Source organism: Streptomyces sp. NPDC015171 (assembly GCF_043079545.1).
In the GTDB taxonomy this organism is placed as follows: Bacteria; Actinomycetota; Actinomycetes; order Streptomycetales; family Streptomycetaceae; genus Streptomyces.
In genome coordinates this window covers 114341-168839 of record NZ_JBIBUO010000014.1, presented here as the reverse complement: position 1 = coordinate 168839, position 54499 = coordinate 114341, and the positions used below count along the sequence as shown (strand labels likewise).

General features: G+C 72.8%; 58 protein-coding genes (2 of these 58 cut by a window edge). 27 read left to right on the top strand and 31 right to left on the bottom strand.

The window, feature by feature from the left end:
• The 8 genes from ACF073_RS31890 to ACF073_RS31855 all read left to right on the top strand — a co-directional run.
• Positions 1–845, top strand: partial view of a serine hydrolase domain-containing protein gene (locus ACF073_RS31890; RefSeq protein ID WP_392074903.1) — the 3' portion only. The gene continues 400 nt to the left of window position 1, outside the view; only the last 845 of its 1245 coding nucleotides appear in the window; its start codon lies off the left edge, out of view; the stop codon is at positions 843–845.
• A 130-nt stretch (positions 846–975) separates the two neighbouring features.
• Positions 976–2292 (top strand): CAP domain-containing protein, encoded by a 1317-nt coding sequence (locus ACF073_RS31885; protein ID WP_392074902.1) that lies wholly within the window; start codon positions 976–978, stop codon positions 2290–2292.
• A 56-nt stretch (positions 2293–2348) separates the two neighbouring features.
• Positions 2349–3026, top strand: coding sequence for an AIM24 family protein (locus tag ACF073_RS31880; RefSeq protein ID WP_392074901.1), 678 nt, complete (start codon positions 2349–2351; stop codon positions 3024–3026).
• 153 nt (positions 3027–3179) lie between these two features.
• A complete protein-coding gene (locus tag ACF073_RS31875; protein WP_392074900.1) occupies positions 3180–4220 on the top strand; it encodes a tetratricopeptide repeat protein in 1041 nt (346 codons plus the stop codon).
• Positions 4217–5242 (top strand): polyprenyl synthetase family protein, encoded by a 1026-nt coding sequence (locus tag ACF073_RS31870; RefSeq protein ID WP_392074899.1) that lies wholly within the window; start codon positions 4217–4219, stop codon positions 5240–5242. Before ACF073_RS31875 ends, ACF073_RS31870 begins: the two co-directional genes overlap by 4 nt.
• A gap of 92 nt (positions 5243–5334) precedes the next feature.
• Complete coding sequence (locus tag ACF073_RS31865; RefSeq protein WP_392074898.1) at positions 5335–6294, top strand: threonine/serine dehydratase; 960 nt, start codon at positions 5335–5337, stop codon at positions 6292–6294.
• Between the two features lie 164 nt (positions 6295–6458).
• Entirely contained in the window at positions 6459–8075 is a 1617-nt protein-coding gene (locus ACF073_RS31860) for a serine/threonine protein kinase (RefSeq protein ID WP_392074897.1), read from the top strand.
• Positions 8076–8276: 201 nt separating this feature from the next.
• The gene (locus ACF073_RS31855; RefSeq protein WP_392074896.1) at positions 8277–8942 is read left to right on the top strand and encodes a DUF2238 domain-containing protein; all 666 of its coding nucleotides are present in this window, start codon (positions 8277–8279) and stop codon (positions 8940–8942) included.
• On the opposite strand, the gene ACF073_RS31850 is transcribed toward ACF073_RS31855, so the two are convergent.
• Positions 8894–9523 (bottom strand): TetR/AcrR family transcriptional regulator, encoded by a 630-nt coding sequence (locus ACF073_RS31850; protein ID WP_392074895.1) that lies wholly within the window; start codon positions 9521–9523, stop codon positions 8894–8896. The two genes, ACF073_RS31855 and ACF073_RS31850, sit on opposite strands and share 49 nt — an antisense overlap.
• A 113-nt stretch (positions 9524–9636) precedes the next feature.
• Between ACF073_RS31850 and ACF073_RS31845 the strand changes: the two genes are divergently transcribed.
• Entirely contained in the window at positions 9637–10620 is a 984-nt protein-coding gene (locus ACF073_RS31845) for an aldo/keto reductase (RefSeq protein ID WP_392074894.1), read from the top strand.
• Positions 10621–10693: 73 nt separating this feature from the next.
• Entirely contained in the window at positions 10694–11650 is a 957-nt protein-coding gene (locus tag ACF073_RS31840; protein WP_392074893.1) for an SDR family NAD(P)-dependent oxidoreductase, read from the top strand.
• Here ACF073_RS31840 and ACF073_RS31835 read toward each other — a convergent pair whose 3' ends face one another.
• The 6 genes from ACF073_RS31835 to ACF073_RS31810 form a co-directional block, all read right to left on the bottom strand.
• The gene (locus ACF073_RS31835; protein ID WP_392074892.1) at positions 11651–12142 is read right to left on the bottom strand and encodes a DUF6328 family protein; all 492 of its coding nucleotides are present in this window, start codon (positions 12140–12142) and stop codon (positions 11651–11653) included.
• Between the two features lie 49 nt (positions 12143–12191).
• The gene (locus tag ACF073_RS31830; RefSeq protein ID WP_392074891.1) at positions 12192–13175 is read right to left on the bottom strand and encodes an aldo/keto reductase; all 984 of its coding nucleotides are present in this window, start codon (positions 13173–13175) and stop codon (positions 12192–12194) included.
• A gap of 143 nt (positions 13176–13318) precedes the next feature.
• Entirely contained in the window at positions 13319–13924 is a 606-nt protein-coding gene (locus ACF073_RS31825) for a TetR family transcriptional regulator (RefSeq protein ID WP_392074890.1), read from the bottom strand.
• Complete coding sequence (locus ACF073_RS31820; protein ID WP_392074889.1) at positions 13921–15414, bottom strand: MFS transporter; 1494 nt, start codon at positions 15412–15414, stop codon at positions 13921–13923. The genes ACF073_RS31825 and ACF073_RS31820 overlap by 4 nt, the downstream gene beginning before the upstream one ends.
• A 109-nt stretch (positions 15415–15523) precedes the next feature.
• Positions 15524–16345, bottom strand: a complete 822-nt coding sequence (locus tag ACF073_RS31815) for a lipase family protein (RefSeq protein ID WP_392074888.1) — start codon at positions 16343–16345, stop codon at positions 15524–15526.
• Positions 16346–16388: 43 nt separating this feature from the next.
• The gene (locus ACF073_RS31810; RefSeq protein ID WP_392074887.1) at positions 16389–17579 is read right to left on the bottom strand and encodes an FAD-dependent monooxygenase; all 1191 of its coding nucleotides are present in this window, start codon (positions 17577–17579) and stop codon (positions 16389–16391) included.
• 332 nt (positions 17580–17911) lie between these two features.
• Between ACF073_RS31810 and ACF073_RS31805 the strand changes: the two genes are divergently transcribed.
• Both ACF073_RS31805 and ACF073_RS31800 read left to right on the top strand, forming a co-directional pair.
• A complete protein-coding gene (locus tag ACF073_RS31805) occupies positions 17912–18298 on the top strand; it encodes a tyrosinase cofactor (protein ID WP_392074886.1) in 387 nt (128 codons plus the stop codon).
• A 35-nt stretch (positions 18299–18333) separates the two neighbouring features.
• Complete coding sequence (locus ACF073_RS31800) at positions 18334–19155, top strand: tyrosinase family protein (protein WP_392074885.1); 822 nt, start codon at positions 18334–18336, stop codon at positions 19153–19155.
• 1 nt (position 19156) lies between these two features.
• On the opposite strand, the gene ACF073_RS31795 is transcribed toward ACF073_RS31800, so the two are convergent.
• Positions 19157–19855: a ribonuclease H gene (locus ACF073_RS31795; protein ID WP_392074884.1), complete on the bottom strand. Its 699-nt coding sequence runs from the start codon at positions 19853–19855 to the stop codon at positions 19157–19159.
• Positions 19856–19889: 34 nt separating this feature from the next.
• Positions 19890–20684 carry a VOC family protein gene (locus ACF073_RS31790; RefSeq protein ID WP_392074883.1) on the bottom strand — a complete coding sequence of 265 codons (795 nt, stop codon included), beginning with the start codon at positions 20682–20684 and terminating at the stop codon, positions 19890–19892.
• A gap of 316 nt (positions 20685–21000) precedes the next feature.
• Between ACF073_RS31790 and ACF073_RS31785 the strand changes: the two genes are divergently transcribed.
• The 4 genes from ACF073_RS31785 to ACF073_RS31770 are packed head-to-tail and all read left to right on the top strand — an operon-like array spanning position 21001 to position 25410.
• Positions 21001–22443 carry a family 2B encapsulin nanocompartment shell protein gene (locus ACF073_RS31785; protein WP_392074882.1) on the top strand — a complete coding sequence of 481 codons (1443 nt, stop codon included), beginning with the start codon at positions 21001–21003 and terminating at the stop codon, positions 22441–22443.
• A complete protein-coding gene (locus tag ACF073_RS31780; protein ID WP_392074881.1) occupies positions 22440–23513 on the top strand; it encodes a family 2 encapsulin nanocompartment cargo protein terpene cyclase in 1074 nt (357 codons plus the stop codon). Before ACF073_RS31785 ends, ACF073_RS31780 begins: the two co-directional genes overlap by 4 nt.
• Positions 23514–23568: 55 nt before the next feature.
• Positions 23569–24447 carry a geranyl diphosphate 2-C-methyltransferase gene (locus ACF073_RS31775; RefSeq protein WP_392074880.1) on the top strand — a complete coding sequence of 293 codons (879 nt, stop codon included), beginning with the start codon at positions 23569–23571 and terminating at the stop codon, positions 24445–24447.
• A 54-nt stretch (positions 24448–24501) separates the two neighbouring features.
• Positions 24502–25410 (top strand): aminoglycoside phosphotransferase family protein, encoded by a 909-nt coding sequence (locus ACF073_RS31770; protein WP_392074879.1) that lies wholly within the window; start codon positions 24502–24504, stop codon positions 25408–25410.
• A gap of 18 nt (positions 25411–25428) precedes the next feature.
• On the opposite strand, the gene ACF073_RS31765 is transcribed toward ACF073_RS31770, so the two are convergent.
• A complete protein-coding gene (locus ACF073_RS31765) occupies positions 25429–25911 on the bottom strand; it encodes a VOC family protein (RefSeq protein ID WP_392074878.1) in 483 nt (160 codons plus the stop codon).
• 131 nt (positions 25912–26042) lie between these two features.
• On the opposite strand from ACF073_RS31765, the gene ACF073_RS31760 reads away from it, so the two are divergent.
• Positions 26043–27239 (top strand): epoxide hydrolase family protein, encoded by a 1197-nt coding sequence (locus tag ACF073_RS31760; protein ID WP_392074877.1) that lies wholly within the window; start codon positions 26043–26045, stop codon positions 27237–27239.
• A 13-nt stretch (positions 27240–27252) separates the two neighbouring features.
• On the opposite strand, the gene ACF073_RS31755 is transcribed toward ACF073_RS31760, so the two are convergent.
• Positions 27253–27645 carry a helix-turn-helix domain-containing protein gene (locus tag ACF073_RS31755; RefSeq protein ID WP_392074876.1) on the bottom strand — a complete coding sequence of 131 codons (393 nt, stop codon included), beginning with the start codon at positions 27643–27645 and terminating at the stop codon, positions 27253–27255.
• A 274-nt stretch (positions 27646–27919) separates the two neighbouring features.
• On the opposite strand from ACF073_RS31755, the gene ACF073_RS31750 reads away from it, so the two are divergent.
• Positions 27920–28810, top strand: coding sequence for an RNA polymerase sigma factor SigF (locus tag ACF073_RS31750; RefSeq protein WP_392074875.1), 891 nt, complete (start codon positions 27920–27922; stop codon positions 28808–28810).
• Positions 28811–28851: 41 nt separating this feature from the next.
• On the opposite strand, the gene ACF073_RS31745 is transcribed toward ACF073_RS31750, so the two are convergent.
• From ACF073_RS31745 to ACF073_RS31735, 3 genes are all read right to left on the bottom strand, one after another.
• The gene (locus ACF073_RS31745) at positions 28852–29304 is read right to left on the bottom strand and encodes an ATP-binding protein (RefSeq protein WP_392074874.1); all 453 of its coding nucleotides are present in this window, start codon (positions 29302–29304) and stop codon (positions 28852–28854) included.
• A 410-nt stretch (positions 29305–29714) separates the two neighbouring features.
• Entirely contained in the window at positions 29715–30926 is a 1212-nt protein-coding gene (locus tag ACF073_RS31740) for a streptophobe family protein (protein WP_392074941.1), read from the bottom strand.
• Positions 30927–31086: 160 nt separating this feature from the next.
• A complete protein-coding gene (locus tag ACF073_RS31735; RefSeq protein ID WP_392074873.1) occupies positions 31087–31497 on the bottom strand; it encodes a hypothetical protein in 411 nt (136 codons plus the stop codon).
• A gap of 323 nt (positions 31498–31820) precedes the next feature.
• Between ACF073_RS31735 and ACF073_RS31730 the strand changes: the two genes are divergently transcribed.
• On the top strand, positions 31821–32204 hold the full coding sequence (locus tag ACF073_RS31730; RefSeq protein WP_392074872.1) for a nuclear transport factor 2 family protein: 384 nt from the start codon (positions 31821–31823) through the stop codon (positions 32202–32204).
• 60 nt (positions 32205–32264) lie between these two features.
• Here the strand turns inward: ACF073_RS31730 and ACF073_RS31725 are convergent, their stop codons facing one another.
• Positions 32265–33182 (bottom strand): AraC family transcriptional regulator, encoded by a 918-nt coding sequence (locus ACF073_RS31725; protein WP_392074871.1) that lies wholly within the window; start codon positions 33180–33182, stop codon positions 32265–32267.
• A gap of 73 nt (positions 33183–33255) precedes the next feature.
• Here ACF073_RS31725 and ACF073_RS31720 point away from each other — a divergent pair, with 73 nt between their 5' ends.
• Entirely contained in the window at positions 33256–34275 is a 1020-nt protein-coding gene (locus ACF073_RS31720) for an oxidoreductase (protein WP_392074870.1), read from the top strand.
• Here ACF073_RS31720 and mgrA read toward each other — a convergent pair.
• Complete coding sequence (gene mgrA, locus ACF073_RS31715; protein WP_392074869.1) at positions 34265–35257, bottom strand: L-glyceraldehyde 3-phosphate reductase; 993 nt, start codon at positions 35255–35257, stop codon at positions 34265–34267. The two genes, ACF073_RS31720 and mgrA, sit on opposite strands and share 11 nt — an antisense overlap.
• A gap of 111 nt (positions 35258–35368) precedes the next feature.
• On the opposite strand from mgrA, the gene ACF073_RS31710 reads away from it, so the two are divergent.
• Positions 35369–36283 carry a LysR family transcriptional regulator gene (locus tag ACF073_RS31710; protein WP_392074868.1) on the top strand — a complete coding sequence of 305 codons (915 nt, stop codon included), beginning with the start codon at positions 35369–35371 and terminating at the stop codon, positions 36281–36283.
• 238 nt (positions 36284–36521) lie between these two features.
• Complete coding sequence (locus ACF073_RS31705; RefSeq protein ID WP_392074867.1) at positions 36522–37037, top strand: DUF664 domain-containing protein; 516 nt, start codon at positions 36522–36524, stop codon at positions 37035–37037.
• On the opposite strand, the gene ACF073_RS31700 is transcribed toward ACF073_RS31705, so the two are convergent.
• The 5 genes from ACF073_RS31700 to ACF073_RS31680 all read right to left on the bottom strand — a co-directional run bounded on the left by ACF073_RS31700 (position 37019) and on the right by ACF073_RS31680 (position 40937).
• Entirely contained in the window at positions 37019–38098 is a 1080-nt protein-coding gene (locus ACF073_RS31700; RefSeq protein WP_392074866.1) for an adenosine deaminase, read from the bottom strand. The genes ACF073_RS31705 and ACF073_RS31700 overlap by 19 nt on opposite strands.
• Positions 38099–38196: 98 nt before the next feature.
• Positions 38197–38589 carry a VOC family protein gene (locus tag ACF073_RS31695; protein WP_392074865.1) on the bottom strand — a complete coding sequence of 131 codons (393 nt, stop codon included), beginning with the start codon at positions 38587–38589 and terminating at the stop codon, positions 38197–38199.
• Positions 38590–38874: 285 nt separating this feature from the next.
• Complete coding sequence (locus ACF073_RS31690) at positions 38875–40035, bottom strand: serine hydrolase domain-containing protein (protein WP_392074864.1); 1161 nt, start codon at positions 40033–40035, stop codon at positions 38875–38877.
• A gap of 193 nt (positions 40036–40228) precedes the next feature.
• Positions 40229–40705, bottom strand: coding sequence for a Clp protease N-terminal domain-containing protein (locus ACF073_RS31685; protein WP_392074863.1), 477 nt, complete (start codon positions 40703–40705; stop codon positions 40229–40231).
• Positions 40692–40937, bottom strand: coding sequence for a hypothetical protein (locus tag ACF073_RS31680; RefSeq protein WP_064456845.1), 246 nt, complete (start codon positions 40935–40937; stop codon positions 40692–40694). The genes ACF073_RS31685 and ACF073_RS31680 overlap by 14 nt, the downstream gene beginning before the upstream one ends.
• A 463-nt stretch (positions 40938–41400) precedes the next feature.
• Here ACF073_RS31680 and ACF073_RS31675 point away from each other — a divergent pair, with 463 nt between their 5' ends.
• Together ACF073_RS31675 and ACF073_RS31670 are read left to right on the top strand one after the other, a co-directional pair.
• Positions 41401–41631 (top strand): hypothetical protein, encoded by a 231-nt coding sequence (locus tag ACF073_RS31675; RefSeq protein ID WP_392074862.1) that lies wholly within the window; start codon positions 41401–41403, stop codon positions 41629–41631.
• A 151-nt stretch (positions 41632–41782) separates the two neighbouring features.
• Entirely contained in the window at positions 41783–42241 is a 459-nt protein-coding gene (locus tag ACF073_RS31670; RefSeq protein WP_392074861.1) for a pyridoxamine 5'-phosphate oxidase family protein, read from the top strand.
• Positions 42242–42292: 51 nt separating this feature from the next.
• Here ACF073_RS31670 and ACF073_RS31665 read toward each other — a convergent pair whose 3' ends face one another.
• From ACF073_RS31665 to ACF073_RS31655, 3 genes are all read right to left on the bottom strand, one after another.
• Entirely contained in the window at positions 42293–43198 is a 906-nt protein-coding gene (locus tag ACF073_RS31665; RefSeq protein ID WP_392074860.1) for an aldo/keto reductase, read from the bottom strand.
• A 37-nt stretch (positions 43199–43235) separates the two neighbouring features.
• Positions 43236–43904 (bottom strand): chitinase, encoded by a 669-nt coding sequence (locus ACF073_RS31660; protein ID WP_392074940.1) that lies wholly within the window; start codon positions 43902–43904, stop codon positions 43236–43238.
• Positions 43905–44158: 254 nt separating this feature from the next.
• Positions 44159–45481, bottom strand: a complete 1323-nt coding sequence (locus ACF073_RS31655) for an aldehyde dehydrogenase family protein (protein WP_392074859.1) — start codon at positions 45479–45481, stop codon at positions 44159–44161.
• Positions 45482–45815: 334 nt separating this feature from the next.
• Here ACF073_RS31655 and ACF073_RS31650 point away from each other — a divergent pair, with 334 nt between their 5' ends.
• Complete coding sequence (locus ACF073_RS31650) at positions 45816–46880, top strand: acyl-CoA dehydrogenase family protein (RefSeq protein WP_392074858.1); 1065 nt, start codon at positions 45816–45818, stop codon at positions 46878–46880.
• 513 nt (positions 46881–47393) lie between these two features.
• On the opposite strand, the gene ACF073_RS31645 is transcribed toward ACF073_RS31650, so the two are convergent.
• From ACF073_RS31645 to ACF073_RS31620, 6 genes are all read right to left on the bottom strand, one after another.
• Positions 47394–47930, bottom strand: a complete 537-nt coding sequence (locus ACF073_RS31645; protein ID WP_392074857.1) for an HXXEE domain-containing protein — start codon at positions 47928–47930, stop codon at positions 47394–47396.
• A gap of 28 nt (positions 47931–47958) precedes the next feature.
• Positions 47959–49101 (bottom strand): LLM class flavin-dependent oxidoreductase, encoded by a 1143-nt coding sequence (locus tag ACF073_RS31640; protein WP_392074856.1) that lies wholly within the window; start codon positions 49099–49101, stop codon positions 47959–47961.
• 13 nt (positions 49102–49114) lie between these two features.
• On the bottom strand, positions 49115–50299 hold the full coding sequence (locus tag ACF073_RS31635) for an SfnB family sulfur acquisition oxidoreductase (RefSeq protein WP_392074855.1): 1185 nt from the start codon (positions 50297–50299) through the stop codon (positions 49115–49117).
• Positions 50300–50304: 5 nt separating this feature from the next.
• On the bottom strand, positions 50305–50859 hold the full coding sequence (ssuE, locus tag ACF073_RS31630; protein WP_392074854.1) for an NADPH-dependent FMN reductase: 555 nt from the start codon (positions 50857–50859) through the stop codon (positions 50305–50307).
• An 84-nt stretch (positions 50860–50943) separates the two neighbouring features.
• Entirely contained in the window at positions 50944–52071 is a 1128-nt protein-coding gene (gene sfnG, locus ACF073_RS31625; protein ID WP_392074853.1) for a dimethylsulfone monooxygenase SfnG, read from the bottom strand.
• Positions 52072–52190: 119 nt separating this feature from the next.
• A complete protein-coding gene (locus ACF073_RS31620; protein WP_392074939.1) occupies positions 52191–52268 on the bottom strand; it encodes a putative leader peptide in 78 nt (25 codons plus the stop codon).
• Between the two features lie 143 nt (positions 52269–52411).
• Between ACF073_RS31620 and ACF073_RS31615 the strand changes: the two genes are divergently transcribed.
• Positions 52412–53320 carry a LysR family transcriptional regulator gene (locus ACF073_RS31615; protein ID WP_392074852.1) on the top strand — a complete coding sequence of 303 codons (909 nt, stop codon included), beginning with the start codon at positions 52412–52414 and terminating at the stop codon, positions 53318–53320.
• 165 nt (positions 53321–53485) lie between these two features.
• Here the strand turns inward: ACF073_RS31615 and ACF073_RS31610 are convergent, their stop codons facing one another.
• On the bottom strand, positions 53486–53698 hold the full coding sequence (locus tag ACF073_RS31610) for a hypothetical protein (RefSeq protein ID WP_392074851.1): 213 nt from the start codon (positions 53696–53698) through the stop codon (positions 53486–53488).
• A 332-nt stretch (positions 53699–54030) separates the two neighbouring features.
• Here ACF073_RS31610 and ACF073_RS31605 point away from each other — a divergent pair, with 332 nt between their 5' ends.
• On the top strand, positions 54031–54499 hold the 5' end (the start) of the coding sequence (locus ACF073_RS31605) for a cryptochrome/photolyase family protein (RefSeq protein WP_392074850.1). 908 nt of this gene lie beyond the right edge of the window; the window shows 469 of its 1377 coding nt (coding positions 1–469); it begins with the start codon at positions 54031–54033; the stop codon falls past the right edge of the window.

Sequence of the window (54499 nt, the reverse complement as noted above, 5' to 3'; positions counted from 1 at the left end):
TCTCCGCCGTGGTGCTGCTCCAGCTCGTCGACGAGCACCGGCTCTCGCTCGACGCGCCGGTCAACGACTACCTGCCGAACCTGCTGCCGGACGACCGGATCACGGTCCGCCATGTGCTGAGCCACCGCAGCGGCCTGTACGACTACTCGAACGACATGTTCGCCGACAGCGTCTCCGGCTTCGAGGCGGTCCGGAAGAAGGTCTTCACCTACCGGGAGCTGGTCGCCCTCTCCCTGAAGAAGCCCCGCACCAACGCGCCGGGCGCCGCCTACTCCTACTCCAACACCAACTTCGTCGTCGCCGGGCTGCTCATCGAGAAGCTCACCGGGCAGTCCGTGAAGACCGCGTACCAGGACCGCATCTTCAAGCCGCTGAAGCTGTCCGACACGTTCTACGTCCACCCGGACATGGCCATTCCGGAGCGTTTCGCCCGTGGTTACCTGACTCCGGACGCAGCGGGCGCCCCGCTGGTGGACGCGACCACGCAGACCGTGTCCTGGGCGCAGAGCGCGGGCGCCATCATCTCCAGCGCGCGGGACCTCGACACCTTCTACGCCGCCCTGGCCGGCGGGAAGCTGCTCTCCGCCGGGCGGCTCGCGGACATGGAGCGGTGGACCAAGGTCAACAGCACCACGGGGTACGGGCTCGGGCTGCGCCGGCGCGACCTGTCCTGCGGGGTGTCGGTGTACGGGCACACGGGAGCGGTGCAGGGCTACTACACCTACGCGTTCACCACGAAGGACGGGGGGCGCAGCCTCACCGCGGTGGTCAACACGTCGAACAACGCGAAGGTGCTCGACACGCTGGCGGCGACGCTGGAGCCGGCCTTCTGCGGGAAGAAGTAGGGCCGGCTCGCCCCGGGGCGCGGGAGCCTGCCGCGCGCTCCCGCGCGCTCCGGGCGCCCCGGCCCGCGGGAACCCGGCGGGCCCCGGCCGTCGTTGCAGGGAAAAGCACCCAGGAACGGCGGGCGGTGGGATGGGCGAACTCGCGCCCGGGGGGAACACGTCCCTCCCCGATGGCGGGATCCGGCTCCGTGTGGCCGGCGCCTTCGACGTGTCGGCCCTGGTCACCGGGGCCGACGGGAAGGTCGGCGGCGACGCCGACTTCGTGTTCTACAACCAGCCGGACGCCCCGGGCGTCCGGCTGCGCGGTGACACCCTGGCCGTCGATCCGGCCCGGCTGCGCCGCGGCGCGTGCCGGGTCACGGTCGTGGTGAGCGCGACGGAGCCCGGCACGCCGCTCGGCCGGCTGCCCGCGCCCCGGCTCGACGTGACCGACGGCGCCGGGCGCGGCGTGGCCCGGTTCGCGCCGCCGCGGCCGGGCCCGGAGACCGTGCTGCTGCTGGCCGAGCTGTATCCGCGGCCCGGCGCCGGCTGGAAGCTGCGCGCGCTGGGCCAGGGGTACGCGGACGGACTCGCGGGCCTCGCCCGGGACTTCGGTGTGGAGGTCGCGGACGACGGCGGACAGCCGGCCGCCGCGCTCCCCGGCCGGTACGCCACGCCCGGAGCCCCGCCGGGCGCCTGCTCCCCCGACGCGTTCACACGGCTGGTCAACGACGCCCGCGCCGCCGTCGGCGCCCCGCCCGTCGTGCCCGACGCGCGCCTGGACTCCGCCGCGCGTGCGCACGCCCGGGCCATGGCGGACGCGGGACGGCTCGGCGCGGAGGGACCGGACGGCGTGTCGGTGCACCAGCGGATGTCCGCCGCCGGCTACGCGTATCTCGCCGTCGGTGAGCATCTGGTCTCCGGACCGCGCACCCCCGCCGGGTTCGTCGAGTACTGCCTGGGCTCGGCACGCGCCCGGCGCACCTTACTCGACCCCGCCTTCCGGCACGCCGCGCTGGCCCACGCCGACGCGGACGGCCGGTACTGGACCGCGCTGTGGGCCGCGCCGCTCACCCCGGCCGGACTCACGCGTACCGCGGCCGAGGTCCTTGCCCTCACCAACACCGAGCGCGGCCGGGCCGGGCTGCCGCCGCTGGCCGCGGATCCGCTGCTGTCGGCCGCCGCGCAGGCGCACTGCGGGGACATGGTGGCCCGTGACTTCTACGCGCACACTTCCCCCGATGGCGGCCAGCCCTGGGACCGGGCCAGGGCGGCGGGAGCGCGGCGGCGCACGATCGGGGAGAACATCGCGTGCGGCCAGCGCTCCCCGGCCGAGGTCGTCGACGGCTGGATGAACAGTCCGGGCCATCGCGCGAACATCCTCAAGAGGGAGTTCACCCACCTCGGCGTCGGCTTCGCGGGCGGCGGCCGGGCGGGCACGTACTGGACACAGCTGTTCGGTGGCTGAACCGCCACCTTCCGTGATCTTGGCGGAATGCCGCCTTCCGGGACACCATGCCGGGCATGAAGGGTGATCTCTTTTCCAGTGAGCACGTGGTGCAGCCGGCCGCGCAGCCGGGCATGTCCGTCGAGAACGCCAAGTGCATCAGGTACACCGTGAGCGGTGACATGTACGCCCGGCAGGGCGCGATGGTCGCCTACCGGGGCGACCTCAAGTTCGAGCGCAAGGGCCAGGGCGTCGGCGGCATGCTCAAGCGCGCGGTCACCGGCGAGGGGCTGCCCCTCATGGCGGTGCGCGGGCAGGGCGAGGCCTGGTTCGCGCACGAGGCCCAGAACTGCTTCATCGTCGAGGTCGAGCCCGGTGACCAGTTCACCGTCAACGGCCGCAACGTCCTGTGTTTCGACGCCTCGCTCGCGTACGAGATCAAGACGGTGAAGGGGTCGGGCATCGCGGGCGGCGGCCTGTTCAACAGCGTGTTCACCGGGCAGGGCCGGCTCGGTCTGGTCTGCGAAGGCAACCCGCTGGTCATCCCGGTGTCCGCGCAGGCCCCGGTGTACGTCGACACGGACGCGGTGGTGGGCTGGACCGCGCAGTTGCAGACCTCGCTGCACCGCTCGCAGTCCATCGGCTCGATGCTGCGCGGCGGTTCCGGCGAGGCCGTCCAGCTGATGCTCCAGGGCGAGGGGTACGTGGTGGTGCGGCCCAGCGAGGTGACGCCCCAGAAGGCCCAGCAGCACTGAACCTTCACATGTGATCCGTACACCGGGGCAACCCCCGGTGGCGTACCGGCGTCTTGATCCACAACAGACCGGGCCCCGGCCCCCTTCGGGCCGGGGCATATTTCCGAGACGCTATACACGACATGTATACACAGCGTGTATAGAAGGGTACACATGTACGGCAAGGCTTTCGCCCCGGAGTACCAGGGCTCCCTGACCACCCTGTCCGTGAACTCCTCGCTGGTCGACGTGCTGGCCGAGGCCACCGAGCGGCTGCGCGAGGCCGAACGGGCCGGACGCCCAGGCGAGGCGGCCCGCTGCGGGCTCGCCGTCGCCGAGGCACACCGGCGGCTCGGCCATGTGCAGGACGCCGACCGCGCCTGGAAGGCGAGTTACCGCGCCGCCCGGGAGGCAGGCGACACCGCGGCGATGGCCTGGGCGCTGTGGAGCGGGGGCACTCTGGCCCGGCAGCGCGGGGCGTTCCCGCTGGCCTGGCGGCTGCTGGGGCTCGCGGCCGAACTCGGCGAGCGGGGCGGGGACATCGTGGTGCGCGGCTACTCGCTGGCCGGTCTCGCGGAGACCGGCCGGATCCAGGGCGACTACGCGGCCGTCGGGCGGCTGCACGAGCAGTTGCTGGCCGAGGCCCGCAAGCGGGGCGAGGCCCGGCACACGGTGTGGGCCCTGGAGGGCATCGCCCAGATGCACCGCAACACCGGTGACCACGACAAGGCGTACGCCCTGTTCGAGGAGGCGGCGGAGATAGCCGGCCGGGCCGACGACCGGCGCGGGCACGCCTGGGCGCTGCGCGGACTGGCGGACGTGCTCTCGGTCCGCGACGGCGCCACCGAGCGGGCGCTCGAACTGCTCGCCGAGGCCGAGGCGAGCTGCCGCACGATGAACCTGTCGAGCGCGCTCGCCTACAACCACAAGATGCAGGGCAACGTCCTGTACCGCGCGGGCCGTTACGCCGAGGCCCGTCAGCGCTACGAGCTGGCGCTGACGGAGTTCCGGACGATGAGCGAACCGCGCGGCGAGGCGCTGTCCCGGCTCGGCCTCGCCAAGTCCCTCGCCCAGCTGGGCCGCGACCGCGCCGAGACCGCCGCCGAACTCGCCGACCTGGCCCGGATCCTGGAGCGCGGCGGGCTGCGGCACGCGCGCGAGATGGTGGCCCGGGCCCAGCGGGAGTTCGGCGTGGCGGCGGAGGCCGCCCGGTGACGGCGCTCACCTCGCCGGTGCGCGAGTCCGCCGAGCAGGTCCTCGCCCGGTGCGGCGAGCTGGTGCGGCCCTCGCTGCGGGAGGCCGTGGGGCGGCTGCACCCCTGGCTGGCCGAGATGGCCGCGTACTCCTTCGGCTGGTGCGAGGTCGGCGGGGCGCCCGCCGCCGCGCCGGGCGGCAAGGGCGTGCGGCAGGCGCTGGCCGTCCTCGGCGCCGAGGCGGCCGGTGCCGACGGAGGGGCCGGTGTCCCCGCGGCGGTCGCGGTGGAACTGGTGCACGCCTTCTCCCTGCTGCACGACGACATCATGGACGGGGACGCGACCCGGCGGCGCCGCCCGGCCGTATGGCGGGCCTACGGCACGGGCCCGGCCGTACTGGCCGGGGACGCCCTGTTCGCACTGGCGGTGGACACCCTCGCCGCCGCGCCCGCCGGCCCCGGCACGGTACGGCTGCTCTCCGCCGCCCTCGCCGACCTGGTGCGCGGACAGGCCGACGACCTGCTCTTCGCCTCCCGGCCCTGGACGGGTCCCGAACGGGTGACGCCGCCGGAGTACCGGGCGATGGCGGAGGGCAAGACCGGAGCGCTGCTGGGCTGTGCCGCGGCGCTGGGCGCCGCGCTCGGCGGGGCGCCCCGGGAGACGGTGGAGGCGCTGGACCGCGCCGGGCGGCACCTCGGGGTCGCCTTCCAGCTGGTCGACGACGTGCTCGGCATCTGGGGCGATCCGGCCGTCACCGGCAAGCCCGTGGGCGGCGATCTGCGCGAGCGGAAGAAGACGTTCCCGGTCCTGGCCGCGCTCGGCTCCCCGGCGGCCCGGCGACTGCCCGAGCTGCTCGGCTCCGCCGAACACACCGGGGAGGCCGCCGCGCTGATCGAGGCGGCCGGCGGCCGTACCGCGGCGCTGGCCGAGGCCCGTGCCCGTACGGCCGCCGCGCGGGAGCTGCTCGGCGCCGCGCCCCTCGCCGCCGGGGCCGCCGAGGAGCTGGCCGGACTGCTGGACCTCCTGGTGGACCGTACGCTCTAGTCGCGCGCCGAGAGGACGTTGACCACCGGCCCCACGACAGGTCAAGGTGCGAACGGCGCGGCTCCCGATCCGCGCCGGAAGGATGAAGCGCCTTGATCGACATCTCGGACATCGAAACCGCCGCCCAGCGGATCGCCGCACACGTCGTACGGACGCCGACCGTGCCGAGCCCCGGGCTCGGCGCGCTGCTCGGCGTCCCGGTCACCGCCAAGGTCGAACTGCTCCAGCGCACCGGCTCGTTCAAGGCCCGCGGCGCCACGGCGAAGCTGCTGTCGCTGAGCGAGGCCGAACGGGCGGCGGGTGCGGTCGCGGTCAGCGGCGGCAACCACGGCATCGCGCTCGCGGTGATGGCGGCGGCCCTGGAGGTGAAGGCGACCGTGGTCATGCCGCGCGCCGCGCCCGCGCGCTCCATCGCGCTCGCCGAGGACGCCGGGGCGTCGGTGCGGCTGACCGACGACATGGACAGCGCCTTCCGGCTGGTGACGCGGTTGCAGGACGAGGGCCTGACCCTGGTCCACCCCTTCGACGATCCGGTGGTGATCGCCGGTCAGGGCACCGTGGGGCTCGAACTGGCGGCGGACGCGGCGGAGCTGACGGACGTCGTCGTCAGTGTCGGCGGCGGCGGTCTGATCGCCGGCGTCGCCGCCGCCCTGCGCGCCCGGCGCCCCGGGGTGCGCGTGTGGGGTGTGGAGACCGAGGGCGCGGAGTCGATGTCCGCCGCGCTCAAGGCCGGCGGTCCGGTGCCGGTGCCGCTGTCCTCCCTGGTCACCACGTTGAGCGCGCCCTCGGTGTCCCAGCTGACCTACGACCATGTGTCCGCGCTCGTGGAGGAGGTGCTGGTGGTGCCGGACCGGGACGCGGTGCAGGGCTGCCTCGACCTCGCCGAGCACGCCAAGGTGTGGGCCGAGCCGGCCGCGGGCGCGCTGCTGCCCGCGGCCCGGCAGGTGGTGGCGCGGGCCGGGGCCGGCGCCCGGATCGGGCTCGTGCTGTGCGGGGGCAACACGACCCCCCGGGAACTCACCGGCTGGGCCGAGCGGTTCGGGCTTGTATGAGACGCGGCTGGTATGGGACGGCACCGGCCGCCATCCCGATATCGAATGCCCCTTCGAACGTTTGAATAAAAGGCAAGAAGGGGCGTGAATCGAGGATTCTTTGAACGCTCCCCCGCGCGCCCCGCGTACCTCTGGGAAAGTCGAGGCAGGGGTTCCAGCGAGGGATGACGATGGTCGAGGCGCATGTCTCCGCACACGAGTTGGTCGCCGGACGCTACCGGCTCCTGGAGGTCTTCTCCCGCGAGACGAACCGCCTGTGGTGGTACGCCGAGGACGTGGCGGCAAAGCAGCCGCGTCTGGTGGCGCAGACGGCCCTGCCGGACTCCGCCGACGACGACACCGCGCGCCGGGTCACCGCCCGGGTCGTCCGCACGTCCGAGACCATGCGGCTGCTGCGCCCCGGCCGGGTCGCCGCGGTCGTCGACGCGGTGGTGGAGGCGGGCACCCTGTGGACGGTCACCGAGTGGATCGACGGCACGCCCCTCGGCGCGCTGCTCGCCCAGGAGGGCTCGGTCGACCCGGTGCGGGCGGCCCGGCTCGGCATGGAACTGCTGGACGTGCTGCAGGCCGCGCACGACGAGGGCGTCACGCACGGCGAACTGAGCCCGGGGCAGGTCTTCGTGCGCGACGAGGGACCGGTCGTCGTCACCGGCTTCGGGCTGGCGGGCGCGACGCTCGTGCCGCGGCTGACGGCACCGTCGTACGCCTCGCCGGAACAGGCCCGTGACGAGCGGATCGGTCCGGCCGCCGACCTGTGGGCGCTGGGCGCGCTGCTCTACACGATGGTCGAGGGCCGGCCGCCGTTCCGGGACCGGGGCCGCCCCGAGGCCACACTGAAGGCGGTCGACCGGCTCCCGCTGCGCACCCCGCTGCGCGCGGGACCGCTCGCCCAGGCGGTGCAGGGGCTGCTGCGCAAGAACGCGCGGGAGCGGCTGACCCGGCCGGTGGTCCGCGAGGCGCTGACCCGGGCGCTGAGCGAGGACAGCGACGCGGACCGGCGGCCGGCGCCCGGGCCCCGGCTGCGCGGCGCGTACACCGGCGTGCTCCACACCGCCGGATCGGTGCGGGTCAGAAGGCTGCTGGCGGCGGGCACCGCGCTGGCCGTGGTCACCGTGGCGGCTGCGGTCCTGGCCGCGACCGGCGCGCTGCCGGGCACGGACACGGCAGCGGGTCCGCCCCGGGCCACCGTCCCGGCCGCCCCCACCGGCCGGCAGAGCGGCGGCCCCTCCCCCACCCGCAGCCCGACGCCGACACCGGCGCCGACCTCGACACCGACCCCGACCCCGACCCCGACCGCCTCGGCCTCCCCCGCCCTGCCTGCGGGCTACCGGCCCTACCGCGCTCCCGAGGGTTTCTCGGTGGCGCTCCCCGAGGGCTGGCGGCGGCTGGCCACCTCACGGGCGACGGACCTCGCCTACCGGGTCACCTTCGGCCCCGGCGGCGACGCGCCCACGCTCGCCGTCACCTACAGCGAGCGCGTCGGCCCGGACCCGGTCGCCGTCTGGCGGGACGACGTCGAGCCGGAGCTGGCGAAGCTGCCCGGCTACGACCGGGTCGGCACGATCCGGGCCACCACCTATCAGGGCCGCAGGGCCGCCGATCTGGAGTGGCTGGCGGGCACCGGTCAGGCGCGGGTGCACACCTTCGGCAGGGGCTTCCTGCTGGGCGGCGCACGCGGCTTCTCCCTGCGCTTCACCACGCAGGCCGCGGACTGGGACGCCCCGGCCGGGCGGCAGGCGCTGACGACGTTCCTGCGCACGTTCCGTCCGCCACGGACCTGACCCGCCCCGGGCGGGGCACGGTGCGCGGTGCACGGGCCGGGGCTACCGGATCCGGGCGGGCCGTCCGCGCCGGGCCGGCGGCGCCGAGGACACCGCACCCCGGTACTCCGGCCCCGCGGGCTGAGTAGCCGTACTCATGCCCCCGGCCCGCCCCGCCCCCACGATGGGGCTCTACGACGCCCTCAGGCAAGGAGCCCCGCCGTGACCGCAGCGCACCCCGCCCAGCTCCCGGCACCGCGCCGCGTACCGCCCGCCCTGTTCGCCGGTGTCGCGGCCGCGGGACTCGCGGTGTCGGCCTGGGGCGCGCACGACCGGCCCACCTGGTTCCTGGAGACCGTGTGGGCGCTGGTGGGCCTGCCCCTGGTGGTGCTGCTACGGCGCCGCTTCCCGCTGACGGGCCTGCTGTACGGGCTGCTGACCGCGCACGCGCTGGTCCTCGCGGTCGGCGGGCACTACACCTACGCCGAGGTCCCGGCGGGCGACTGGGTGCGCGACGCCTTCGGCCTCGACCGCAATCCGTACGACCGCTTCGGGCATCTGATGCAGGGCTTCGTCCCGGCGGTGCTGGTGCGGGAACTGCTCAGCCGTACCTCGCCGTTGCGCGGCAGCCGCTGGCTCGCGCCGCTGACCGTGTGCGCCTGTATGGCCTTCAGCGCCTGCTTCGAGCTGCTGGAGTGGCTGGCGGCCGAGATCGGCGGCCACGGCGCGGACGCGTTCCTCGCCACCCAGGGCGATGTGTGGGACACCCAGTGGGACATGTTCTGCGCGCTGATCGGTGCCGTGCTGTCCGTGCTGCTGCTCAGCCGGGTGCACGACCGTCAGCTGCGGGCACTGGCCGGCGGCCCGTCGCCCTCCTCGTCCGGCTGACCGGCGGCGTTCGGCTCGCACATCCGCCGGGCGGCCGTCACGACGGCCGCCCGGTGCCGCGCCAGCCGCTCGGCAGTCCAGGACGCGGTGACCTCCTCCGGGTCCACGCCCTCGGCGGCCCAGAACCAGGCCTGGGCGGCGGCGAGCACCATGGCCAGCAGATCGTCGGGCGTCATCTCCGGGGCGATGTCGCCCCGCCGCTGCGCCTCGGCCACCGCGGCCGTCTTGCGCCTGAAGGCGTCCCCCTCGAGTCCGGAGGCGGCGGGGCGCTCCAGCAGTCTCCACAGGCGCAGCCGCATCAGTTCCGGCCGGGCGACCAGGTGGTCGAAGATCGCGCCGGCGTACCCGGGCAGGTCCTCGACGTCGAACGGGACGGACTCGGCACCGGCGGTCATCGCCCGCCGCAGCACCTCGTCGAACAGCTGCTCCTTGTTGCCGAAGTAGACGTAGATCAGCCGCTTGTTCGCGCCCGCGTTCTCGGCGATCCGGTCCACTCGGGCACCGGCGATGCCGTAGGCGGCGAACTCGGTGAAGGCGGCGTCGAGCAGCCGGGCCTTGGTGGCGCTGGAGTCCCGTGACATGCTCACCACCCTACCAAGTAACTATCTAGTTATTGACGTCGCCCGGGCAGTGGCCCTACGGTAGGTATCTATCCAGTTAGTTATCCAATTGGTCACGCACGGAGGATCTAGTCATGGAACACCGCACACTGGGCAGCGACGGACCGTCCGTCGGCATCCAGGGCCTCGGCTGCATGGGCATGAGCGCCTTCTACGGCGCCACGGACGAGGCCGAGTCCCTCGCCACCATCGACCGCGCGCTCGAACTGGGCGTCACGCTCCTCGACACCGCCGAGGGCTACGGCCCCTTCCTCAACGAGCAGCTGCTCGGCAAGGCGCTGGCCGGACGCCGGGACGCCGCGGTGGTCGCCACCAAGACCGGCTTCGAGATCACCGACGACGGCAGGCCGCTCGACCTCAACGGCCGGCCGGAGTACGTGCGCCACGCCCTCGACCGCTCGCTGCGCCATCTGGGCACCGACCACGTCGACCTGTACTACCTGCACCGCATCGACCCCAAGGTGCCGATCGAGGAGACCGTCGGCGCCCTGTCCGAGCTGGTCGCGGCGGGCAAGGTCCGCCACATCGGCCTGTCCGAGGCCTCCGCGGCGACCATCCGCCGGGCCCACGCCGTCCACCCGGTCGCGGCCGTCCAGACCGAGTACTCGCTCTTCGAACGCGGCATCGAGCACCACGGGGTCCTGGACGTCCTCAGGGAGCTGGGCATCGGCCTGGTCGCCTACTCCCCGCTGGGACGCGGCTTCCTTTCCGGCGCGATCACGAGCCCCGACGACTTCGCCGCCGACGACTGGCGCCGCGGCGACCCCCGCTTCCAGGGCGAGAACTTCGACCGCAACCTGGCCGTCGTCCGCGAGGTCCGCCGGATCGCCGCCGCCCAGGACGTCACCCCCTCCCAGCTGGCACTCGCCTGGGTCCAGCACCAGGGCGCCGTCGCCATCCCCGGCACCAAGCGCCGCCGCTACCTGGAGGAGAACATCGCCGCGACCAGGATCACCCTCACCGCCGACGACCTCGCCGCGATCGAGGCCGTCGCCCCGCACGGCGTCGTCACCGGCGACCGCTACGCCCCCGAGCTGATGGGCACCCTCAACGGCTGAGATCCGCCCGCCCCCGCCTCCCGCTGCCCCCTGCTCCCCTGTTCCCGCGTTCCCCTGTCAGGAGACCCCCCTCATGTCCGTACCCCAGACCCCCCGCGCCTTCGGGGCGAGCACCACCGCCGCGGAGATCATCGACGGCGTCGACCTGCACGGCCGCCGGGCCGTGGTGACCGGAGCCAGTTCCGGGATCGGCGTGGAGACGGCGCGGGCACTCGCCGCGGCCGGTGCCGATGTCACGCTGGCCGTGCGGGACACCGCGGCGGGCGCCCGCGTGGCGGCCCGCCTGGAAGCGGAATTCCCGGTGGGATCAGGCACGTTGACGGTCGGTCGGCTGGATCTGGCCGACCGGTCGACGGTCGCGGCGTTCGTGGCGGCCTGGAGCGGCCCGCTGCACATCCTGGTCGGCAACGCCGGTGTGATGGCCCCGCAGGAGCTGGTGCGCACCCCCGACGGCCGGGAACTGCAGTTCGCCGTCAACCATCTGGGCCACTTCGCCCTCGCCACCGGTCTCCGCCCGGCGCTCGCGGCGGCGGACGGCGCGCGCGTCGTCTCGGTGAGTTCCCTCGGCCACCTCTTCTCACCGGTCGTCTTCGACGACCTGGACTACCGCTTCCGCCCGTACGACCCCTGGACCTCCTACGGCCAGTCCAAGACCGCCAACGTGCTCTTCGCCGTCGGCGCCGCCGAGCGCTGGGCAGGTGACGGCATCACCGCCAACGCGCTGATGCCGGGCAACATCGCCGACACCTCCCTCGCCCGGCACCTGGACGTGGGGCAGGTGGCCGACTTCGTCGCCTCGGGCGAACTGGCGCTGCCCCCGCAGAAGACCGTGGCGCAGGGAGCGGCCACCTCGGTGCTGCTGGCCGCGTCGCCGACGGTGGCCGGCGTCACCGGCCGCTACTTCGAGGACTGTGCGCAGGCCGCCCCGGTCACCGGGCGGGCCGATGCCGTCGCCGGTGTCGCGCCGTACGCCCTGGACCGGGAGAACGCGGAGCGGCTGTGGGCCGTGTCCGAGGCTCTCGTGCGCTAGCTAGCGCGACCGGGTCGTGTGCCGCCGGCGGACCCACAGGGGCAGGCCGTACCAGCACACGAGGTACCAGGCCAGGACGGCGGCCACCAGATACGGCACGTAGCCGTTGTGCGTGGCCACGCGGAGGATCAGCAGCAGGGACGATGTCATCGTGGCCAGCAGCAGGATCAGGCCGACGAACGTCATCCGGGAGGCCAGCCGCACCGCCTGCGGCTTGACCCGGCGTCCGGCGACCAGCCGGTGCAGGGAGACCGGCCCGACGAGGGCGCCGGTCGTGCAGGCGCCCAGCACGACGGTCACGATGTAGATCACCTGGTCGGTGGTGGCCAGCCGGCCGTACTTCGGCTGGAAGACGACGGTGAGCAGGAAACCGAAGAGGATCTGCACACCCGTCTGGGCGACCCGGATCTCCTGGATGAGGTCGCCCCACATCCGGTCGGCCCGCTCGTCCTCGGTCTCATCGCGCCCGCCGCGCCGTTCGTCCTCCGCCATGCGATGCGGGTAACCGCCCGGACGTTCGTTCAAACGCCGGGCACCGCGGCTACCAGCGGTTTTCGACCTGGTCCTTGATCCGGCGGTCGTACAGCTCGCGGATCGCGGTGACCGTCCGGGCCGGCAGCGGCGGCAGCTTGGCCGCGGCGGCGTTGGCGCGGGCCTGCTCCGGATCGCGGGCGCCGGGGATCACCGTGGTCACCCCGTCCTGCTCGATGATCCAGCGCAGCGCGAGCTGGGCCGGGGTGTACCCCTCGGGGGCGAGCGCGGCGAACTCGGCGGCGGCCTCGACGCCCGTGCCGTAGTCGACGCCGGAGAAGGTCTCGCCCTGGTCGAAGGCCTCGCCGTGCCGGTTGTAGGTGCGGTGGTCGTCGGCCGCGAACACCGTGTCCTTCGTGTACTTGCCGGACAGCAGGCCGGAGGCGAGCGGGACGCGCGCGATGATGCCGACACCAGCCTCGCGGGCGGCGGGCAGCACCTCGTACAGCGGCTTCATCCGGAACGGGTTGAGGATGATCTGCACGCTCGCCACGTTCGGCCGGGCGATCGCGGTCAGCGCCTCTGCGCAGGTCTCCACGCTCACGCCGTACGCGGCGATCCGCTCCTCCTCGACCAGGGTGTCCAGGGCGTCGAACACCGCGTCGCGGGAGTAGACCGGGGTGGGCGGGCAGTGCAGTTGCACCAGGTCGACGCGGTCGACGCCGAGGTTGCGGCGCGAGCGGTCGTTCCACTCGCGGAAGTTGTCCAGGACGTAGTTCTCGGGGATCTGGTCGAGCCGGCGGCCCATCTTGGTGGCGACGAGCACATGCAGATCGGGACGGCCGCCCAGGAACGAGGCGATGGTCCCCTCGCTGCGGCCGTCGCCGTACACGTCGGCGGTGTCGAAGAAGGTGACCCCGGCCTCGGCCGCCGCCTCCAGGACGGACAGGGCCTCCTTGTCGTCCACGGCGCCCCAGTCGGCGCCCAGCTGCCACGTGCCGAGACCGACCACCGATGCCCACTGACCCGACCTGGGGAATGCGCGTTCGTCCATGGCGTCAGTCTGACATCCGGTACGGCGTCACGGGGATCGGACGGCTCCTGCCGCACCCCGCGCACCGCCTTCCCCGACCGCCCCGCCGGCTGTCCCGGGGGACCGTCCCGGACCGGCAGCCGCGCCGCCCGGCCCCGCCGGGATCAGGCCCCGCCGGCCCGTCCCGGGGTCAACTGCGCCTGCACGGCGGGACCATAGCGGTCGGCGACGGCGTCGGCGTCGGTCTCGCGCAGGTGCGGGCCGCGGGCGATGCCGTACATCACGCCGAGGCCGACGAGGGCGGCGACGGCGAGTTCGGCGCGCAGGCCGGCGTCGTCGCCGGCGAGCCTGGCGGCGAGGCGTTCGGTCACCTGGGCGCGGAAGTTGGCGCGCAGGATCTCCCCGTGGTCGCCGTGCAGCGGGGCGAAGGCGATGCGCAGCAGCGGGTCGGCGCCCCGCTCGCGCTGGCTGGACAGGACGTGCCGGACCATGTGCCGGCCCAGCTCGTCCAGCGGGGCGTCGAGCAGGTCGTCGGCGTCGGTGTCGAAGGACATCACGCGGGCGAACAGGGCGTCCTTGTTGCCGAAGTACTTCAGGATGAGCGGCGGGCTGACCCCGGCGCGCTCGGCGACGGCCTTGAGGGTGATGTCGGCGTGCGCCTGCCGGGCCAGCAGCTTGCGGGCGGCCTTCAGGATGGCCGCCTTGGTGGCCTCGGCGTCCCGGCGTCCGGGGGCGGGCGTCCGGTCGGGGGACGTGGTCATGGTCCTCATGCTCCCTCCATCGCCTGGTCGCGGGCGCCCCGGGTGGCGCCGCGGGCTCGCCGGGTGCCGGCGGAGGGGTCGTCGCCCGGGATGGAGAGGGCGGCGGCGCAGGCCGCGAGGGCGACGGCGCCCGCCATGGCGAAGGCCAGCTGGTAGCCGCCGAGGGTGGGCACGGGGACACCGCCGAGCGGGCTGCTGTGGTGGACGAGGACGGCGGCGACGGCCGCGCTGGAGACGGCCTGGCCGATGGTGCGCATGAGGACGTTGACGCCGTTGGCGGAGGCGGTCTGGGCGGCCGGTACGGCGCGCAGGATCAGGGTCGGCAGCGCGGAGTAGGCCAGGGTGGTGCCGGTCGCCACCACGGTGGCACCCAGGATGATCATCCACAGGTCGCGGCTGTCGGCGATGCGGAGCGCGTACCCGCAGGCGATGACGGCCGTGCCGAGCGCGAGGGTGATCCGCGGGCCGCGCGCGGCCGAGATCCGGGCCGACAGCGGGGAGAAGAGCAGCATGGTGACACCGCCGGGCAGCAGGCACAGTCCGGTGGCGACTATGGACAGGCCGAGGCCGTATCCGGTGGCCTTCGGAGCCTGCACCAGCTGGGCGGTGACCAGGGAGTTGGCGTAGAAGGCGAAGCCGGTCAGCAGGGCCGCCACATGGGACAGGCCCACCCGCGGCCGGGTGACGAGCCGCAGGTCGACCAGCGGGCTCGCGGTCCGCAGCTGCTGCCACCACCACAGGGCGAGGACGGCGAAGGCCGCGAGGAACAGTCCGAGGACCCGCGGGCTCCCCCAGCCCCAGATGCCGCCCTGGGAGACGGCGAGCAGCAGGGAGACGAGACCGGCGGCGAGGCCGAGCGCGCCGACGACGTCGAACCGTCCGGGCTCCCGGACCGGTGACTCCCGGACCGCCCACCAGGTGGCCGCGACGCCCAGCGCGCCGAGCGCGCTGGTGAGCCAGAACATGGTGTGCCAGTCGGCGTACTGCACGACCAGCGCGGCGAGCGGCAGGCCGAGCGCGGCGCCGATGCCGACGGTGGAGCTCATCAGCGCCACCGCCGACCCCCGGCGCTCCGGCGGGAGTTCGTCGCGCAGGATGCTGATGGAGAGGGGAACCACGGAGGCGGCGGCGCCCTGGAGCGCGCGGGCGGCGATGAGCACGCCGATGTCCGAGGAGAGCGCGCACATGACGGAGCCGACGGTCATCAGGGCGAGCGCGGCGGTGAGCACCCGGCGCTTGCCGTACATGTCTCCGGCCCGGCCGAGGACGGGGGTGAGGACGGCGCCGGAGAGCAGGGTCGCGGTGACCGTCCAGGAGACGGCGGCGGCCGACGCGCCGGTGAGCCGGGGCAGGTCGGGCAGGAGGGGGACGACCACGGTCTGCATGACCGCCATGAGGATGCCGCCCGACGCCAGCACCGGGATGGTGAGCCGGTCGCGCAGTCGGGCGGCCGGCGTGCCGGTGCCGGGCGGCGGGGATATCGGGGCGGTCTGGTCCATCGGCGCTCCTGCGGTGGCACGATCGGTCGGGAGATCGAACAGTGAATAACAATTCACCCTAGCGAGTGAATGGGTATTCACCAACTCGTCCGGCCGGGAGCGGGCCGGCTCAGGCCAGGTTCCGCTCCAGGGCGGCCAGGTAGTTGCCCATGAAGTGGTCCCGGACGCCGTCGCCGGCGGGCGCGAGCAGGTCGGCGGTCAGGCCCTTGGCCCGGTCGCCCAGCGCCGACAGCATCGGCATCGACTCGTGCAGCCGGCCCTTGGAGTCGATGTAGCGCAGCGCCCTGACATGGGTGTAGGCGGGCTCCGGCGGGAGCTGCGGGACGATGTCGTTGTTGTTGACGAAGCGGAACATCCGGCCGCCGAAGCCCTTGTGGAACGCCTCGGCCAGCAGCCGGTCGCAGGTCCGGGGCTGGCCGTAGGTGTAGACGCCGTCCGCTGCCAGGCGCGGCTCCTCCAGGAAGAGGCGGGCGCCGGCCAGCATCGCGAGCGCTCCGCCGAGGCTGTGCCCGGTGAAGTAGACGCTCTGGCCGTCGGTGTGCAGCTCGGCGAGCGTGTCGCGGACGGCGGGGTAGACCGACTCCAGGGCCTGGGCAAAGCCGTGGTGGACGTAGCCGGTGCCGCCGGGGCCGGGCCAGGGCGGGGTGGTGGCGTCGGAGAGCCAGTCCTTGATCTGGGCGGGCTCGGTGCCCCGGAAGGCGGTGACGATCATCCGGTCGCTGGCCAGGGTGTACGCCTGGGTGTCCTGGAGCGGGAAGGGCGGGGTGAAGCGGGTGTGGTGGTGGCGTACCTCCTCGAAACCCCACTGGGCGGCCTGGTCCTCGATGACGGACGGTTCCTTGTAGGCCAGTTCGGCGGCGCGGGCCAGCCAGTAGGCGCGCTGGACGCTGTATCCGGTCGAGGTGTGGTCGAACATGACGGGTACGGCCATGGAGGCTCCCTCGGTGCGGTGGGGGGTGCGGTGGGGGTGCGGGCTAGCGCCGGCGGGCGTGCAGGGCGCGGGCGGCGCGGGGGCCCAGCCAGCGCTTGAGCCGGCGCAGCGCCTCCAGCTGTCCGGCCGCCTTGTCCAGGCCGTAGTAGAGCTGCGGCGGCACGTACGGCAGCAGCGGCGAGTGGCGCTGGCCGAGCAGGGCGAACATCCGGTGCGGGGGCAGCTGGATGTAGCGCGGCAGGTTCTCGTACCACTGCGCGCTGTAGCGGGCCGCGCTCTGCACGGAGAGCAGCTCGGCCTGGCGCCGGGCCTGGTAGGCGGCGAGGGCCTCGGGGAGGCCGGCATGCTCGCGCAGGGCGCCGGCCAGGCACATGGCGTCCTCCAGGGCGAGGGTGGTGCCGGCGCCGATGGAGTAGTGGGTGGTGTGGGCCGCGTCGCCCAGCAGGACCAGGTTGCCGTGGTGCCAGGTGCGGTTGGTGAGGGTGCGGAAGTTCAGCCAGGAGGCTCCGGGGCGGGCGACGAGCGGGTGGCCGTCGAGGATGCCGGCGAAGAGTTTCTCCAGCAGGACGAGGCCCTCGGCCTGGTCGGCGCGGTCCAGGCCGAGGCCGGTGTAGGTCTCCGGGGAGCATTCGACGACACAGGTGCTGTGGTCGCCGCTGTAGCCGTAGCCGTAGGCCCAGATCCAGCCGTGCTCGGTCTCGGCGAAGGAGAAGGTGAAGGCGTCGAAGACGCGGGTGGTGCCGAGCCAGATGTAGTGGTTGCGGCCCGAGGTGATCCGGGTGCCGAAGTGCTCGGCGAGGGGTGTGCGCAGGGCGCTGTGCACGCCGTCGGCCGCGACGACGAGGTCCGCGCCGGCGGGCGGCTCCGTCACCTCGCTCTCGAACTCCAGGCGGACGCCGAGGGCGCGGGCCCGGCCGGCGAGCAGGTCGAGCAGCCGGTGCCGGCCGATCCCGAAGCCCTCGTCGCCGTGGTGCCGGGTCGTCAGGTCGCACACATGGGCGACGCCGTCGCTCCAGCGGACCGAGCGGGCCTCGACCTCCCGTGCCGTGTCGGGGTCGTGCGCCCGGAGCCGGTCCAGCAGGCCGCGCCAGTACGTCACGCCCCAGCCGTAGGTGGAGCCCTCGGGGTTGCGTTCATGGACGGTGATGTCGTGGGCGGGGTCCTGCAGCTTGAGCAGGATGGCGAGGCAGAGCCCGGCGGGCCCGCCTCCGACACAGACGACCTTCACGTGCACACCCCTGATAGTCACCGGACGTGATCGAACGGCACCGGAGGGTAGCAGGGAGGCAGGTCATCCGATCGCGTCAGTTTGGCGTGGTGAGCCGCACCACTCGGACGGACGGCAGCCGGGAAAGATCATCGAAAACCCGGGCGACCCGGCAAGGAATTCCCCGTTCCGGTGTGGATCCGCCTACCGCCACAGCAAGATCATCTTGGTTCAACTCTGTATGACATGTGGTTAATTGTCCGGATCACAGCCAACCCGTTCCGGGCGATTTCTGCCGCTCCGGAACGTCCCGATAGGCATGCGTCATCACCACCGGACCACTCTTCTGGAGGACCCGCATGCCCGACATCACCCGGCGCCGCGCGCTCACGACGGCCGCCGCCGTCGCCGCCACCGGCGCGGTCATCACCCTCGCCGCGCCGGCCGCGCCCGCGGCGCCCGCCGCCGGCCACCACGGGGCCCCCTCGCCCGAATCCTTCGACGAGGTCTACAAGGGCCGCCGGATACAGGGCGCTCCGGCCGCCGGCGGCGGACACCACCACGAACACGGCGGCGGCTACGCGGTCTTCATCGACGGCATGCAGCTGCACCTGATGCAGAACGCCGACGGCACCTGGATCAGTGTCGTCAGCCACTACGACCCGGTCGCCACCCCGCGCGCCGCCGCCCGTGCGGCGGTCGACGAGCTGCAGGGCGCACCGCTGCTGCCGTTCCCCGCCAACTGACCGCCCCCACAAGGACTTCCGGAGCACCCCGCACCATGACCGTACGCAAGAACCAGGCCACCCTGACCGCCGACGAGAAGCGCCGGTTCGTCGGCGCCGTCCTCGAACTCAAGCGCAGCGGGCGCTACGACAACTTCGTCCGCACGCACAACGAGTTCATCATGTCGGACACCGACAGCGGCGAGCGGACCGGCCACCGCTCGCCCTCCTTCCTGCCCTGGCACCGCAGATTCCTGCTCGACTTCGAGCAGGCGCTGCAGTCCGTGGACTCCTCGGTCGCGCTGCCCTACTGGGACTGGAGCACCGACCGCACGGTGCGGTCCTCCCTCTGGGCGCCGGACTTCCTCGGCGGCACCGGACGCAACAGCGACGGCCGGGTGATGGACGGCCCCTTCGCCGCGTCCACGGGCAACTGGGCGGTCACCGTGCGGGTCGACACCCGCACGTTCCTGCGCCGCTCGCTCGGCTCCAATGTGAGCGAGCTGCCGACGCGCGCCGAGGTGGAGTCGGTTCTGTCGATGGCGACGTACGACATGGCGCCGTACAACAGCGCCTCGGACGGCTTCCGCAACCACCTGGAGGGCTGGCGCGGGGTCAACCTGCACAACCGGGTGCACGTCTGGGTCGGCGGGCAGATGGCCACCGGCGTCTCGCCCAACGACCCGGTGTTCTGGCTGCACCACGCCTACATAGACAAGCTGTGGGCGGAGTGGCAGCGCCGCCACCCGGGCGTCGGCTATGTGCCGACCGGCGGCACGCCGGACGTGGTGGACCTCAACGACACCATGAAGCCGTGGAACAACGTGCGTCCGGCGGACCTGCTGGACCACACCCCGTACTACACCTTCGACGTCTGAGTCAGGACTCGGCGGTACGGCACTCCGGATGGCCCCAGCCCTGCGCGTTCTTGGCGATCTGCTCGCCGGCCGCGTAGGACCGGCCGCACAGGCAGCGGCCGGGGAACTTCGCCTTGAGCGTGCGGGAGGACGCGGCGCCGCCGGTGCGGCGCGGCGTCTTCCGGCGCGGCGCCCCGGCCGCCTTCGGCGTGTCGGGCGACGGCGGGGGTTCCGCCGAGCCGAGTGCGCTGCCCGCCGGCTCCTGGACGGTGGCCGCCTGGCTGGCCGCGCGGTCGGCGAAGTCGTTCAGCGGATCGCCGTCGGCCTGGTGGGCGGGCACATAGCGGAACTCGACGGCCCGGCCGCCGAGCAGCTCGTCGATGCGGACCACCAGGTCCTGGTTGGCCACGGGCTTGCCGGCGGCGGTCTTCCAGCCGTTGCGCTTCCAGCCGGGCAGCCAGGTGGTGACGGCCTTCATCGCGTACTGCGAGTCCATCCGGATCTCCAGCGGCACGTCCGGTTCGACGGACGCGAGCAGCTGCTCGAGCGCCGTCAGCTCGGCGACGTTGTTGGTGGCCCGGCCCAGCGGGCCCGCCGCCCAGCGGGCGGGGGTCCGCTCGTCGTCGTCCGAGACCACCCATGCCCATCCGGCCGGCCCGGGGTTTCCCTTCGAAGCCCCGTCGCACGCGGCCACCACACGTTCACGCATGCACTCGATCATGCCATGGGCGCGGGCGGCACCGTTCCCGGGCCGCTCAGACGTCCTTGATCTTCGGCATCTCGCCCTCGGTGGTCGCGATGTCGATCACCGAGAAGTTGGCGCCCTGCGGATCGCTGAGCGCCGCGAACCGGCCGAAGGGGCTGCTCATGGGCCCGAAGCGGAGGATCCCCCCGAGTTTGACCGCCCGGTCGACGGCCGCGTCGCAGTCGTCGACGGTGAAGTAGACGTTGATGTACGACGGCACCTCCGGCGGGAAGTCGTCGGTCATCCGCATCCGGCCGAGGACGGTGTCCTCGCCGATGTCGAACATCCGGAAGTCCACCGACTCGTCCTCGATCTCCTTCATCCGGTACGGGAAGACCGCGCAGAGGAAGGGGTCGGCCTGCTCCGGCTCGCGGGTGAACACCTCGGCCCAGCAGTAGGCGCCGGGCGTGCCCTGCGCCTCGAAGCCCTCGTGGGTACCGGCCTGCCAGACCCCGAACACGGCTCCGCTGGGCTCCCGGGCCAGGCACATCGTGCCGAAGTCGCCGACCCGCATCGGCTCCATCAGCACCTCGCCGCCGTGCTGCCCGATCTTCGCCGCGGTGGCGGCGGCATCCGGCGACGCGAGGTACAGGCACCACTGCGACTGCCCCTCCTGACCGGGCATCGGCGGGACGACTGCCGCCACGGCCTTGCCGTCCACATAGGCCTGGGTGTAATTGCCGTACTCCGACGTCGACTCGCCGAAGGTCCAGCCGAGGACGTCTCCGTAGAACCTCTTGGCTCCCTCGACGTCACTGAACATCGCGTCGGCCCAGCAGGGCGTTCCTTCGGGTTGCACAGCCATGGTCGGGGCCCTCTCGCTCAGCCGGTCGTCCCCGCTTCCTCACGCTAGTCATCCCGCCGTCGGCCCGCGCGCCGAACGCCCGGGCCCGCAAACCCGGTGCGGCCCGGGGCACGGAGGCGACGGACCGGCGCGCGATCTTCCGGCCCCCCGCGGAACGCTCCCGGCGGGAGGTTTACACACACCGATGATCACAACCGCCCCTTTCACGCTGTACCCGGACATCACGCGTCCTGTTTGGCTGGTCCGAGCGCACCGGCACCCTGCGCACCGCCGACCGACCCGCATCACCCCTGTCCGCTTCTCCGCAGGAGGGAATGTGTCCACTCCGGACATCGCCACCGGTCCCGCAGTCGACGAACCCGACCCCGGGCCTCCCGCCGACGCTCAGCTCACCAGTCTGAGCACCCGGGCGGCCCGCCAGCTGACCACCACCACCAAGTCCGAACCGCAGATGCAGGCCATCACCTCGCGATGGCTGCTGAAGACCCTGCCGTGGGTCGACGTCAAGGGCGGCGCCTACCGGGTCAACCGGCGGCTGCACCTGCGCACCGGCCGCGGACGCGTGCACTTCGAGCAGAACGGCGCCGACGACATCCGGGTCGTCCCCGAGACGCTGACCGAGCTGCCGGTCCTGCGCGGTTACGCCGACACCGACGTGCTCCGGGAGATCGCCGGCCGCTTCCGGTCCCGGGAGGTGCGTCCGGGCCAGGTGCTGTTCGAGGCGGGGCAGCCGGTCACCGAGACCTACCTCGTGGCGCACGGGCGCTTCACCCGGTACGCCGAGGGAAAGTACGGCGACGAGGAGATCGTCGGCGTCGTCACCGACGGCGACCAGCTGGGCGACGAGGCGGTCGGCCAGAGCGATCCGCTGTGGCTCACCTCCGTCCGGGCGGAGACCGCCGGTGTGGTGCTGGCGCTGCCCTGGGCGGTCGTGCGGGAGTTCAGCGAGCGGGCGCCGTCCCTCGCGGCCCATCTGGCGGCCTACGCCGAGCGGCAGCGCCGGCCGATGAACCGCAAGGGCGAGGCGGAGGTGCCCCTGCAGGCCGGCCATGTGGGCGAGCCGACCCTGCCCGGGGGCTTCGTCGACTACGAACTCGCGCCGCGCGAATACGAGTTGTCGCTCACCCAGACCGTGCTGCGGGTGCACACCCGGATCGCCGACCTCTACAACGACCCGATGGACCAGACCGCCCAGCAGCTGCGCCTGACCGTCGAGGAGATCCGCGAGCGCCAGGAGTGGGAGCTGGTCAACAACCGGGAGTTCGGACTCCTGCACAATGTCGACTACGGCCAGCGGATCAGCACCTTCACGGGACCGCCCACGCCGGACGACATGGACGAGCTGCTGGCGATGCGGCGCAAGACGAAGGTGTTCCTCGCCCATCCGAAGGCGATCGCGGCCTTCTTCCGGCAGTGCAACAAGCGGGGCCTGGTGCCCGGTACCGCCAGCGTCGACGGCCACGAGGTGCCCGCCTGGCGCGGGGTGCCGATCTTCCCGTGCGGCAAGATCCCGGTCACCGGGAACCACACCAGCAGCATCATCGCGCTGCGCACCGGCGAGGCCGACCAGGGCGTGGTCGGCCTCTACCAGACCGGTATCCCCGAGGAGTACCAGCCGGGCCTGAACGTCCGCTGCATGGGCATCAACAGCGCCGCGATCGTCAACTACCTCGTCACGGCCTACTACTCGCTGGCCATCCTGGTGCCCGACGCGGCGGGGATCCTGGAGAACGTCCAGATCGGCCGGACCGCCGAGTGACGGCCGGGAGCGCGTCCACGACCACACCGGCCACGGCCTACCGGCTGCCCGGCCCGCCCGACATCGCCGGGAGCATGCGCAGGGACCGGCGCACCGGGACGGTCCCCGGGCTGCGCCACCGGCCGGCCGCCCCCGCCGACCCGGCGAAGGCCGCCGAGGTCGACCGGCGCCTGGAGACCTGGGCCCGCGGGCTCGACCTGTTTCCCGAGGCGTGGAAGGGCGACTTCTCCGGCTTCCAGTTCGGCCGGGCCGTCGTCCTGCAGCATCCGGGCGCCCTGGACATCGAGCGCCTGACGGTCGCCGGCCAGCTGCTGCTCGCCGAGAACGTCGTCGACTCCTGCTACTGCGAGGAGGACGAGGGCCGGGGCGGTGCGCGCCGCGGCCTGGGCGGGCGGCTGATCATGGCCCAGTCGGCGATCGACCCCTACCACGGCGTCCCGGAGCTGGAGGAGGAGTGGCGCGAGGGCGTACGGGCCGACGGTCCGCTGCGCTCGTACCACTTCGCCCTCGCCGACTACGCCGCCTTCGCCACCCCCAGCCAGACCGGCCGGTTCGTGCACGACATCGCCCGGCTGCACCTCGGCTATCTCGCCGAGGCCGCCTGGGCCGAGACCCGGTACGTGCCCAGGGTGTGGGAGTACCTGGTGATGCGGCAGTTCAACAACTTCCGGCCCTGCCTCTCGATCGTCGACGCGGTGGACGGCTACGAACTGCCCGAACAGGTCTACGCCCGCCCGGAGATCCAGCGGATCACCGCCCTGGCCTGCAACGCCACGACCATCGTGAACGACCTGTACTCCTTCACCAAGGAGCTGGCCGGCGACCCCACGCACCTCAACCTGCCGCAGGTGGTCGCCGCCAACGACCGCTGCGGGCTCAAGGCCGCCTATCTGAAGTCCGTCGAGATCCACAACCGGATCATGGAGTCCTTCGAGGAGGAGTCCGCTCTCCTGTCCGGGACCTCGCCCCTCGTGGAGCGCTACGCCCAGGGGCTCGCCGACTGGGTGTCCGGCAACCACGAGTGGCACGCCACCAACAGCCACCGCTACCACCTGCCCGACTACTGGTAACCACCCCCCGCTTCACGGAACGAACCACCGCCCCATGCGCTACGAGGAGTCACCGTTGACGACCGTGCCCGTCGCCCGGACCGCATCCGTTCCCGTGCCGGCTCAGTCCACGTACCAAAATCGCGTCGCCGACTACTGGAACGCCGAGGAGAACCCGGTCAACCTCGAACTCGGCAGGATCGACGACCTCTATCACCACCACTACGGCATCGGGGCGGCCGACCGCTCGGTGCTGGACGAGCCGGACAGCACGCTGCGCAGGGAACGCATCACCACCGAACTGCACCGGCTCGAACACGCCCAGGCCGAGCTGCTCGCCTCCCATCTCGGGCCGCTCTCGCCCACCGACCGGGTCTTCGACGCCGGCTGCGGCCGCGGCGGCGGCAGCGTCGTGGCACATCTGCGGTACGGCTGCCACGCGGACGGTGTCACCCTCTCCACGAAGCAGGCGGACTTCGCCAACGAGCAGGCCCGCGCCCGGGGCATCGACGCCAAGGTGCGCTACCACCACCGCAACATGCTCGACACCGGCTTCGAGACCGGCGCGTACGCGGCGTCCTGGAACAACGAGTCCACCATGTACGTCGAGCTGGACCTGCTCTTCGCCGAGCACTCCCGGCTGCTGCGCCGCGGCGGACGCTACGCGGTGATCACGGGCTGCTACAACGACACGTACGGGCAGGCGTCCCGTGAGGTGTCGCTGATCAACGCGCACTACATCTGCGACATCCATCCGCGGTCGGAGTACTTCCGCGCGATGGCCCGCAACCGGCTGGTGCCGGTCCATGTCGAGGATCTGACGGAGGCCACCATCCCGTACTGGGACCTGCGCAAGGAGGCGGAGCACCTGGTCACGGGCATCGAGGAAACCTTCCTCTCCGCGTACCGCAACGGCAGCTTCCAGTATCTGCTCATCGTGGCGGACCGGGTCTGAGCCCGGCGTAATCCCGTGGACGGCGAGGGCGCCGAGGCACTGGGATGGGCTCCCATGAGTGCCTTCGACCACCAGCGGCCGCAGCGGATGCACGCGGACGAGGCCGTCCTCGACGCCCCGCTGGTCCGCCGCCTGATCGCCCGCGCCTTCCCGGAGTGGGCCGCGCTGCCCGTACGGCGTCTGCCGTCCTCCGGGACCGAGAACGCCATGTTCCGGCTGGGCACCGACCTCGTGGTGCGGCTGCCCCGGCGCCCCGCCGCCGCGGCGGACATCACGCACGAGCGGCACTGGCTCCCCCGGCTCGGTCCGCTGCTCCCGGTGGCGGTGCCCGAGCCGCTGGGGGTGGGCGGGCCGGACGAGGACTACCCCTGGCCCTGGGCCGTCTACCGCTGGCTGGCCGGCCGCAACCCGGCGGCGGGGGCGGTCGACCGGCCGGAGCGGCTCGCCGGGGAGCTGGGGGCGTTCGTGTGCGCGCTGCGCCGGATCACCCCGCGGGACGGCCCGGCGGGGTACCGGGCCGGTCCGCTGGGGGATCGTGACGCGGCCACCCGTGCGGCCATCGCCGAGCTGGCCGGAAGGGTGGACACCGACGCGGTGACGGCCTGCTGGGAGCGGGCCCTGCGCGCCCCGGAGCACACCGGGCCGCCGCTGTGGGCCCACGGGGACCTGTCGCCCGGCAATGTACTGGTCGACGGGGACCGGCTGAGTGCCGTGATCGACTTCGCGACCGCGGGCGTCGGCGATCCCGCCGTGGATCTGATCGTGGCCTGGAACCTGCTGCCCGCGACCGCCCGGGGCACCTTCCGCGAGGCCGTCGGCGCCGACGACGCGCAGTGGGCACGCGGCCGGGGCTGGGCGCTGTCGATCTCCCTCATCCAGCTGCCGTACTACTGGCACACCAACCCGGCGCTCGCCGAGAACTCCCGGCATGTGCTCGCCGAGATCCTGGCCGAGACCGGGTAGCCGCGTGCCGGGCCGGGGTCACTCCCCCGCGTACGCCTGTTCCAGCGCGGCGGAGTCCAGCTTGCCCATGCCCATCATGGCCTTGGTGGCACGCGCGGCCTTCTCCGGGTCGGGGTCGGCGATCATGTCGATCAGCCGGGCGTAGACGACCTGCCAGGAGACGCCGAACCGGTCCTTGACCCAGCCGCAGGGGCCGCCCTCGCCGCCGTTCTCGGTGAGCTTCGTCCAGTAGTGGTCGATCTCCGCCTGATCGGAGCAGAGGATCTGGAAGGAGATCGCCTCCGTGAAGGTGAACTGGGGGCCGCCGTTGAGCGCGACGAACTTCTGGCCGTTGGCGGTGAACTCGACGGTCAGCACGGAGCCGGCCGGTCCGGGCCCGGAGTCGTTGTAGCGGACGACGCGCCCTACGGCGGAGTCCTTGAAGACGGACACGTAGTAGCGCGCGGCCTCCTCGGCCCTGCCGTCGAACCAGAGACATGTGGTGAATCCGCCGGTGGTCATGAGTACCTCCTGGGGTGGTGTGGGGCGGGGAACACGGTCCTGTGTGTCGACCGCTCGCCCGCGCGAAACTCATCGGCCGGGGCGCCACGACATCCGAACGGGCGAGGGAGCACCCGCCTAGCATCGGGATCATGACCTCCACCCCGGACGCGCGTGTCCGGCCCTTTGCTCTCACGGTCCCGCAGAGCGACCTCGACGATCTGCGGGACCGTCTCGACCGCACCCGCTGGCCGGCCGAACTGCCGGGCGCCGGCTGGGAGTACGGCGTCCCGGCCGGCTATCTGCGGGAGCTGGTCGCGTACTGGCGGCATGTGTACGACTGGCGGGCCGCCGAGGCCCGGCTGAACGCATGGCCGCAGTTCACCACCACGATCGACGGAGCGCACATCCACTTCGCGCATCTGCGCTCCCCCGAACCGGACGCCACCCCGCTGCTGCTGACCCACGGGTGGCCGGGTTCGCTCGTGGAGTTCCTGGAGGTGGCGGGGCCGCTCGCCGACCCGGCGGCGCACGGCGGCGACCCGGCCGACGCCTTCCATGTCGTGGTACCGACCATTCCGGGCTTCGGGCTGTCGGGGCCCCCCACGGAACCCGGTTGGGAGGCCGGCCGGGTCGCCGACGCCTGGGCGGAGCTGATGCGCCGGCTCGGCTACGAGCGGTTCGGTGCCCACGGCGGCGACTGGGGCGCGATGATCTCCCGGGAGCTGGGCCGCGCCCATCCCGGCCGCGTCATCGGCGTCCACCTCACCCTGCTGCCCGGCGCGCACGCGGCCACCGAGCCGACCGAGGAGGAGCTGGCCGGGCTCGGGCCCGAGGAGCGGGAGCGGACGCTGCTGTCGTGGCGCGGCTGGTCGCGGTGGTCGCGGGAGGGCACCGGGTACGCCGCCCTGCAGTCCACCCGGCCGCACACCCTCGGCTACGCGCTGACGGACTCGCCGGTGGGCCAGCTGGCCTGGATCATCGAGAAGTTCCGGGAGTGGAGCGACTGCGCCGAGCTGCCGGAGGAGGCCGTCGACCGGGACCGGCTGCTGACCAACGTGATGCTGTACTGGCTCACCGGCACCGCCGCCTCGTCGGCCCGGATCTACTACGAACGGGCGCACGCCACGGGCCGCGGCGCACGCCCGGACGAGCCGTCGACGGTACCGACGGCACTCGCCCTCTTCCCGGCCGAACCCCAGATTCCGCTGCGGCACAGGGCGGAGCGCACCGAGAACCTGGTGCGCTGGACGGAGTTCGACCGGGGCGGCCACTTCGCGGCCATGGAGGAGCCGGACCTGCTGATCGGCGATGTCCGGGCGTTCTTCCGCCAGCTGCGCGAGGGGTGAGCCGACGGCCGGGTCAGGCGGCCAGGCAGAGCCCCTGGTAGGACCGGTGCGGCGCGGCGGCGGGCCGGCGGCGCACGGTCGTACGGCGGGTCAGCTCAGCGTGCGTGAGCGACAGCAGATCACCGAGGCCCAGGCCGAGCGCCTGCGCCGCGGCGGCGAGGACCTCGGAGGACGCCTCCTTGCGCCCGCGCTCGATCTCCGACAGGTAGGGCAGCGAGATCCGGGCCGTGTCGGCCACGTCCTTCAGCGTGCGCTGCTGCGCCTGCCGCTCGCGGCGCAGCACCTCCCCGACCAGATCCCGCCACAGGGGCTCCCTGCGGTCGGTCTCGGCTTCCGGTGCGTCCGGGCGCGCGGGGGCCGGACGCAGGGGGATCACTCGGGCTCGGTCGCTCACCGGGTCGGTCATCCCGTCAGCCTAGGGGCGGCGCGGTCGCGGGCAAGGGGGCCGCGTTCCGCCCTGAGGGAAATCCGGACCGGGCCGGACCTGGTGCGATCGTTTTCCGCCAGTGCGGCGGAACGGGTGCATGCGGGGCGTGGCCGGGGGTACCCGCGCCGTGAACGACTCCGCAGGATGCATGACTCGCTCCAAAGTGGGTACTCGCACGGCACGTGAGCTGGACAGAGACCGTACGCAGGCCCTGGCGGGCATGCGTCGCATCGTGACTTTCGTGGGAGAGGTAATGACTACCGCCGCCGGCATCCGGTCGCAAGCAGAGGTCGTCGAGGGGACCGAGCAGGACAGGACGGGCGAAGGAGCACTGCCTGGCATCGCGGACCCGGCGTCCGTCGCGCCACGGGACGCGCGGGAGCTGTCCCGCCAGTTCTTCCGCCGGCTGGCCGACGTCGAAGAGGGCACCCACGAATACCAGTACGCGCGCAATACGCTCATTGAGATGAACATGTCGCTGGTGCGGTTCGCGGCCGGGCGGTTCCGCCACCGCGGCGACGACATGGAGGACATCGTCCAGACCGGCATGATCGGCCTGATCAAGGCCATCGACCGGTTCGAGCTGTCCCGCGAGGTCGAGTTCACCTCGTTCGCGCTGCCGTACATCGTCGGCGAGATCAAGCGGTTCTTCCGGGACACCACCTGGGCCGTCCATGTGCCGCGCCGGCTTCAGGAGCTGCGCGTGGAGCTGGCCAAGGCGCGCGAGGAGCTGTCCAGCCGGCTGGACCGGGACCCGACGCTCGCCGAGCTGGCCACGCTGATGAACATCTCCGAGAACGAGGTGGTCGAGGCCCAGCTCGCCTCCAACGGCTACAACTCCGCCTCCCTGGACGCCGCGCTCACGGGTGACGGCCGCGAGGACGGCGAGGCGGTGCTCGCCGACTTCATCGGTGTGGAGGAGGAGGGGCTGCAGCTGGTCGAGGACTGCCATGCGCTCGCGCCGCTGATGGCGGAGCTGAGCGACCGTGACCGGCAGATCATCCATCTGCGGTTCGTGGAGGAGGCCACCCAGGCGGAGATCGGTGAGCGGCTCGGGTGCTCGCAGATGCATGTCTCGCGTCTGATCAAGCGGATCATCACGCGGCTGCGTCAGGGAATGCTCGGCGAACTGGGCTGCGCCTGACGCGGGGCCGAGGCGGTGAGGGGCTGTCGCGAGGCTGCGTCTCAACGCCTCAGTTGGAACACGGCACGGACCCGCTTGCCCACGGGTACGCGCTCAGCGGTGACCTCGGTGGCCAGGGCGTGCACGATCTCCAAGCCGTGCCGTCCGACCCGCTCGGGGTCTTTCGGATAGCGGCGCGGCAGGGCGGTGCTGCTGTCGTACACGGACACCGCGATCATGGTGTCCGTGCCTTCCAGCTCCAGGATGTAGGGCCCGCTGCTGTGCCGGTCGGCGTTGGTGACCAGCTCGCTCACCAGCAGGAGCAGTTCGCCGTCGGCGCGGCCGTCGGCGGTGGCGCACCATTCGGTCCGCAGCTGCTCGAGGAACCGGGCCGCGAAGTCGCGGGCGTCGGCGATGCAGCCGGGTTCACCGGTGTAATGCGCCGCCCGTCGGAGCGGCTCCACGGGTACGTCGAAACCACTCGGTATCACTGCCCCGCCCAGGTACTCGGTCATGCTGTCTCTCTCGGGAATCCCGGCCGGATAGCCCGGACCGGCCGGTCACTGTGCACCAGTCCTGGTACCCCAAGCATGGCCCCCCAGTCCACCTGATGCGTCCGCCATTCGCGCACTGTGGCAATGGTCACGGAATCCGGGCTGCGTCGCCAGTCCTCGGAGGCTCCGGCCGGTGTGCCCGGCGGCGAGGAACCGGCCGGGGACGGGGCGGGGGGACGAGGGTGTGACGTCGCGGCCGGCCCGGGCGAGGAGACGGGGCGTGCCGGTCGTCCCGGACGTCGTCGCCGCGAGGGCGGTGCGGCCCCTCGTCGTCGTGCGCGTCGTCGACCACGAAGACGCCGGCGGCCACCGGAGCCGGCTTCACCACGACCGCCGCACCGGGCCGCTCCGGTTCCCGGCCCTGGCCGGGTCTAGGCGGTGTCCACGGCTCCCCGGCGGTGCACCGGCCGGGCCAGCAGTCCGCCGAGGAACCCGGCCACCAGCCCCCACAGCGCGCCCAGGCCCACCGCCTGCCAGAGCCGGGGCCGGAGGACCACCTCTCCGGCCAGGCCGCCGCCCAGGTTGCCGATGCCGAGCAGGGAGAGACCGTAGTGCGCCGAGATCCGGCCGGTCAGGCAGATCATCAGCACGGTCAGCGCCAGGGCCGCCGCCAGATGCACCGCATGCCGCCAGAGCCGGACGCGGGCCGGTGACCGGACGGCCATCCGGAAGGCCGCCGCGACCAGCAGGACCGCGGCCACCACCAGCAGCCACCACGCCCGGCCGTCGTAGTCGGTGAGCGAGCGCAGGTTCAGCCTGGAGATGTCCGGGGTGCGCAGGACCGTCTCCAGCACCTGCGGCACGGGCAGCCCGAACGGGCCTTCCAGCCGGCCGTTCCAGGTGGCCCCCAGGCCGAGGGTGAGCGCCGGCCAGAGCAGATTGGGCAGGCCGAGCAGGACCAGCGCGCACACCGAGGCGACATGCCCGCGCGTGATCGCCGTGACCAGCGCGGCGACCAGGCCGATGACGACGTAGGCGAGCAGCAGCTCCACCATCGCGTGCGCCGCCGGGCGCACCGACTCCTGCCCGCGCAGCAGCCGCCCCGGGAGCGGGGCGCCACGCGCGACCAGCAGCGCGAGCAGCAGCACTCCGGCCAGCCACAGCAGCCCGAACAGCACGGTCGGCGGCACGTCCGAGGTGAACCCGATCTTCGGCGACGCGTCGAGCAGGTCGGTCAGGTCGCTGAGGGTGCCACTGCGCAGGTCCACGGCGAAGGTCTGCCGGGCGGCGAAGGCAAGGCCGACCAGCGCCGGCAGCCACAGCACCGCGATCCGGGCCGCCCAGCCGGCCAGCTCCCGTCCGGAGGCGACCGCCCGGTGCCGCAGGGGGCGCAGAAAGGCGGCGCCGAGCACCAGGGCGCCGACGAGCGTCACCGACAGCGGGAGCACGGCGAGCGAGGCATGCGTACGGGCGAACACGCCCGCGTCGCCGGAGAGCCGCACGCTGCCGCCGACCGCCGTGACCACGGTCGCGGTCACCACCCGGGGGAACGCGCTGTCCGGCAGGGTCGCGGCGCCCGCCGCCCACAGCCCCAGCGCCGCCACCAGGAACATCACGGCCAGCCCGGTCAGCACCGCGGCCATGGCCTGCGCCCAGCCGTGCCGGGGCACGGGCCGCGCGGAGACGATCGGAGGACTCACCCTGGCCACGCTAGGCAGCGGCCGGGCGCCCCGCCCGCCGGGTGGGCCGTCCGCGTCGGCTTGTGTGCGTGGATGCGCCCCTGGCGGCGGCGGGGGCCGCCGGTCAGGCGACGGGTACGACGAGCGCCGGGACGGTCCGCTGCATGCGCAGTGCGTCGATGGACTCCGCGAGCAGCTCGTACTCGGTGGTGTCGTCGCCGGTCGCGACGCGCACCAGCCGTCCCCCGGCCAACTCGTCGGCGACCAGTTCCTGTTGGGCCGGGTCACCGCACCAGGAGCGCAGCACGGCCGGCACGTCGGGCACGGTGCCGGCGACCGGGACCAGCGCGCCCGCCGGGAAGTGAGCGGCCTCGGGCCGCGGGTCGAGACGGTCGGCGATCCAGTTCGCGCGGTCGCGCAGCCACCACAGGGCGAGGGCGAGGGTGGGCGCCCGGTAGGTACCGAGGGGCACTCCGACGCGCTGTCCGCCGCAGGTGCCGTACGCGGTGACATGGCACAGGAATTCGTCGTGCATGCACACTCCCCCCGACCGCGTCGCCCGCCTGTCGGCTCGCCTCTCCTTCGGCGCGGCTCATGTGCGGTGCGTGATCGGAACTTCGCTGGATGTGAAGGCCGCACAGTCGAGTATGTTCACTGCTGAACCACTGTCACCATGACTTTTTGGCCAGTCTCTTGGCATATTCCGCCCGTCCGCTGGCCGAATTCCGGCGGCCCCGGCCATGACCCGCGGGGTAATCGACGGTCCCCGCGGCGGCGGGCAGAGTACTCGTACCGGGTCACCGCAAGCCGGGATCCGGGCCCCGACCAGTACGAATCCTTTCAGGAGGCTGATCACCCATGTCCGCGAACACCGACCGTCACGAGATCGCCGCCGCTCGTTACTTCGACGCCTGGAACGCGTCCGGCGCGGAGGAGCTGGCCAAGGCCGTGGCCGCCGCCTGGTCCGAGGACGGCACGTACACCGACCCGCTCGCCGAGGTCAGCGGGCACGACGGGATCGCGGCCGTGATCGCGGCGGCCCATGAGCAGTTCCCGGGGTTCTTCTTCCGTCCCCTGGGCTGCGTCGACGGCCACCACGACACGGCGCGCTTCGCCTGGGAGCTGGTGAGCGAGGCCGACGGGTCGGCTCCGGTGGCCGGCTTCGATGTGATCACGCTGGACGCGGACGGCCGCATCCGCTCGGTGCTCGGCTTCCTCGACCGGGTGCCCGCCGGCGCGTGAGGGCCGGGCCGCGCCGGACCGCTCCGCCTTCCCTCGTGGCCGGGGGCCGGGCGGGGCGGTTCAGCCCCTGGCCGCCTCCCGGTAGCGCCGGGGCGCGACGCCGGTCGTCCGCTTGAAGGCGTTGCTGAAGGCGCTCTCGGAGGTGTAGCCGACGGACCGGGCGAGCACCGACACCGGGGCGGTGTCCTGGCGCAGGGCGCGGGCGGCCAGGCCCATGCGCCAGTTCTGCAGGTAGGTCAGGGGCGGCACCCCGGCGGCCTCCCGGAAACGGACGGCGAAGGTGGTCCTGGACATCGCGGCGGCCCGGGCCAGCTCCTCCAGCTGCCAGGGGTGGGCCGGATCGGCGTGCATCAGGCGCAGCGCGGGGGCCAGCCGCTCGTCGGCCAGCGCCCGCAGCCAGCCGGCCGGCAGCCCCGCGGCCTCGTTGAGGCAGGCCCGCAGCACCTGGACGAACATCAGCTGGGCGAGATGGCCGGAGGCGAAGCCGGAGCCGGCGCGGCCGTCGGCCATCTCCCGCATCAGCTCCTCGGTGAGCCAGCGCAGCACCGGCGCCTGTGCCGCGTCGGAGCGCACGTGGATCAGCTCGGGAAGGGCCCGGCGCAGCAGGTCGCCGCTGTCCCGGCTCAGATCGATGTGCCCCGAGACGCACACCACCTCGTCCCCGCCGCCGAGCGCCGCCATCCGGGTGCGCGGGTCCACGGCGACGTCCGCCGGTTCGACCGGCGGGAGTCCGGGTTCGCTGCACAGCACGTACGACCGCCGCCCGTCGGAGACGACGATGTCGCCCCCGGACAGGGCGACGGGTTCGGCGCCGCCCTCGGCGAGGAGCAGACAGCTGCCCCGCACCACGACGTTCACCTTCAGCTTGTCGCGCCCGCGCAGCCGGATCGCCCAGGGCCCGCCGGCCGTGAAGCCGCCGGAGAACACCCCGCGCGCGTCGGCGACGGCGAGGGCGTCGGAGAGAGGATCGGTGGACATGGTCGAACTATCGCGCAAGTAGAGCGCACTCTCAAGCATTCATCGTTCGCGAGCGCGGATCTACGGTGGCCCCATGACCGACATGGACCACGTCGAGGAGACACCCGTCATGACCACCGCACAGCAGCCCCTGCGCTCCGGCTTCGATGCCGCCTCCACCGCCGGCGAGGTGATGCGCGGCATCGACCTGACCGGCAGGACGGCGATCGTCACCGGCGGCTACTCGGGCATCGGCCGGGAGACCGCCCGGGTCCTGCGGGCGGCGGGCGCCGAGGTCGTCGTACCGGCCCGGGATCCGGAGCGGGCCCGCACCGCGCTGCGGGAGGTGGCCGGGGTCGAGGTCGAGCCGATGGACCTGATGGACCCGGCCGCCGTCGACGCCTTCGCGGAGAAGTTCCTGGCCTCCGGGCGTCCGCTGCACATCCTGGTCAACAGCGCCGGGATCATGGCGCCCCCGCTCGCCCGGGACGCGCGCGGGTACGAGTCGCAGTTCGCCACCAACCACCTCGGCCACTTCCAGCTGGCGGCCCGGCTGTGGCCCGCGCTGGTCGCGGCCGGCGGGGCGCGGGTCGTGGCGGTGTCGTCGCGGGGCATCCGCTTCGCAGGTGTCGACTTCGACGACCCGCACTTCGAGCACCGGCCCTACGAGCCGTTCGTGGCCTACGGCCAGTCCAAGACGGCGAACGCGCTCTACGCCGTGGAGCTGGACCGGCGCGGGCGGGCGGCGGGCGTTCGGGCCTTCTCCGTGCACCCCGGCATGATCGTCGACACCGGTCTGGCCAAGCACCTGCCCGCCGAGGCCCTCCGGGCGGCCGGCGCCGTCGACGACGAGGGCCGCCCGGTGCGGGATCCCGCCCGGCAGATGAAGACGGTCGAGCAGGGCGCGGCCACCGGCGTGTGGTGCGCCACCAGCCCGCGGCTCGCCGGGCTCGGCGGCGTCTACTGCGAGAACTGCGACATCAGCCCGCTGGTGACCCCGGAGACCGAGACCGCCTGGTACGCCGGGCACGAGCTGCCCGGCGTCCTGCCGCGTGCGGTGGACCCGGTGGCGGCGGCCCGGCTCTGGCAGGTCAGCGAGGCGCTCACGGCCTGACGATCGCGTCGATCCGCGCCAGCTCGTCGGCGTCGAAGTCCAGGTTGCCGATGGCCGCCACGCTGTCCTCGATCTGTCGCGCGCTGCTCGCGCCGACCAGTGCGGACGTCACCCGGCCGCCGCGCAGCACCCAGGCGAGGGCGAGCTGGGCCAGCGTCTGCCCCCGGGACCCCGCGATCTCGTTCAGGGCGCGCAGCCGGCCCACCAGCTCTCCGGTGACCGCGTCCGAGTTCAGGAACGGGCTGTCGCTCGCCGCCCGGGAGTCCTCGGGGATGCCGTCGAGATAGCGGCCGGTGAGCAGGCCCTGCTCCAGCGGGGAGTAGACGATGGAGCCGACCTGGAGCTCGTCCAGGGCGTCGAGCAGGCCCTCGTCCTCGGGGCGCCGGTCGAGCATCGAGTAGCGCGGCTGGTGGATGAGGAGCGGGGTGCCCAGCTCGCCGAGGATCCGGGCGGCCTCGCGGGTCTGCTCGGCCGAGTAGTTGGAGACGCCGACGTAGAGCGCCTTGCCCTGCCGCACCGCGGTGTGCAGGGCGCCCATCGTCTCCTCCAGCGGAGTGTCCGGGTCGAAACGGTGCGAGTAGAAGATGTCCACGTACTCCAGGCCCATCCGCTTCAGGCTCTGGTCCAGCGAGGACAGCACGTACTTGCGCGAGCCCCACTCGCCGTACGGCCCCGGCCACATCAGGTAGCCGGCCTTGGTGGAGATCACCAGTTCGTCGCGGTAGGGCGTGAAGTCGGCCTTGAGGGCCTCGCCCAGCGCGGACTCGGCGGCACCGGGCGGCGGGCCGTAGTTGTTCGCGAGGTCGAAGTGGGTCACGCCGAGGTCGAAGGCGCGGCGCAGGATGGCCCGCTGGGTCTCGACGGGCCTGTCGGGTCCGAAGTTGTGCCACAGGCCGAGCGACAGGGCGGGGAGCTTCAGGCCGCTGCGGCCGGTGCGCCGGTAGGGCATGTCGGCGTAGCGGTCGGGGTGTGCGGTGTACAACGCGACTCCAGAGGGGTGGGCACACGGTCTACCGGTTCCACTCTTGCCCCGGCGGCGGGCAGCGGTCCAACAGAAGAATCCGATGGAATTCAGCGGCTAGGCTTCTCAATCATGGAACTGCGCCACCTCCAGCACTTCGTCGCGGTCGCCGAGGACCAGCACTTCACCCGGGCCGCCGAGCGCCTGATGGTGTCCCAGTCGGGCCTGTCCGCGTCCATCCGGGCACTGGAACGAGAACTGCGCGCGCCGCTGTTCGTGCGCACCACCCGCCGGGTGACGCTCACCGAGGCGGGGCGCGCGCTGCTCGGGGAGGCCGAGCGGATCCTCGCCCAGGTGCGGACGGCGCACGAGGCGGTGGCGGCGGTGCAGGGTGTGCTGCGCGGCACGCTCGCGCTCGGCACCGAGCAGTGCATCGCCGGTGTGCACGTGGCCCGGCTGCTCGCCGCCTTCCGGGGCCGGCACCCGGACGTGGAGATCCGGCTGCGGCAGGCCGGCTCCGGCGCGCTCGCCGAGGAGGTGGCGGCCGGGCGGCTCGACCTGGCCTTCGCCTACCGCACCCAGGCCGACACCGACCAGCTGCGCTCGGTGTCGCTGACCAGCGAGCCGATGACCGTGCTGTGCCATCCCAGCCACCGCCTCGCCTCGGCCCCGGGCGTCCTCGGCCCGGCCGATCTCGCCGGAGAGGTGTTCGTCGACTTCCACCCCGACTGGGGCCCGCGCCGCATCACCGACGCCGCGTTCGCGGCGGCCGGTGCGCGACGCACGGTGGCACTGGAGGTCAACGACGTGCACAGCCTGCTGGACCTGGTGGACGAGAACCTCGGGATCGCGGTCGTACCCCGCCACTTCCGGCACAAGCGGCCGACGCTCACGGCACTGCCGGTGGATGGCACGGGCGAGGCGGAGTACGAGACGGTCGCCCTGCTTCCGCCGGAGCGGGCCACGAGTCCGGCCGCCCGGGCCCTCGTCACGCTCCTCGAATCGGGGGGCCTGGCGGCATCCCGGTACGGGTTCGAGCCGTCCTGATCCCGCCCGGCCCGTCGCGGCGTTCCACGAGACGACGCTCCAGGCGCGCGGTGCTCCTCCCGAACGGGCCGGCCGAGCCTCGTCCGGCGGCCATCGAACGGAGCCGGACGCATCGGCAGGTCCGCCGCCGACGCCCCCTCGTCGTGGGCGTGGAGCGTGTGCGGGCGGTGCGCCGGGGGCTTCCACGGAAGCTGGATTCCGGACGCGTGAGCGGCCTCGTCTTGCGATGGTGGGGGGTATGCATGCAAAGGACATCCTCATCGACGGCTACAGCCGTATCCAGGAAGAAGTCCATGCCGCCCTCGACGGCCTCGGCCCGGACGCGCTGCACCACCGCCCGGCCCCCGACGCCAACTCCATCGCCTGGCTCGTCTGGCATCTCACCCGGGTACAGGACGACCACATCGCCGACGCCTTCGACCTCGACCAGGTGTGGCTCTCCCAGGGCTGGGAGAAGCGTTGCGGCCTCGATCTGCCCCGGCACGACACCGGCTACGGGCACACCCCCGCCAAGGTCGCGAAGGTGCGGGTCGAGTCGGCCGACGTGCTCGCCGGCTACTACGACGCCGTCCACGAGCAGACCCTCGGCGTCCTGCGCTCCCTGGCCGCCAAGGATCTGGAACGCGTCGTGGACGAGCGCTGGGACCCCCCGGTCACGCTGGGGGTCCGCCTGGTGAGCGTCCTGTCCGACGATCTTCAGCACGTCGGACAGGCCGCCTACCTCAGGGGGCTCGCTCAGAGCGCGGAGGCGTAGCCCGGCAGGACCACGTCGTCGATGAGGGCCTTGCGCTCGTCGAACGGGATGAACGCGCTCTTGACGGCGTTCACCGTGACCGTGCGCAGGTCCTCGACCGTCCAGCCCGCCTGCTCCACCAGCAGGGCCATCTCGCGGGTCATCGTCGTGCCCGACACCAGACGGTTGTCGGTGTTCAGGGTGACCCGGAAGCCCAGGTCCTTCAGGGCGGTGATGGGGTGCTCGGCGATCGAGGTGGCGCAGCCGGTCTGGAGGTTGGAGGTGGGGCACATCTCCAGGGCGATGCGGCGGTCGCGCACCCAGGACGCGAGCCGGCCGAGCTTGCCCGCCGCGAGGTCGGGGATGTCCTCGACGAGGCGCACACCGTGGCCGATGCGCTGGGCGCCGCACACCTGGAGGGCCTGGTGGATGCTGGGCAGGCCGTGGGCCTCGCCGGCGTGGATGGTGAACGGGACGCTCTCGGCGCGCAGGTGCTCGAAGGCGGCGAGGTGGTCGGCGGGCGGGAAGCCGTCCTCGGCGCCCGCGATGTCGAAGCCGACGACCCCGGCGTCACGGTAGGCGACGGCCAGGTCGGCGGCCTCGCGGACGCGGTCGAACATGCGCATGCCGCAGAGCAGGGTGCCGACGCGGACCGGGGTGCCGGCCGCCGCGGCCTTGGCCATGCCGGCGGCGAGGCCCTCCTGCACGGTCTCCACGACCTCGCGGAGCGACAGCCCGCCCTGCGTGTTCAGCTCGGGGGCGTAGCGCACCTCGGCGTAGACGACACCGTCGGCGGCGAGGTCGAGGACGTACTCCTCGGCGACGCGCAGCAGGCCCTCGCGGTTCTGCATGACGGCCAGGGTGTGCTCGAAGGTGGCGATGTAGCGGACCAGGTCGCCGGAGTTGGCGGCCTCGAAGTACCAGGCGGCCAGCTCGTCGGGGTCGGTGGTGGGCAGGGTGTGGCCGACCTGGGCCGCGAGCTCGACGACGGTGGCGGGGCGCAGGCCGCCGTCGAGGTGGTCGTGCAGGACAGCCTTGGGCAGGCGACGGATCACATCGAGGTCTACGCGCGTAGCAGTCATGGCGGGTCTTTCCTTGAGCGAGCGAGCGGTTCGAAGCGGCGGTACGGCTTCGCCGGGGAGAGGGGTACGACGGAAGGGGGCCGCCCGGGGGCGGAGACTCAGCCGGCGGGCTGGAGCAGGTCCCACCGGTTGCCGTAGAGGTCCTGGAAGACGGCGACCGAGCCGTACGGCTCGTGGCGCGGCTCCTCCAGGAAGGTCACGCCGGCCGCCGTCATCCGGGCGTGGTCGCGGGCGAAGTCGTCGGTGTGCAGGAAGAAGCCCACGCGTCCGCCGGTCTGGTCGCCGATCCGGGCCCGCTGGTCCTCGTCCTTCGCGCGGGCCAGGAGCAGTCCGGTGCCGGTGCCGTCGCCGCCCGGCTCCACGACCACCCAGCGCGATCCGTCGGGGCGCGGGGCGTCCTCGGCGAGACGGAATCCGAGGGCCTCGGTGTAGAAGCGGATGGCCTCGTCGTAGTCACGGACGACGAGGGTGACCAGGGCGACGTGACGCATGGCGACCTTCCGGTGGGTGTGGTTAGCGGGTGAGGTTATACGTAAAACGTCGCGGGCGCCAGTCCTGTTCTACGCGCGTCATCAGGCGCCTTTCCCGACGGGTCGGCGAGCGGTCCTGCGGGGTGCTCCGGTGGAGGCCGTTCCTCCGGCCCCGGGGATCAATCGAACCGTGGTCGGCGGCCCGCGCCCGCTGCGCGACCCGGGTACGCCGGAGCTGGATGAGGACGACGACGGCGGGCACGAGTGAATATCAGGAGCCGGGCAGGCCCGCCCCGTGACCCGTGTTCAGGTGTCGCTCCGGCGACAGAACTGCGCCTGAAGTAGATCGGTGAAGATACCGATGGGGTCGTCCCAACGGCCATTGCTCCAGTCGCCGTTGACGTTGGCGGTGACCATCTGTTCGCCATCGCGAGCGCCGTAGGCGTAGGACCACGACCCGAAGAGCGCACCCCCCATGCCCCAGACCGTTTCCCCGCAGGGCAGCCTCACTGAGGAAACGCCGAGGCCGTAGGTGGCGTTGGGAATCCAGTCGCGGGTGGGCACGGTGGTGAACATGTCGCATTGTTGGTCCGGTGGGAGTATCTGGCCCGCCAGCAGGGCGCCGAAGAACCGGTTGAGGTCCCCGGCGGTGGAGATCATGCCGCCGGCTGCCCAGAACATGGATGAATCGAGCTCGGTCGCGTCGTGGACCGGCACGCCGGGGTCCGTCTGGAACAGCTTCGTGTAGTGCCGGGAGTGTGGCCCGTGGATCGTCGGGTCGCTGCTGTGCGGCAGGTACGTACCAGACAGGCCGAACGGGCGGGAGATCCGCTCCGCGATCTCCTCGGCAAGCGCGCGGCCGGTGACCCGTTCGATGATCATGCCTGCGAGGACGTAGTTGGTGTTGGAATACGCCCAGCCCGAACCCGGTGTGGAGGTGGGCCGATGGGACAAGGCGATCCGCACCAGCAACTCGGGCGGGTGCGTCTCGTAACGGTTCAGTGCTTCCTGGTCATCGGTGTAGTTGAAGATCCCGCTGGTGTGGTTGAGCAGCATCCTGATGTTCGCCCTGGCACCTTCGTGGTGATGGCCATGGACCCCGCCGGGCAGCCACTGATCCGCGGTGTCATCCAGACTCAGCCTGCCTTCCGCCGCCAGCTGCAGCACAACGGTGGCCACGAACGTCTTGCTGATGCTGCCGATGCGGAACCGGTCCTGTTGTGAACGCTTGCGGCCGGTTCGGGTGTCAGCCACTCCTGCGGTCCCGAACCACTGCCGGTCGCCGTCGCGAACCTCAGCGAGAATGCCGGGAAGGCCGCCTTGAGTCACGGCTTGCTGAAGTAAGTGCTGGACCGCCTCGTGACCCTCGGCCCCTGAGGCCGGTGCGGACTCAAATACCGTGTCCTCTGCTCTAGCCGGTTCGGCGCCCGATCGGCCGCTGTCTGCATCCGCGATGTATTGGTGCATATGACCCTCCTTGTCGCGTACGTCCCGTGAATGACTGCTCTCCACGGCGTGATTCACTGGCCCACCAGCACTCAGCAGGGGCTTAGCGCCAGCGCATCGTGCGATGCATCGCGCACGCCCTACCGGACCCACTGGACATCACGGCCAACGACACGGCCGCAGGGTGAGTGGCTGTGTCAGCCGATCCCGGTGGTCACCGCTCCTGGCTGATGAGCGCCTGCCGTATGCGGTCCACCAGCGCGACCTGATCGATACCGGCCAAGGCGAGAGCACGTGGCACGGTGCCGATTTGGGCCTGCAGGATCCCGAGCAGCAGATGCGCTGACCGCAGGTCCTTCTTGCGGGCGGAGGCGAAGCTCCGCTCCAGTGCGAGTCTGGCGGACGCACCCATCTTGGGGTGCTGGGAAGCGCGACTCGGCCCGGGAAGGCCATAGGTGGCGGGAGACACTCCGACCATGCTCAGGCTGTGCTCGAATTCTCGATCCAGCGCCTCGCGGACAGCAGCACGATCGAGCCCGACCGAGGCCAGGACCTGCTGGGCGGTAGACCCCTGATCGGCAGCGAGCGACAGCAGAAGATGGTGCGCGTCGATCGTCGCCGACCCATCGTCCTGGGCTTCGCCCGTCGCCCGCACGATGACCGCATGCAGGTACTTGTCAAACGCGCTCATCGCCGCGCCTCCTCAGCTTGACTCCGGCGGCGATGAGCCGCTTGGCGTGCTTCTTGTGGACGGCTTGGCGGGTGACGCCGAGCGCCTCGGAGACCTGCGGCCAGCTCCAGCCCGCCCGCATGGCCTGCTCCACAGCGGCGTCCTCCAGTTGATCGGCAAGGCGCCGCAACGCCACGACAGCCGCCAGGGCGTCAGCGGGCTCAGGAGGAAGGGAATTTTCACCGACGGACATGCAAGCAACTGTAGTTGACTAACGGAGATAGTCAACCCGAGTTGCTAGCGGGCGGAGGCGAAGTACTGCGATCCCGTCGGAGGCTCGTGACCACGGGTCGCCCTGTCGGCAAACGAACGAATGACGACAGGCGCGGCGAGCGTCCAATGAACCCGTCGTTTCGGGGCCTCGCGACGGCGCGGATCCAATCGGATCGAATTGGAACCAATGGCGGCTGATGACAGGGTTTGATGACAGCTAGGGTCTGATGGGTCCACAGGGACGGCGAACCTTAGGGCCAACCTGGTCTACAAGCGGTGTCGACCGGCCAGCAGTCGACCGACTGCCGGAACCTCGTCCTCGCCAAGGCCGGGATCAACGACCCGGTGGCGTTCGAGGAAGCGTCGGCACCTCGAGCCGCCTCCACCCGCTCCAGAGACCGAAGTTCGGCGAGCTGCTGGCGTACGCACGACCGGGCGACGCCGTGCACGTCTCCGAGATGTTCCACCTAGTACGCGGCACCCAGCGAATCCTCGACGTGCTCGACGCCCTCCACCGTCACCGCCTCGCCCTGCGCATCCCCGACGGCGCGTTCTCCGCGAGGGACCTCACGGCTCGCCATCCGCGTACCGGAGAGCTTCTGTCCACCGTGAAGTTCATGGTGGAGACCCTCGCGGCCGCCGGCGAACTCCAGCGCGACCTACAGCGGAGGTGACCTACGACGGGTTGCGGGCCGCCGAGGCCGAGAGCAATAGGGGAACGGTTCGATTGATCCCCCGTGCCGTACCAGGACCGCCGTACCAGGACCGCGGGCCTAGGCCGCGGGGCGGAGGTGCGGCGCGGCCGGGCCCGGTAGCGTCGCCGGAATGAAGATCACTGAACCGGCCCGCAGCCCGGCGGTGCGCAAGCGAGACGTCCTGGCCCGTCTGGAGCGGGAGATGGACATCTGGGTGGCGACGGCGGACGCGCAGGGCCTGCCGTGTCTCGTGCCGCTGTGGTTCGTCTGGGACGGATCGGCGGTCTGGCTGTGCACCCGCGGCACCAACCCCACGGGCCGGAACCTGCGGGACGGCGGCCGGACCCGGCTCGCCCTCGGCCACACCCGGGACGTCGTCCTGCTCGACGGGGAGGTGCGGGGCTTCGGCGCCGAGGACGTGCCGGCGGCGGCGGCCGACGCGTTCGCGGCAAAGACCGGCTGGGATCCGCGGACGGACAGCCCGGCCTACCGTTACTTCCGGGTGCGGTTGGACGCGGTGCAGGCATGGCACGAGGTGCACGAGCTGCGCGGCCGGCATCTGATGCGGGACGGTGCGTGGGTCGTGTGACGCCGGGCGGGTCCGCCCGCCGGGGCGCCGGTTCGCCTGCCGGGGCGCGGGTCAGTCCGCCTGCGGGCGGCTCGCGTTCAGCCGTGCCAGCTCCTCGCCGGTGAGCCGCAGCGCGCCGGCGGCCACGTTCTCGGCCAGGTGGCCGGGGTCGCCGGTGCCGGGGATCGCGAGGACGTGCGGTCCCTGGTGCAGCGTCCAGGCGATGCGGATCTGCGCGGGACTCACGCCGTGGGCCCGGGCGACGGAGAGCACCGCCTCGTCGTGGGCGCTCGTCGCACCCTTCTCTCCGGTCGGGCCGGCCACCGCGTAATAGGGGACGAAGGCGATGCCGCGCTCGCCGCACAGCCGCAGGACCTCGTCGGCGGCCGGGTCGGAGCGGTCCAGCGCGTAGCGGTTCTGCACGCTCACCACCGGTGCGATCGCCAGCGCCTCGGCGAGGTGCCGGGGTTCGACGGCGGAGATTCCCAGGTGCCGGACGAGCCCGGCCTCGCGCAACTCGGCGAGGGCGCCGAAGTGCTCGGCGATGGAGTCCTGGCGCATCCGGCGGAGATAGACGACGTCGAGGTGGTCCCGGCCGAGTTGGCGCAGATTCTCCTCGACGTGTCCGCGCAGCTGGTCGGGGCGGGCGGAGGTGCCCCACTCGCCGGAGAGATCGCGGTAGGGCCCGACCTTGGTGGCGACGACCAGGCCGTCGGGGTACGGCGCGAGCGCGGTGTTGATGAGTTCGTTGGCCGAGCGCAGCGACGAGAAGTAGAAGGCCGCCGTATCGATGTGGTTCACACCCAGCTCGACGGCCCGGCGCAGGACGGTGAGCGAGCGCGCCCGGTCGCTCGGGGTGCCGTGGTGGAAGGCGGCGCTGCCCGTCAGCCGCATCGCGCCGAAGCCGATGCGGTGGACGGGCAGGTCGCCGAGTCTCCAGGTGCCGGAGGCGTCCGCGGTGATCGTTTCAGCAGTCATCGGCGGAGTCTCGCACACGGCGCCGGGACGGCCCGCCTCAGCAGTACAGGTTGTTACCGGGGCTGACGCCGAGGATCTGGGCGAACCTCTGGTAGGCGCTGACGCGGCTCTGCACCTGGGCGGGGTTCTTGCCGTCGCACTCCAGGGAGCCGTTGATGCTGCGGATGGTCTGGCCGAAGCCGGCCCCGTTGACCATGGCGTTGTGCGGGGTCATGGTGCCCGGCCCCGACTGGGTGTTCCAGTACCACAGGCCGGTCTTCCAGGCCACGGACGCGTTGTTCTGGACCAGGTTCGGGTTGTGGAGCAGGTCGATGCCGAGCGCGTCGCCGGCCGCCTTGTAGTTGAAGTTCCAGGAGAGCTGGATCGGGCCGCGCCCGTAGTACGCGGCCTGGCCCGCCGGGCAGCCGTACGGCTGCCCCCAGTCGCAGTAGTGCGGGTAGTTGGCGGTGTTCTGCTCCACGACGTACACGAGGCCGCCGGTCTCGTGGTTGACGTTGGCGAGGAAGGCCGCGGCCTCCTGCTTCTTCACGGTGTCGCTGCCGCTGTTCGCGAAGGCCGGGTAGGCACTCAGGGCGGCGGTCAGGCCGTTGTACGTGTAGAAGGAATTCCGACTCGGGAACATCTGCTTGAACTGCGCCTCGCTCACCACGAAGCCGGCGGCGGAGGCGGTGGGGGCCGACTGGAGCACCAGGGCGGAGCCGCCTATGGCGAGCGAGGTCAGAACCGCGGCGATGCGATGCCTCAACACGGATCAACTCCTTTGCGGAGCACGGCCGCACCCGCCTAAGTGGGAGGACGCGGCCGTGGTGGGGGGTTGGGCACACTCAACCGTCTTGGTCTGTACCAGTCAAGGGTTTAGACCAGTCATTCCCGCACCGGTTGCGCCGGCGAACTCCGCGCGGGCGCACAGACGTCGGGCCCGGCCGCCGGAGCGGCCGGGCCCGTGGGGGCGGCGGAGGATCAGCCCAGCGGCTTCGCCAGGACCGCCTTGCGGTGGCTGAACGTCTCGATGGAGTAGCGGCCGTGGTAGTTGCCCATGCCGCTCTCCCCCACCCCGCCGAACGGCAGGTCGGAGACGGTCAGATGGGCGAGCGGCAGGCCGTAGCCGAGGCCGCCCGAGGAGGTCTCGGCCGCGATGCGCGCCCGGTTCTCGTCCGACTCGCTGAAGACGTAGAGGGCGAGCGGCTTGTCACGGTCGTTGATGAAGCCGATGGCCTCGTCCAGTCCGGCCACGGTGACGATCGGGAGGATCGGGCCGAAGATCTCCTCCCGCATGACGGGCGAGTCCGGGGCGACGTCCGCGAGGACGGTGGGCGCGAGGTACTTCGCCGCCCGGTCACCGGCCCCGCCGACGGCGACACGGCCCGAGCCGAGCAGGCCGGACAGCCGGTCGAAGTGCCGCTCGTTGATGATCCGGCCGTACTCCGGCGAGCGCGCCGGGTCGGCGCCGAACAGGCCCTCGACCGCGCGGACCAGCGCGGTTTCCAGGGCCGCCGCGGTCTCCGGGTCGGTCAGGACGTAGTCGGGTGCGACACAGGTCTGTCCGGCGTTGAGGAACTTGCCCCGGGCGAGCCGGTCGGCGACCGCGTCCAGGTCGGTGCCGCGGTCCACGAACACCGGGGACTTGCCGCCCAGTTCGAGGGTGACCGGGGTGAGGTGCTCGGCCGCCGCCCGCATGACGATACGGCCGACGGTGCCGTTGCCGGTGTAGAAGATGTGGTCGAAGCGCTCGGCCAGCAGGGCCGTGGTCTCCGGGATGCCGCCCTCGACGACGGCGACGGCGTCCGTGTCCAGATAGGCCGGGATCAGCTCGGCCAGTGCCGCCGAGGTGGCCGGGGCCAGCTCGCTCGGCTTGGCGACGACCGCGTTGCCGGAGGCCAGCGCGCCGACCACCGGGGCGAGCAGGAGCTGGGCCGGGTAGTTCCAGGGCGCGATGACGAGGACGACGCCCAGCGGGTCGTACTGCGTCCAGGCGGTGGCGTCGGCGCCGAGGTGCGGCGGGACGGGCGCGGGCTCGGGGCGCAGCCAGTCCGCCAGGTGCTCCAGGGTGTGGTCGATCTCGCGGACGGTGAAGTCGATCTCGGTGCGATAGGCCTCGGTGGCGCTCTTGCCGAGGTCGGCGTGGAGCGCGGCGGCGAGGTCGGCACCCCGCTCCGTGAGCATCGCGCGCAGCCGCCGCAGCTGGTCGGTGCGCCACTCGACGGGCTTGGTACGGCCGCTGTCGAAGGTGGCGCGCAGCCGGGCCACGACGTCGGAGGGCTGCTCGGGCAGGGACTGGTTCACGGGTGCCTCGCTGGGGTGCCCGGGCCGGTCCGGCCCGGGCCTAGGGTCCGATGGGTCAGATGTAAATGCCAACCTTTCATGTCCTCAAGTTCATTCCGGAACCCCTTCAGGGTGACGAGGGTCACGTACCGGTGCGGGTCACCCTGCCGGCCGTACCGGACGGGGCCCCCGCGGGCCGACGGCGCCGGTGCGGCGCCCGGCGAGGGGCGCCGACGCGGGGATCGCCGCGGATCGGCGCGGATCGGCGCGGATCGGCGCGGATCGGCGCGGATCGGCCGGAGGACGCACCGGACGACGGCCCCCGCCGGGACGAATCTCCGGAAGAATCTTCCGCATGGCCCTCACCCCGCATCCGCTCGTCGTCCGCGCCCGCCGGCTCGCCGCGGACCTGCTCGCCCCCGAGGCCGAGCGGGTCGACCAGGAAGGGGTGCCGGCGAGCCATATCGAGGCGGTCAAGCGGTCGGGACTGCTCGGGGTGGGAGCGCCGGCGGACCAGGGCGGCGCCGGGGCGCCGCCCGCCGTGCTGCGGGAGACGGCGGAGATCCTGTCCGGGGCGTGCTGTGCGACGTGGTTCGTGCAGACCCAGCACCACACTCCCGTACAGACCCTGACGCGCAGCGACCTGCCGGTCCGGGACCGGCTGCTGGGCCCGCTGTCCCGTGGGGAGCTGCTGTCCGGTGTGGCGTACGCGCACCTGCGGTCGTACCCGCGGCGCCGCCCGGTGCGGGTCCACCGGGACGGTGACGGCTGGCGGTTCGACGGGACCGTCCCCTGGTACACCGGGTGGGGCCTGAACGATGTGCTGCTGCTGGCCGGGGTGACCGACTCCGGTGAGGTGCTGTTCGCCTTCGCCGAGGCCCGCGAGCAGCCGGGGCTGCGGGCGTCGGCACCGCTGCGCCTCGCCGCCCTCGGTGCCGCGCGCACCGTGTCGCTCGAACTGGACGGCCTGTGGCTGCCCCGGGAGGCGGTGGCCCTGCACACCCCGTACGAGCGGTGGGCCGCCGGTGACCGGATCAAGACGCTGCACACCAGTCCCGCGGTCTTCGGTGTGGCGGAGTCCGCCCTGGCCCTGCTGGACGACGAGTCGGCGGCCCCGCTCCGCGCCCGCCTCGCCGGGATCCGCCGCACCGCCTACGCCCTGGCCGATCTGCCGGCCCCGGAGGAGCGGGCCGGCGAACTGCTGACGGTGCGCGCCGAGGCGCACGAGCTGCTGCGCACGGCCACCACAGCGGCGGTGGTGACCGGCGGCGGACGCGCGCTGGCCTTGACGAGCCCCGCCCAACGCCTGGCCCGGGAGGGGCTGTTCCTGCTGGTCCAGGGCCAGACGGCCGAGTCGCGCGAGGCCCATCTGCGCGTGCTGGGCGCGCTGCCGGCCAGTACGGCGGGGCAGCGCCGCTAGCGGTCGGCCAGGGCTCGGCCGCCGGCGGGGGCTTGCGCCGGCCGGGGGCCGCCGACGCGGGTGGCCGGCCGACGGGGGGTGCCCGGCCGACCCGGGCGGCCGACGGGGGTGCCCGGCCGACACCGGCGGCCGACACCGGCGGCGGCTCAGGGCGCCGCGCCTGGGGCAGGCTTGCGCCCCGGCACCGGCTGAAGCCCGGGATCAAGCGCCGACGGGAGCCAGGGACCCGGCACCGCCGAAAGCGCGAATCCCGGTCCGGTGGAAGCACGAATCTTGGCACCGCCGAAAGCGCCAATCCCGGTCCGCCGAAAGCGCTCCCGGTCCGGCGGAAGCACGAATCGCGGTACCGGCGAAGGCCGGACCCCCGGCGGCTCGCCCGGCCATGGCGCGGCAGGCGCCGGCCGGGGCCCCGCGCGTGCGCGTCCGCCCCGGCCGGGGCCATGGCGGCCGACCGGCCCCCCAGACACCGGTAGAGGCCCAGGTCCCCGCGCCTGAGGAACCCCGGCGCCCCGCTCAGTGGTGGCGCAGCAGGCGCCGGGCCACGGTGTGGGTGCCCGCCGTGGCGGCTGCCGCGAAGGCCAGGCCCTGCCAGATGTCCTGGGGGCGGGCGGGACGCAGCAGCCCGGCGCGGCGCAGCCGGCCGCGGGCCCACAGGGTGAAGGGCAGTACGACCAGCGGTGTGGTCACGGAGCCGGGAGTGTAGCCGCGGACGGCCGCCGCCTGCGCCAGGTGGACGAGGCCGTGCGCGCCGAAGCCGTTCAGCGCCGTCTGGTAGACGGCGCTGCGCCCGCCCGTGCGCCGCCCGTCGGCCGCCGCCAGCGCGACGACGACCGCCATCGCCGCGACCGCGGTGCCGAACTCACGCCGGTCCACGGCCGCCAGGCCGCGCCACACCCGCTCGGGCACGCCGGGGAACCGCTCGCGCAGCTCCGGCATCCGCGCCCGCAGCCAGCGCGGCACCATGACCACTTCCTCCGCGTCGTGCACCGCCCACGCGGCGAGCAGGCCCCATGTCACGGCTCCGGTGGCGCGGTTCGACTCGCTTCTCATGAACACACAGTCTGGCAGGGCCGGTTGGTCAGCTCGCGAAGGGGACCTGGGCGCCGGCGGAGGTCCCCGTCCCGTCGGGGTGCGTCCACAGGCCCTGCGCGGCGAGCCGGGGCAGGACCCCCTCGCCGAACCAGTAGGCCTCCTCCAGGTGCGGGTAGCCGGAGAGCACGAACTCGTCGATGCCGAGGGCGTGGTACTCCTTGATGCGCTCGGCGACCTCCTCGTGGCTGCCGACCAGGGCCGTCCCGGCGCCGCCGCGCACCAGGCCGATCCCGGCCCACAGGTTGGGGTGGATCTCCAGGCCGTCCCTGCCGCCGCCGTGCAGCGCGAGCATGCGCCGCTGCCCCTCCGACTCGCTGCGGGCGAGGCCCTCCTGTACGGTCCGCACGGTCTCCGGGTCGAAGCCGGCGAGCAGCCGGTCCGCCTCCGCCCAGGCCTGCGCCGAGGTGTCCCGGCTGATGACGTGCAGCCGGATCCCGAAGCGCGGGGTACGGCCGTGCTCCGCGGCGAGCTTGCGCACCCAGGCGATCTTCTCGGCGACCTGCGCGGGCGGTTCGCCCCAGGTGAGGTACACATCGGCGTGCCGGGCGGCGACCTCCCCCGCGGCGGGCGACGAGCCGCCGAAGTACACCTCGGGCACCGGATCGGGCAGCCGGCCGAGCCGCGCCTGCTCGACGCGCAGGTGCTCCCCGTGCAGGTCGACGCTGCCGCCCTGCCACAACTCCCGGACGATGTGCAGGAATTCGCCGGTCCGGCGGTAGCGGGCGTCCTTGTCGAGGAAGTCGCCGTAGGCGCGCTGCTCGTGGTTCTCGCCGCCGGTGACGACGTTGAGCAGCAGCCGGCCGCCGGACTGCCGCTGGAAGGTGGACGCCATCTGGGCGGCGAGCGTCGGGGAGACGAAGCCGGGCCGGAAGGCGACCAGGAACTTCAGCCGTTCGGTGTGCTGGCTGACCATGGCGGTGGTGAGCCACGCGTCCTCGCACCAGGCACCGGTCGGGGTGAGCGCGGCGACGAAGCCCAGGTCCTCGGCGGCCCGGGCGATCTGGCTCAGGTAGGCGACGGTCGGCGGCCGGTCGCGGCCGGAGGCGGTCGCCGGGGTGCCGTGGCCGCCGCCGACCACATGGCGGCTGTCGCCATTGGTGGGGAGGAACCAGTGGAAGGTGAGGGACACGCGGGGTCTCCGTTCAGAGCAGCCCGTGCCGGGGCGGCCGGGTTCCGTTGAGCACGTACCGGCCGATGTGCTGGATCTTCCACCGGACGGGATCGTGCAGGGTGTGGGTGCGGGCGTCCCGCCAGTGGCGGTGCAGGTTCAGCGAGTCGAGGGCGGCACGGGTGCCGGACACCTCGAACAGGGCGCTCGCCACCTCCACCGCGGCCTCAGCCGCCCGTACCTTGGCGGCGGCGACCGCGACGGACGCCTCGGCGGCCGTGTCGTCGGTGAGCCGGCCGCCTGCCGCCCCGACCGCGCGGGCGGCCTCGCGCAGCAGCGCCTCCGCCGTTCTGACGTGGAGGGCGAGTTCACCGAAGCGCTGGACGAGCAGCGGGTCCCCGGCGGCGGTCTCGGCCCCGCTCTCGAACCAGGGGCGGCTCCTGGTGCGGACGAACTCCACGGCCTCCGCCAGCGCTCCCCCGGCGATGCCGGTGTCGATGGCTGCGTGCAGCAACTGGGCGGTGGCGCCGTGCAGTTGAGGACCCTCGAAGGTGAGGTGGTGGGGCAGGACCCGGTCGGCGGGCACGGGGACGGCGGCCAGGCGGACCGTGCCGCTGGCGGTCGTCCGCTGGCCCATGCCGTCCCAGTCGTCGGTCACGGTGAGGCCGGGGGCGTCCCGGGGCACGTAGGCGACGTACAGCTTGTCGTCCTCGGCGCGGGCCAGCACGGGGATCCAGTCGGCGAACAGGGCGCCGGTGCAGTAGTGCTTGACGCCGTCCAGGACGTACGACCCGTCGGGCGCGGACGCCAGGCGGGTGCGGATGTCCTGGACGTGCCGGGTGCCGGCCTCGGACTGGGCGTTGCCGAAGCGGCGGCCGGCGAGCACCTCCGCGAAGAAGTGCTTGCGCTGCTGCTCGGTGCCCTGCCGGCGGATGACGTTGACGTAGACGAAGTGGCTCTGCGGGATCTGGGCGAGGCTGCCGTCGGCGGCGCCGAGCAGCCGGAAGATCTCCGCGAGGGTATCGGCGCCGACATCGGCGCCGCCGTGTTCGGCGGGCACGGTGACGGCGAGCAGCCCGGAGGCGGACAGCCGGTCCAGCTCGGCTCGCGGCAGCCGCCGTGCGGCGTCCCGCTCGGCGGCCCCGGCGCGGAACTCGCCGGCCAGGGCCGCGGCGACGGCGAGCGCCTCGGTGTCGTCGGCGATGACGTGTGCGGCCATGCCGGTCAGCTCGCCGCCGCCAGCAGCGGGGTGCGGTCGAGGGCGGCGGCGAACTGGTCCACCACGTGTCCGAGGGCCTCGGCGGTGGCGGGCGCGACGGTGACCGAGCCGTCCTCGCGGACGGTGATGTCCTTGTCGAGGGTGAACCAGCCCTGGACTATGTGCGCGGCACCCATGGAGTTCAGCACCGGCCGCAAGGCGTAGTCGATGGCGAGCACATGGGCGGTCGAGCCGCCGGTGGCCAGCGGCAGCACGGTCTTGCCGGTGAGCGCGTACTGCGGGAGCAGATCGAGGAGTGCCTTGAGGACGCCGGAGTACGACGCCTTGTAGACGGGTGTGCCGACGACGACGCCGTCGGCGCGGGCGAACAGTTCCGTGGCCTCGACGATGGCGGGGTGCCGGAAGTCCGCGCCGAGCAGGGCCTCGGCCGGGACGGTGCGGACGTCGAGCGGGATCACCTCGTGGCCCTGGGCGATGAGCCGCTGGTCCAGGTGGCGCAGCAGCCGGCCGGTGCGCGAGGAGGCGGAGGGGCTGCCGGAGACGGACAGGACGGTGGCCATGCGTGCCTCGTTTCTGGGGTGCGCCGGGTGCCCGCGCGCGGGGGCGGGGCCCGGAGAAAGGTGCGGTCGGGGATGCCGGGGCGGTCAGGCGTGCGCGGGGACGGACTCGGGCGCGCTGTCCGTGCCGGGCAGCCGGGCCTCCAGTTCGCGGACGAGCGGCAGCACGCGCTTGCCGAAGTACTCGACCTCTTCGTGGTAGTGCAGGAAGCCGAGGAGGAAGAGGTCGACGCCGAGCTTCTTGTAGGCGACGACGCGCTCGGCGATCTGCTCGGGGGTGCCGATGAGGCCGGAGCGGAAGCCGTCGTTGTACTGGACCAGGTCCGCGAAGGTGGAGTCCTGCCACATTCCCTTGCCGTCGGCGGTGGACCGCCCGGCCTGCCGGACGGCCGCGCCGAAGCCCTCGACCGCCTCGGTGTCGGCCTTGGCGACGATCTCGCGCAGCGTCTCGCGGGCCTCGGCCTCGGTGTCTCGGGCGATGAGGAAGCCGTTGAGCCCGAACCTGGGTGCCCGGCGCCCGGCCTCGGCGGCGGACCGGCGGACGTCCGCGAGCTGCTCGGCCACGCCGTCGAAGTCCTTGCCGTTGGAGAAGTACCAGTCGGAGACGCGGCCGGCCATCCGCCGGGCGGCGGTGGAGTTGCCGCCCTGGAAGATCTCGGGGTGCGGTCGCCCGGGGGTGCCGAGGGGCTTGGGCTTGAGGGTGAAGTCGCGCAGCCGGTAGAAGTCGCCGGCGAACTCGGCGTGGTCCTCGGTCCAGATCTTGCGCAGGGCGGTGATGAACTCCTCCGCGCGGCGGTAGCGCTCGTCGTGCTCCAGCCAGGCTTCGCCGAGGGCGGTGAACTCGTCCTTGAACCAGCCCGAGACGACGTTCACGGCGAAGCGCCCGTCGGACAGGTGGTCGGCGGTGGCGCCGAGTTTGGCGAGGACGCCGGGGTGCCACAGGCCGGGGTGGACGGCGGCGATGACCTTGAGGCGCTCGGTGGCGAGCAGCAGCGCGAGGCTGAAGCTGGTGGACTCGTGCTGGTACTCGGCGCCGTAGCCGGCCATGTAGCGGACCTGGGTGAGGGCGTACTCGAAGCCGTTGCGCTCGGCGAGGACGGCGAGCCGGCGGTTGTACTCGTAGCCCCAGTCGGTGCGCTGCTCGATCGTGCTGGTGACGAGTCCCCCGCTGACGTTGGGAACCCAGTAGGCGAATTTCAGGGGTGCTGCGGACATGCGGAACTCCTGCTGCGGAATTACTCGACGGTGTTTTCGGGCACGCCGAATTCCGGCAGGGAAAGGGCAGGGAATTCAGCCGTGCCGGAGGCCCGGAGGGGAGGAGAAAGGGCGGCGGGTCAGGCCGCGCGGCAACAGGAGGCGCTGGAGACGCGCGCGAGGTCGACATGGCGTCGCCGCGTGAGGTCCAGTCGCATCGTCATGTCGTCGATCGTGGCAGCAGCCGGTGACGGCCGTCAAGGAAAACCCGACCGGTCTCGTATCGCGGACCATTGAATTTCACGAGGGTGTGACAGGAAAACCCTTGAACCCATGGCGTCCGGCCGCGCATTCTGCGGCGATGCGGACCGAACAGCTGGAATACATGGCGGCCGTGACCCGGTTCGGCTCGCTGCGCCGGGCGGCCGACGAACTGCACCTGTCGCAGCCGGCGTTGAGCGAGACCGTGCGCAATCTGGAGCGCGAGCTGGGCGTCGACCTGCTGGAGCGCAAACGCTCGGGGGCGACGATGAGCACGGCGGGCCGGGAGCTGCTGCCGCACATCGTGAGTGTGCTGGAGGCGGTGGACCGGCTGCGTGCGGCGGCCGGCGAGCAGCATCGCATCAGCCGGATGGTGCGGGTCGGCACGGTCAACGCGGCGACGGTGCCGCTACTGATCCCGGTGCTGCGGGAGTTCCGCGCGGCGCATCCAGTGACCCAGGTGGAGGTGGTGGGCGCCCAGCAGACCGACATCCAGCGGGGTCTCGCGGAGGGCGGTTTCGACCTCGGCCTCGTCAACCACCTCGACGGCGATGACGTGCCGGCGGACATGGAGGGCACCGAACTGCTGTGCGGGCGGCCGGTGGTGTGCCTGCGCCCGGACAGCCCGCTCGCCGCGCTGAGCGTCGTCGGCGCCGACGACCTGCTCGGCGTGCCGCTGATCGGGATGCGCGCCGGGTATGTGATGCACCGCTATGTGCACCGGCTGCTGGCCGGCCGTACGCCGGTGTTCTCGTACTCCACCGACGGCGCGGAGATGGGCAAGCTGATGGTCGCGGAGGGGCTGGGGGCGACCGTGCTGCCGGACTTCAGTGTGGCCGGGGACCCGCTGGAGCGGGCCGGCACGCTCACCTGCCGGCCGCTCTCCGACACCGCCACCCGGGTGCTGCTGGTGCTCCAGCGCCGGCGCGCTGACCCGGTCCCGCAGGCGGCCCAGGATCTGCACAGCGCGTTCGTCCGGCGGGCGCGGGAGCTGGTGGCGGACGGGTGAGGCGGGGGCGGACGGGTGAGGCAGGGGGCGGCGCGCTGACCCGGTCCCGCAGGCGGCCCAGGATCTGCACGGCGCGTTCGTCCGGCGGGCGCGGGAGCTGGTGGCGGACGGGTGAGGCGGGGGCGGACGGGTGAGGCAGGGGGCGGCGCGAAGTGGCGGCGGCCCTCAGGCGCGGCCGTCCTCCCCCTTGCCCTCCTCCCGGTCTTGCTCCCCGCCCTCGATCCGGCCTTCGACCACGACGAGGAACGCGTCCGACGTCAGGTCCATCACCACGGTCGCCGGTTCGCCCTCGGCGCGGCGGGCCGCGGCGTACTCCTCCGCCGGCCACGAGCCGCGCGGTGCTCCCGCGGGGAAACGCTCCAACACCTTCACACCCATGACGGCGGCCACCTCCTGCGGCGCTGACCCGGCCGGACGTACCTGTCGTACCGGTCCGGCTGCCCCCGATCCACGACGGCATGTCAGCGCGGTCCGCCGCACCGCCGTTCCGGTGAACGGACGCGTCCCCTGACCCGCCCCGGCGGGAAGTGATCCCGGAGGGGGGCCACCGATGCGAAGGACCCGCGTGCGATGCACCACGACTCGACGGACCCGCTCCGTACGGCACGCCCGTGCCGCCGGGCCGGCAGCGCCGTCCGCCGGGCCGCATCCGCCGGGCCCCTCGCGCCGGAACTGATCGACGTCCGCATCCCTCGTCCCGGAGCCGCGCCATGTCCGTCTCGGTCGTCCTGTTCACCGCCGACCTGCGTCTGCACGACCATCCGCCCCTGCGGGCCGGGCTGGACGGCCGCCGCCAGGTCGTCCCGCTGTTCGTCCGCGACCGGGGCGTGGCCGCCGCCGGGTTCGCCGCGCCCAACCGGCTGGCGTTCCTCGCCGACTGCCTGCGGGATCTGGACGCCGGGCTGCGCGAGCGCGGCGGACGGCTGGTGGTGCGCTCGGGTGACGTCGTCGAGGAGGTGTGCAAGGTCGCCGCGGAGGCGGACGCCGACGAGGTGCACATGGCGGCCGACGTGAGCGCCTACGCCCAGCTGCGCGAGCGGCGGCTGCGGCGCGCGCTGGAGGCCGGGGGGCGGCGGCTGCACGTCCACGAGACCGTCACCGGGGCGGTGCCCCCGGGCGCGGTGACCCCCGCCTCCTCGGACCATTTCGCGGTGTTCACGCCGTACTTCCGGCAGTGGT

What these genes read in the sequence shown, in the direction of transcription:
- ACF073_RS31885 (WP_392074902.1), top strand. Translation starts at nt 976, where the DNA reads ATGGGCGAACTCGCGCCCGGGGGGAACACGTCCCTCCCCGATGGCGGG.
- ACF073_RS31880 (WP_392074901.1), top strand. Translation starts at nt 2,349, where the DNA reads ATGAAGGGTGATCTCTTTTCCAGTGAGCACGTGGTGCAGCCGGCCGCG.
- ACF073_RS31875 (WP_392074900.1), top strand. Translation starts at nt 3,180, where the DNA reads ATGTACGGCAAGGCTTTCGCCCCGGAGTACCAGGGCTCCCTGACCACC.
- ACF073_RS31860 (WP_392074897.1), top strand. Translation starts at nt 6,459, where the DNA reads ATGACGATGGTCGAGGCGCATGTCTCCGCACACGAGTTGGTCGCCGGA.
- ACF073_RS31850 (WP_392074895.1), bottom strand. Translation starts at nt 9,523, where the DNA reads ATGTCACGGGACTCCAGCGCCACCAAGGCCCGGCTGCTCGACGCCGCC.
- ACF073_RS31845 (WP_392074894.1), top strand. Translation starts at nt 9,637, where the DNA reads ATGGAACACCGCACACTGGGCAGCGACGGACCGTCCGTCGGCATCCAG.
- ACF073_RS31840 (WP_392074893.1), top strand. Translation starts at nt 10,694, where the DNA reads ATGTCCGTACCCCAGACCCCCCGCGCCTTCGGGGCGAGCACCACCGCC.
- ACF073_RS31835 (WP_392074892.1), bottom strand. Translation starts at nt 12,142, where the DNA reads ATGGCGGAGGACGAACGGCGCGGCGGGCGCGATGAGACCGAGGACGAG.
- ACF073_RS31830 (WP_392074891.1), bottom strand. Translation starts at nt 13,175, where the DNA reads ATGGACGAACGCGCATTCCCCAGGTCGGGTCAGTGGGCATCGGTGGTC.
- ACF073_RS31825 (WP_392074890.1), bottom strand. Translation starts at nt 13,924, where the DNA reads ATGAGGACCATGACCACGTCCCCCGACCGGACGCCCGCCCCCGGACGC.
- ACF073_RS31820 (WP_392074889.1), bottom strand. Translation starts at nt 15,414, where the DNA reads ATGGACCAGACCGCCCCGATATCCCCGCCGCCCGGCACCGGCACGCCG.
- ACF073_RS31815 (WP_392074888.1), bottom strand. Translation starts at nt 16,345, where the DNA reads ATGGCCGTACCCGTCATGTTCGACCACACCTCGACCGGATACAGCGTC.
- ACF073_RS31805 (WP_392074886.1), top strand. Translation starts at nt 17,912, where the DNA reads ATGCCCGACATCACCCGGCGCCGCGCGCTCACGACGGCCGCCGCCGTC.
- ACF073_RS31800 (WP_392074885.1), top strand. Translation starts at nt 18,334, where the DNA reads ATGACCGTACGCAAGAACCAGGCCACCCTGACCGCCGACGAGAAGCGC.
- ACF073_RS31795 (WP_392074884.1), bottom strand. Translation starts at nt 19,855, where the DNA reads ATGATCGAGTGCATGCGTGAACGTGTGGTGGCCGCGTGCGACGGGGCT.
- ACF073_RS31790 (WP_392074883.1), bottom strand. Translation starts at nt 20,684, where the DNA reads ATGGCTGTGCAACCCGAAGGAACGCCCTGCTGGGCCGACGCGATGTTC.
- ACF073_RS31770 (WP_392074879.1), top strand. Translation starts at nt 24,502, where the DNA reads ATGAGTGCCTTCGACCACCAGCGGCCGCAGCGGATGCACGCGGACGAG.
- ACF073_RS31765 (WP_392074878.1), bottom strand. Translation starts at nt 25,911, where the DNA reads ATGACCACCGGCGGATTCACCACATGTCTCTGGTTCGACGGCAGGGCC.
- ACF073_RS31760 (WP_392074877.1), top strand. Translation starts at nt 26,043, where the DNA reads ATGACCTCCACCCCGGACGCGCGTGTCCGGCCCTTTGCTCTCACGGTC.
- ACF073_RS31755 (WP_392074876.1), bottom strand. Translation starts at nt 27,645, where the DNA reads ATGACCGACCCGGTGAGCGACCGAGCCCGAGTGATCCCCCTGCGTCCG.
- ACF073_RS31750 (WP_392074875.1), top strand. Translation starts at nt 27,920, where the DNA reads ATGACTACCGCCGCCGGCATCCGGTCGCAAGCAGAGGTCGTCGAGGGG.
- ACF073_RS31745 (WP_392074874.1), bottom strand. Translation starts at nt 29,304, where the DNA reads ATGACCGAGTACCTGGGCGGGGCAGTGATACCGAGTGGTTTCGACGTA.
- ACF073_RS31740 (WP_392074941.1), bottom strand. Translation starts at nt 30,926, where the DNA reads ATGGCCGCGGTGCTGACCGGGCTGGCCGTGATGTTCCTGGTGGCGGCG.
- ACF073_RS31735 (WP_392074873.1), bottom strand. Translation starts at nt 31,497, where the DNA reads ATGCACGACGAATTCCTGTGCCATGTCACCGCGTACGGCACCTGCGGC.
- ACF073_RS31730 (WP_392074872.1), top strand. Translation starts at nt 31,821, where the DNA reads ATGTCCGCGAACACCGACCGTCACGAGATCGCCGCCGCTCGTTACTTC.
- ACF073_RS31725 (WP_392074871.1), bottom strand. Translation starts at nt 33,182, where the DNA reads ATGTCCACCGATCCTCTCTCCGACGCCCTCGCCGTCGCCGACGCGCGC.
- ACF073_RS31720 (WP_392074870.1), top strand. Translation starts at nt 33,256, where the DNA reads ATGACCGACATGGACCACGTCGAGGAGACACCCGTCATGACCACCGCA.
- ACF073_RS31710 (WP_392074868.1), top strand. Translation starts at nt 35,369, where the DNA reads ATGGAACTGCGCCACCTCCAGCACTTCGTCGCGGTCGCCGAGGACCAG.
- ACF073_RS31705 (WP_392074867.1), top strand. Translation starts at nt 36,522, where the DNA reads ATGCATGCAAAGGACATCCTCATCGACGGCTACAGCCGTATCCAGGAA.
- ACF073_RS31700 (WP_392074866.1), bottom strand. Translation starts at nt 38,098, where the DNA reads ATGACTGCTACGCGCGTAGACCTCGATGTGATCCGTCGCCTGCCCAAG.
- ACF073_RS31695 (WP_392074865.1), bottom strand. Translation starts at nt 38,589, where the DNA reads ATGCGTCACGTCGCCCTGGTCACCCTCGTCGTCCGTGACTACGACGAG.
- ACF073_RS31690 (WP_392074864.1), bottom strand. Translation starts at nt 40,035, where the DNA reads ATGCACCAATACATCGCGGATGCAGACAGCGGCCGATCGGGCGCCGAA.
- ACF073_RS31685 (WP_392074863.1), bottom strand. Translation starts at nt 40,705, where the DNA reads ATGAGCGCGTTTGACAAGTACCTGCATGCGGTCATCGTGCGGGCGACG.
- ACF073_RS31680 (WP_064456845.1), bottom strand. Translation starts at nt 40,937, where the DNA reads ATGTCCGTCGGTGAAAATTCCCTTCCTCCTGAGCCCGCTGACGCCCTG.
- ACF073_RS31670 (WP_392074861.1), top strand. Translation starts at nt 41,783, where the DNA reads ATGAAGATCACTGAACCGGCCCGCAGCCCGGCGGTGCGCAAGCGAGAC.
- ACF073_RS31665 (WP_392074860.1), bottom strand. Translation starts at nt 43,198, where the DNA reads ATGACTGCTGAAACGATCACCGCGGACGCCTCCGGCACCTGGAGACTC.
- ACF073_RS31650 (WP_392074858.1), top strand. Translation starts at nt 45,816, where the DNA reads ATGGCCCTCACCCCGCATCCGCTCGTCGTCCGCGCCCGCCGGCTCGCC.
- ACF073_RS31645 (WP_392074857.1), bottom strand. Translation starts at nt 47,930, where the DNA reads ATGAGAAGCGAGTCGAACCGCGCCACCGGAGCCGTGACATGGGGCCTG.
- ACF073_RS31635 (WP_392074855.1), bottom strand. Translation starts at nt 50,299, where the DNA reads ATGGCCGCACACGTCATCGCCGACGACACCGAGGCGCTCGCCGTCGCC.
- ssuE (WP_392074854.1), bottom strand. Translation starts at nt 50,859, where the DNA reads ATGGCCACCGTCCTGTCCGTCTCCGGCAGCCCCTCCGCCTCCTCGCGC.
- sfnG (WP_392074853.1), bottom strand. Translation starts at nt 52,071, where the DNA reads ATGTCCGCAGCACCCCTGAAATTCGCCTACTGGGTTCCCAACGTCAGC.
- ACF073_RS31620 (WP_392074939.1), bottom strand. Translation starts at nt 52,268, where the DNA reads ATGCGACTGGACCTCACGCGGCGACGCCATGTCGACCTCGCGCGCGTC.
- ACF073_RS31615 (WP_392074852.1), top strand. Translation starts at nt 52,412, where the DNA reads ATGCGGACCGAACAGCTGGAATACATGGCGGCCGTGACCCGGTTCGGC.
- ACF073_RS31610 (WP_392074851.1), bottom strand. Translation starts at nt 53,698, where the DNA reads ATGGGTGTGAAGGTGTTGGAGCGTTTCCCCGCGGGAGCACCGCGCGGC.